The organism is Streptomyces griseorubiginosus (genome assembly GCF_001514195.1).
GTDB lineage: Bacteria > Actinomycetota > Actinomycetes > Streptomycetales > Streptomycetaceae > Streptomyces > Streptomyces griseorubiginosus.
In genome coordinates this window covers 1,341,266-1,397,198 of the sequence record NZ_KQ948734.1, presented here as the reverse complement: position 1 = coordinate 1,397,198, position 55,933 = coordinate 1,341,266, and the positions used below count along the sequence as shown (strand labels likewise).

Below are 55,933 nucleotides of genomic sequence, written 5' to 3'. Positions count from 1 at the left end.
CTGTCTCTCGTCGACGCTGGTCGCGTCACGAGGGAGAGGAAGGTCCCCCGGCAGGCATTACGCGGGTTCTGACCACCCTTTGGAGTGAGTCAGATCACCTACGATCGTTCAGCTGTCGAATCCCAGGCCGAACTTGTCCATCGTCCTGAGCCACAGATTGCGCCGGCCGCCGTGCGCGTCGGCGCGGGCCAGCGACCACTTGGTCAGCGCGATGCCGGTCCAGGCGAAGGGCTCCGGTGGAAACGGCAGCGGCTTCTTGCGGACCATCGCCAGCGAGGTCCGCTCGGTGCGCTCCCCGGCCAGCAGATCCAGCATCACGTCCGCGCCGAACCGGGTCGCGCCGACACCGAGGCCCGTGTAGCCGGCCGCGTAGGCGACCTTGCCCTGGTGGGCGGTGCCGAAGAACGCGGAGAACCGCGAGCAGGTGTCGATCGCGCCGCCCCACGCGTGCGTGAAGCGCACTCCCTCCAGCTGCGGGAAGCAGGTGAAGAAGTGCCCGGCGAGCTTGGCGTACGTCTCGGGCCGGTCGTCGTACTCCGCGCGGACCCGGCCGCCGTAGGGGTAGACGGCGTCGTAACCGCCCCACAGGATCCGGTTGTCGGCGGAGAGCCGGAAGTAGTGGAACTGGTTCGCCGAGTCCCCGAGCCCCTGCCGGTTCTTCCAGCCGACCGCCGCGAGCTGCTCCTCGCTGAGCGGCTCGGTCATCAGCGCGTAGTCGTAGACCGGCACGGTGTACGCCCGTACCCGCTTGACCAGGTTCGGGAAGATGTTGGTGCCGAGGGCCACCTTGCGCGCCCTGACGGTGCCGTACGGAGTGCGTACGGCCATGCCGGCGCCGTACGACTTCAGCTCCAGGGCGGGCGTGTTCTCGTACACCCGGACGCCGAGTCGCAGGCACGCCCGCTTCAGGCCCCAGACCAGCTTGGCCGGGTTGAGCATGGCCACGCCCCGGCGGTCCCACAGCCCCGCCTCGAAGGTGGGCGAGGCGACCTGTTCCCGCACCGCGTCCGCGTCCAGGAAGTCGATGCCGTCGGCGAGGCCCTTCTCCCGCAGCTCCTCGTACCAGTCGCGCAGCTCCCAGGCCTGGTAGGTCTCGGTCGCCACGTCGATCTCGCCGGTGCGCTCGAACTCGCAGTCGAGGTCGTGCCGGGCGACCGCCTTCTCGATCTCGTCCAGGTTGCGGGCGCCCAGCTCCTGGAGCTTCACGATCTCGTCCGGCCAGCGGGTCAGCCCGTTGGGCAGACCGTGGGTGAGGGAGGCGGCGCAGAAGCCGCCGTTGCGACCGGAGGCGGCCCAGCCCACCTCGCGGCCTTCCAGCAGGACGACGTCCCGCTGCGGATCGCGTTCCTTCGCGTTGAGCGCGGTCCACAGCCCGCTGTACCCACCGCCGACGACCAGCAGGTCACAGGTCTCGGCGCCGGTGAGGGCGGGCTCGGGATGGGGCCTGCCGGGGTCGTCCAGCCAGTACGGGACCGGCTGTGCTTCCGAAAGTGACGTGGTCCAACGGCTCATGGCGCTCGGGGCCATGATTTCAACTCCCTACAGGGGGTTCGTGAAAAGGGCTTACGCCTTTTGCTTGTTACGGCGGTTGCTGATCACCATCGAGGTCAGCACCAGGAGTACGGCGACCAGGAACATGGCCGTACCGATGACATTGATCTGCACCGGGGTTCCGCGCTGCGCCGATCCCCAGACGAACATGGGGAAGGTGACGGTCGAGCCCGCGTTGAAATTGGTGATGATGAAGTCGTCGAAGGAGAGCGCGAAGGACAGCAACGCGCCCGCGGCGATTCCGGGGGCCGCGATGGGCAGGGTCACCCGGAGGAAGGTCTGGACGGGACTCGCGTACAGATCCCGGGCCGCCTCCTCCAGGCGGGGGTCCATCGACATCACGCGCGCCTTGACGGCGACGACGACGAAGCTGAGGCAGAACATGATGTGGGCGATCAGGATCGTCCAGAAACCCAGCTGGGCACCCAGGTTGAGGAACAGGGTGAGCAGCGAGGCCGCCATCACGACCTCGGGCATCGCCATCGGCAGGAAGATCAGCGAGTTCACGGTGCCCCGCGCACGGAACCGGTAACGGACCAGAGCGAAGGCGATCATGCTGCCGAGGACGGTCGCGCCGACCGTCGCCCAGAAGGCGATCTGGAGGCTGATCGACAGCGAGCCGCACATGCCGACGACCCCGCAGGGGTCCTTCCAGGCGTCCGTGGAGAACTGCTGCCACTGGTAGTTGAAGCGCCCCTTCGGTTTGTTGAAGGAGAACACCGTGACGACGACGTTCGGCAGCAGCAGATATCCGAGCGTGATCAGCCCGGCGATGACGACGAGATTGCGCTTGAGCCAGTTGACGAGGGCCATTTAAACCAGATCCTCCGTCCCGGACCTGCGGATGTAGAAGGTGACCATGAGGAGAATCGCGGCCATGAGGATGAAGGAGAGGGCTGCCGCGGTCGGATAGTCCAGAATCCGCAGGAACTGGGTCTGGATGACGTTTCCGATCATGCGGGTGTCAGTCGAGCCGAGGAGTTCGGCGTTGACGTAGTCACCGGCCGCCGGGATGAAGGTCAGCAGCGTCCCGGAGACCACGCCCGGCATCGACAGCGGGAAGGTCACCCTGCGGAAGGTGGTGACCGGCTTGGCGTACAGGTCGCCGGCCGCCTCGTGGAGCCGTCCGTCGATGCGCTCCAGGGAGGTGTAGAGCGGCAGGATCATGAACGGCAGGAAGTTGTACGTCAGACCGCAGACCACCGCGAGCGGCGTGGCCAGCACGCGGTCGCCGGCGGTCCAGCCGAGCCAGTTGGTGACGTCCAAGACGTGCAGCGTGTTGAGGGCGCCGACGACCGGGCCGCCGTCCGCGAGGATCGTCTTCCAGGCGAGGGTGCGGATCAGGAAGCTGGTGAAGAAGGGCGCGATCACCAGGACCATGATCAGGTTCCGCCAGCGGCCCGCGCGGAACGCGATCAGGTACGCCAGCGGGTATCCCAGCACCAGACAGAGGATCGTGGCGGCACCGGCGTACAGGATCGACCGCAGGAACTGCGGCCAGTACTCGGACAGCGCGTCCCAGTAGGTGGCGAAGTGCCAGGTGACCTTGTAACCCTCCTCCAGGGAGCCCGTCTGCACGGACGTGGAGGCCTGGTAGATCATCGGCAGCGCGAAGAAGACCAGCAGCCACAGGATGCCGGGCAGCAGCAGCCAGTACGGCGTGAGGCGGCCCCTCCTGCGGGGCGGCTTCTTCTCCGGCGCGGTCGGCGAGAGAGGCGGGGGCGCCTCGGTGAGCGTCGCCATCAGACCGTCGCCTCTTCCTGGATGCCGGCGTCGATGTCCTGGGCCGCGTCCAGACCGAAGGTGTGGGCCGGGTTCCAGTGCAGGACGACCTCGGCGCCGGGCACCAGGCGGGCGTCGCGGTCGATGTTCTGGGCGTAGACCTCGAACTCGGGGCAGACGGGGCTGTCGATGACGTACTGCGTGGAGACGCCGATGAAGGAGGAGTCGGCGATCGTCCCGGTGATGCGGTTGCGGCCCTCGGGGATCTCCCCGGCCTGGTCCGCATGGGTGAGGGTGATCTTCTCCGGCCGGACACCGACGAGCACCCTGCCGCCGGTCGCCGTGGGACCGGCGTAGCGCGCCTCGGGCAGGACCAGCTTGCCGCCGCCCGCCTTCAGGACGATCTCGCCGCCGCTCTTCGAGTCGACCTCGGCCTCGATGAGGTTGGAGGTGCCGAGGAAGTTGGCGACGAAGGTGGTCTGCGGGTTCTCGTACAGGTCGGTCGGCGAGCCGAGCTGCTCGACGCGGCCCGCGTTCATCACGGCGACCGTGTCGGCCATGGTCATGGCCTCCTCCTGGTCGTGGGTGACGTGCACGAAGGTGATGCCGACCTCGGTCTGGATGCGCTTGAGCTCCAGCTGCATCTGGCGGCGCAGCTTGAGGTCGAGGGCGCCGAGGGGCTCGTCCAGCAGCAACACCTTGGGGGTGTTGATCAGCGCCCGCGCCACGGCCACGCGCTGCTGCTGGCCACCCGACAGCTGGTGCGGCTTCTTGCGCGCCTGCTCCCCCAGCTGCACGAGCTCCAGCATGTCCTCGACCTGCTTCTTCACGGACTTGATGCCGCGCCGGCGCAGACCGAAGGCGACGTTCTCGAAGATGTCGAGGTGCGGGAAGAGGGCGTACGACTGGAAGACGGTGTTCACGGGCCGCTTGTAGGGGGGCAGCCGGGTGACCTCCTGGTCGCCGAGGTGCACGGTGCCGGTGGTGGGCTCCTCCAGGCCGGCGATCATGCGCAGGGTCGTCGTCTTGCCGCAGCCGGAGGCGCCGAGCAGGGCGAAGAAGGAGCCCTGCGGGACGGTCAGGTCCAGTGGGTGCACGGCGGTGAAGCCGTTGTCGTACGTCTTGCTGATACCGGAGAGGCGGACGTCGCCGCTGTTGTCTGTCGTCGTCATCTTCGTCACGCCCCTGTGAGCTTCGCGAACTTCTGCTGGTAGGCCGTCTCTTCCTTCGCCGTCAGAGCGCGGAAGGCGTGGGACTTGGCCTGCATGGCCCTGTCGGGGACGATCAGCGGGTTGCTCGCCGCCGTCTTGTCGATCTTGGACAGATAGGGCACCACTCCCGCGACCGGGCTGACGTAGTTGACGTAGGCGGCGAGTTCGGCGGCCGGTTCGGGCTCGTAGTAGTAGTCGATGAGCCGCTCTGCGTTCGTCTTGTGCCGGGCCTTGTTGGGGATCAGCATGTTGTCGGTCGACGTCATGTAGCCGCTGTCGGGGATGACGTAGCCGACGTCCGGGTTGTCCGCCTGCAGCTGGACGATGTCGCCGCCCCAGGCCACGCACGCGGCGAAGTCGCCCTTGGTGAGGTCGGACGTGTAGTCGTTGCCGGTGAAGCGGCGGATCTGTCCCTTGTCGACGGCCTTCTGGAGCCGGGCGATGACGGCGTCGTAGTCGTCGTCGGTGAACTTCGCCGGGTCCTTGCCCATGTCCAGCATGGTCATGCCGACGGTGTCACGCATCTCGGTCAGGAAGCCGACGCGGCCCTTGAGCTTGGGATTGTCGAGGAGGTCGGAGATCGACTTCACCTCGACGCCGTCGAGGGCCTTCTTGTTGTAGGCGACGACGGTCGAGATGCCCTGCCACACGTACGAGTAGGCGCGGCCCGGGTCCCAGTCGGGGCTGCGGAACTGGTCCGAGAGGTTGGCGAAGGCGTGCGGCAGGTTCGACACGTCCAGCTTCTGGACGTAGCCGAGCCGGATCATGCGGGCGGCCAGCCAGTCGGTGAGGACGATCAGGTCGCGGCCGGTGTCCTGGCCCGCGGCGAGCTGCGGCTGGATCTTGCCGAAGAACTCGTCGTTGTCGTTGATGTCCTCGGTGTACTTGACCGTGATGCCGGTCCGCTTGCGGAACGCGTCCAGCGTGGGGTGGTGCTTCTCGCTGTCGTCCACGTCGATGTACTCGGGCCAGTTGGAGAAGTTGACCTCCTTCTCCTTGGCCGAGTGGTCGTCGGCGGACTGGCCGCCCTGTGTCTTGCCGGCCGCGGGGATGCCGCAGGCGCTCAGCGCGCCGAGGCCACCGACGGTGAGCGCGCCGCCTGCGGAGGCGCGCAACAGGGACCGGCGGGTCATCGCCGCCCGGCCGTTGCGAAGGCTGCGCCGCATCGCGGCCGCCACGGCCGGCGACAGGCGGTCGGGCTCGTACTGCTCCATGCGCTGGTGCCCTTTCGGGAAAGTGGGCGGCCGCTGGTCGGGCGGCCTGAACGACGGCTATCGGTCCCCGAAGATCGTGCGGTGCCAGTCCTTCGCGGCAACCGCAGTGTTGTCGAACATGACGTGCTTGATCTGCGTGTACTCCTCGAACGAGTACGCGGACATGTCCTTGCCGAAGCCGGACGCCTTGTACCCGCCGTGCGGCATCTCGCTGATGATCGGGATGTGGTCGTTGACCCACACGCACCCGGCCTTGATCTCCCGCGTGGCGCGGTTCGCCCGGTAGACGTCCCGGCTCCAGGCGGAGGCGGCGAGCCCGTACGGAGTGTCGTTGGCGAGCCGGATGCCCTCGTCATCGGTGTCGAACGGCAGCACGACCAGCACCGGCCCGAAGATCTCGGACTGGACGATCTCGCTGTCCTGGGCGGCGTCGGCGACGAGGGTGGGCTTGTAGTACGCCCCCTTGGCGAGCTCCCCGCCGGGCACCTCCCCACCGGTCACCACGCGCGCGTAGCCGCGCGCACGGTCGACGAACCCGGCGACCCGGTCCCGCTGGACGTGCGAGATCAGCGGCCCGAGATCAGTGCCGGCGGCGAACGGGTCGCCGAGCCGGACGGTCTCCATGAGGGCGGCGGTCCGCTCCACGAAGGCCTCGTACAGCGGCCGCTGCACGTACGCGCGCGTGGCGGCCGTGCAGTCCTGCCCGGTGTTGATGAGCGCGCCGGCGACGGCCCCGTGGACGGCGGCCTCCAGATCGGCGTCGTCGAAGACGACGAAGGGAGCCTTGCCACCGAGTTCCAGATGCAGCCGCTTGACGGTGGCGGTGGCGATCTCGGCGACCCGCTTGCCGACCGCGGTCGACCCGGTGAAGGAGGTCATGGCCACGTCGGGATGGCCGACGAGACGTTCCCCGGCCTCCTTCCCGGTCCCGGTGACGATGTTGACGACACCGTCCGGAATCCCCGCGTCGGTGGCGGCCTGGGCGAAGAGAAGCGAGGTGAGAGGCGTGATCTCAGCGGGCTTCAGGACGATGGTGTTGCCGGCGGCGATGGCCGGAAGGATCTTCCAGGCGGCCATCTGGAGCGGATAGTTCCAGGGCGCGATGGACCCGACGACCCCGATGGGCTCCCGCCGCACATAGGACGTGTGGTCCCCGGAGTACTCCCCGGCGGACTGCCCCTGAAGATGCCGCGCGGCCCCGGCGAAAAAGGAGGTGTTGTCGATGGTCCCCGGGACGTCGAACTCCCGGGCCAGTTTCAGCGGCTTCCCGCACTGGAGGGACTCCGCGCGGGCGAAGTCCTCGGCCCGGTCGGCGAGCACGGCGGCGAACCGGTGCAGGGCGTCGGACCGCTCACCGGGAGTGGCGCCCGCCCAGCCCGGGAAGGCCGCACGAGCAGCGGCGACGGCGGCGTCGACATCCTCCGCGCCCGCCAGCTCGTAGGTGAGGACCTCCTCCCCGCTCGCGGGGTCCACGACGGCGTGCGTACGCCCGGAGGTCCCCTTGGTGAGACGCCCGCCGATGAACTGCGCGCCTTCGGCGAACCGCTCCTGGGCCGCGAACCGGTCCGGGGTGGCACTGCCCGGCTTGTGCATGTCGCTCTCCTCCGCCGTCACCCCTCGGCTCCCGAGGGTGGGTGGCGTAGCTCCAGCTCGATTTGAGTGCCGATCCTGACAGAGCAATGACACTCCTACAAGTGATTCCGTTGTTGCCTTTCGGTTACGCGACGGAATCTGTCGACCAGGTGTCGAGTCGTCCCCGAAAAGGAAGGACGTAGTGTCAGTGGTGCCTGTCAGACTCGCGTGCATGGGGAAGATCACGGGGAAGATCGACACACAGGACGCCCTGGTCAAGCAGGTCCGAGCAGGCGCACACATCAAGTATCTGCACTTCTGGGGACATCGCCCGCGTCCGGACGGCCGCGTCGGCGCGAGCTGCCTGAGCCAGTGGTGGCCGTCACCGTTCGTGGTCGACGGAGTGACCTATGCGACCGCGGAGCACTGGATGATGGCGGGCAAGGCGCGGCTTTTCGAAGACCGGGAAGCGGAGACGCGGGTTCTGAACGCCGGACACCCGTCCGAGGCCAAGAAGGCGGGCCGTCTGGTGCGCGGCTTCGACGAGCAGGTCTGGCAGCGGGAGCGCTTCGCCATCGTCGTCGAGGGCAGCGTCCACAAGTTCGCGGCCCACGACGACCTGCGCGCGTTCCTCCTGGGCACCGGCGACCGGGTGCTGGTGGAGGCCAGCCCGGTCGACCGCGTGTGGGGCATCGGCCTCGCCGCGGACGACGAGGCGGCTAGCGACCCTGAGCGCTGGCGCGGCCCGAACCTGCTGGGCTTCGCGCTGATGGAGGCGCGGGAGCGCCTCAGAGCCGCCTGATCAAACGTCAGTACTGCTGGGCCGCCGCGACGACGGGCAGGGAGCCGTCGTAGTAGTCGGGCTCGTCGTCGGAGTTGACGGCGGCCACGATGACGAAGGCCATGAAGACGAGCATGATCAGGCCGAGGATCGTCCCGATGATCCCGGTGATGAAGCCGGCCTGCGCCTGTCCACGGTTGGTGGCCTCACCGCGCTCGGCCCGCTTGCGTCCCTTGATACCGAAGACGATGGCGAGGACACCGAGGATGAGCGAGAGGATGCCGTAGACGCAGAACAGGGCGCAGGACAGGATGCCCAGCACCATCGCGGCGACGCCCATCCCGTTCTGCGGGGGCATGGGCGGGGCCCAGCCGTAGCCCTGCGGGGCTTGCGGGGCCTGCGGATAGCCGGGGTATCCGTACCCGGCCCCGGCACCAGGGCCGCCGGGACCACCGGGGGCGATGGGAGGCGGCGGCACGAACCCGGGCCCACCGGGGCCCTGCTCGGGGGCGGGGTAGCCGTAACCGGGAGTGGGGCCCGCGGGGGCGGGGGGCGGAAAGCCGTACCCGTCACTGGGCACCGACGTCACGGTGTTCTGATCGTGCACGGAGGGCGGCGGCGGGCTCTTCTCCAACGAGGGCCCACTCTCCGGCGCGGCCCACGGGTCCCGCCCACCCTCCCCACCCGACTGCGTTCCCTCTGCCATGCCCATGTCCCCCTTGGTCGTTCGTACGGCCATGCTACCCGGGAGGGCAGCGGGGGTGGGCTTGAGCAGGGGGGATGTGGGGGTGCGGGTCCGTTTGGGGCGCCTAGGGGGGTGCCGGGTTCGGTTGTCGGGCGGGTGCGGGTCCGTCGTGGCTGGTCGCGCAGTTCCCCGCGCCCCTGAGGGGTTGCAGTCCACCTGCGCCACGACGGAACCGTCAGCCGCGCGCGCCCGCCCCAACGGACCGTTGGCCGCGTACGGCGCGCAGGGGACGGGGTGGGGGGTGTCCGCCCGCAGCGGCCGGCGTCCAGAACCGGGCACCTCTGAAGGGACCGAGCCGCCGGACCGAGGACGGATACCCCCCACCCCGGCACCGACCCACCCACCGCACGGAACGCGCTACGCACGCCCCCACCGGACCGCAAGAGGCCGCCGCAGGCCTCCAGGGGCGCGGGGAACTGCGCAAAAACGCCCGCCCCCACCGACGCCGCAGACAAACACCCGCACCCAGCCACCACACCCCCCGTCCTACGATGACCAAACAGATCAGCCGATCAGGGAAGGCCCACATGCCGACGACACCCGACACCAACCCCCTCCCCGCCTTCATCGCCGAACTGCCGAAGGCCGAACTACACGTCCACCACGTCGGCTCCGCCTCCCCCCGCATCGTCTCCGAACTCGCCGCCCGCCACCCCGACTCCAAGGTCCCCACCGACCCCGAAGCCCTCGTCGACTACTTCACCTTCACGGACTTCGCCCACTTCATCGACGTCTACCTCAGCGTCGTGGACCTGATCCGCACCCCCGAGGACGTCCGGCTCCTGACCTTCGAGGTCGCCAGGGACCTCGCCCGCCAGCAGGTCCGCTACGCCGAGCTCACCATCACCCCGTTCTCCTCCACCCGCCGCGGCATCGACGAGCGCGCGTTCATGGAGGCGATCGAGGACGCCCGCAAGGCGGCGGAGTCCGAGTTCGGCACGATCCTGCGCTGGTGCTTCGACATCCCCGGCGAGGCAGGTCTGGAGGCCGCCGAGGAGACGGTACGGCTCGCCACCGACGACCGCCTCCGCCCGGAGGGCCTCGTGAGCTTCGGGCTCGGCGGCCCCGAGATCGGCGTCCCCCGCCCCCAGTTCAAGCCGTACTTCGACCGGGCGATCGCGGCCGGCCTGCACTCCGTTCCGCACGCCGGCGAGACGACCGGCCCGGAGACGGTGTGGGACGCCCTCACCCACCTCCGCGCCGAGCGCATCGGCCACGGCACCAGCTCCGCCCAGGACCCGAAACTCCTCGCGCACCTGGCCGAGCACCGCATCCCGCTGGAGGTGTGCCCCACCTCCAACATCGCCACCCGGGCCGTCCGCACCCTCGACGAGCACCCGATCAAGGAGTTCGTGCGGGCTGGGGTCGTCGTCACGATCAACTCCGACGACCCGCCGATGTTCGGCACCGACCTCAACAGCGAGTACGCGGTGGCGGCGAGGCTCCTGGACCTCGACGAACGCGGCCTGGCGGAACTCGCGAAGAACGCCGTCGACGCGTCCTTCCTTGACGAACCCGGCAAGACCAGGATCAAGGACGAGATCGACAGCCACACCGCCTCCTGGCTCGCCCCCTGAGCCCACCGCGGCGAACCACCACAGCGAACCACCACAGCGAACCGACCGCAGGGAACCCGCCACAGCGGACCCACCACAATGGACGCATGCAGAAGCTGACGGCCGTCGCACACCGCGGCGCCCCCTACCGCGTCCGTGAGAACACGATCGACTCCCTGCGTACCGCGCTCGACCTGGGCGCGGACGCGGTGGAGGTCGACGTACGGCTCACCAGGGACGGCGTGCCGGTCCTGCTCCACGACCACACGCTGAAACGCCTGTGGGAGCACGACCGTCCGCTGCTGTCCCTGTCCGCGGACGAGGTGCGCGGGCTCACCGACGGCCGGGTGCCGACGCTCGCGGAGGCGTTGCGGGCCACCGAGGGCGACCGTCTGATGCTGGACCTGCCCGGCACCCGCGAGGTCCGGGTCGCCCGCCGCATCGTCGACGTGGTCCGGGAGGAGGGTGCCCAGGACCGCGTCTACTACTGCGCCGACACCGGCGCCATGCTCGCCGTCCGCGAGGCCGACCCGTCCGCGGAGATCGCGCTCACCTGGACGAGCCTCGCGCCCCCGCGCCCCGCCCTGCTGAACGCGGTCAAGCCCCGCTGGCTCAACTACCGCTTCAGCCTCATGGACCGGAACCTCGCCGAACGCATCCACACGGACGGGTACCTGATCTCCGTGTGGACCCCCGACACCCGCCGCTCGATGCGCCGGCTCGCCGAGATGGGCGTCGACTCGATCACGACGAACCGAGTGGACCTGCTCTGCGCCCTGCGAACGGCCGACACCGCCGGGTAGCACCCCTGAGCCCGGACCACGTCGCCCTTCCGGTCAGCGCCCCTCCCTTAGGGGGATTCTCCGGGCAACTCCTCTGCAGAAGGAGTGAGTTGCTCAGGGTTCCACCAGGGTGCAGGCCCTCCTCCATGAGGATCCCGCCCGCTCCACGGCCCCGCAGGATGATCACACACCATCCACGTCCCCAGGAGCCGACCCGTGCCTGACCTCCGTCGCAGAAGCCTCCTCGCCGGCAGCCTCGCCGCACCCCTGACCGTCGCCCTGCCCGCCTCCCCGGCTACCGCGCACACCGCCTCCGGGCCGGCCTCCCCTGCGACCGCGCACACCGCCTCAGGCCCGGACGCCAAGGCATTACGTGCCGCGATCGCCGGGCTTCCGGACGCGGACGCCACCGCCGCCCTGGTGCGGGTCGGCGGCCGGGACGGCAGGTGGCGGGGCAGTGCGGGCGTGCACGACCTGGAGAGCGGGCGGCCCGCCGACCCGGACGCCCGCTTCCGGGCCGGGTCCACGACGAAGGTGGTGACGGCGGCGACGGTACTGCGGCTGGCCGCCGAGGGGCGGATCGACCTGGACGGGCCGGTCCAGCGCCATCTGCCCGGTGTCCTCGGCAGCCGGTTCCAGCCGGTCACCGTCCGCCAGTTGCTGAACCACACCAGCGGCATCCCGGCGGGCGACGGTCTCGGCACCACCTTCGAGGAGCTCTACGCCCGCCGCTTCGAGACGCTCGACCCGCAGCGGGTGGCCGCGTCCGCGGGCGCCAAGGAGCCGGAGTTCGACCCAGGAAAGCGGCAGCACTACCTCAACATCAACTACACGTTCCTCGGCCTGCTGATCGAGCGGGTGACGGGGCGACCGTACGCCTCGGAGGCGACCCGGCTGGTGCTGGCGCCCGCCGGGATGCGGGACACGTACTTCCCGGGCACCGACCCGCGCATCCTCGGTCCGCACAACCAGGGTTACCAGGCGGTGCGGAGGGCCGACGGGACCACGGAACTCCTCGACGTCACGGAGTGGAACCAGGCGGACCGGTTCGCGGCCGGGGACATGATCTCCACGACCGCGGACCTGGAGCGCCTGCTCACCGGCCTCTTCCGGGGCCGGATCGTCCCGCGGCCGCTGATGAGGGAGCTGTTCGCCGTCCCGGCGGACATCACGGGCGCGAGTTACAGCGCGGGCGGCCTCCAGCGCTACGAGTCCGGAGGGACGGTGTACTGGGTCAAGACCGGTGGCCGGTACGGCTACAACTCGGCGATCGCCGGTACCTGCGACCTGCGCCGCACGATCGTCTACTCGGTCAACTCCACCGACGCCAAGAGCGAGGACGCGAACCCGGTCGTCGGCCGGATCATCACGGCCGCACTCAAGTAGCAGGCACGGCCCGGACGCCGGGCTGGGTGAGCGCCTCCAGCCGCTTGATCCTCCTCCGTACGACGTACAGCGGCACCACTCCGACCACCCCGAACGCCATGTCGAGCACGCTCCACCAGAACGGGATGCCCCGGATCGGTCCGCAGATCAGGGCGAGCGGGATGATCCCCGCGCAGGCGATCATCCCGAACTCGACGACCCAGACGTTGCGGACCGGGTCGCGGTAGGGGCCGTAGAAGGCGACCGCGATGACCAGGTGGGCGAAGGCCAGCCAGTCCGTGCCGTAGAGGAGGAAGGGATAGTCGGCGTCGGCGGTGTCGAGTCCGCGCCGGACGCGGGTGATCCAGTCCGTGAGGGCGTCCGGCGCGGGCAGGTGACGCAGCACTTCCTCGGTCCACCGCAGCTCGTGGACCAGTGGGAACGCGGTGGCCCCGCTGAGCACCAGGCAGACGACGAAGACCACCAGCCATGCGCGGATGCCCCTGAGTTGGGCGGCTCTGTCGCTCATGGCAGCAGCGTACGCCCGGAATTGAACATGTTCAAAATATTAGGAGGGCCAGGGTTCCTCTCAGGACGCCGCCGCTGTCTCCGCCAGTTTCTGGAACTCGCCGAGGTCGTAGTTGGCGAGGACCGAGTCCAGGTTGGTCAGGGCGCCGAGGTGCTCGATGAATCCCTGCGGGTCGTACTCGATCTGGAGGGTCACCCGGCTCGACGTGTCGCTGAGCCGGTGGAAGGTGACCACGCCCGCGTGATGCACGCCCTCCACCGTGTGCCAGGCGATGCGGTCCTCCGGGACGACCTCGGTCAGCTCCGCGACGAAGTTCCGGTCGGCGCCGGGCAGTTGGAGCTGCCAGGCGAAACGGCGCTCGTCCAGCCGGTCCACCAGACGTACGTGGCTCAGGAAGGCCGGCCACCGGGTCACATCGCTCCACAGCGACCACGCGACGGCGACGGGGGCCTCGATATCGACCGTTTCCACGAGCGACGCGGACATGCGCTACCTCTCCTCCGACGGGTGCAGTGCGAAGCGGATACCCCCGCCGCAACGGCACACACCGTCGCTGGAACGACCACAGGGCCGGCGGAATGACCCACAGGCCGGCAGAACGGCACACGCGGCCGCCGGCCCCCGCTCACAACCCCACGATCGCGTTCCACCGCTTGGCGAACCCGACCCGCCCCTTCGCCGTGATGTCCCGCGCGATCACCAGCCGTTCGCGCATCTCCGCGTCCGGGAAGATCAGCGGGTTCTCGGCGAGCGCCGCGGTGTCCTCGTCCTTCGACGCGGCCAGCACCTCGCGCGCGGCGGGGACGGGGCAGACGTAGTTGACCCAGGCGGCGAGTTCGGCGGCGACCTCGGGCTCGTAGTAGTAGTCGATCAGCCGCTCGGCGTTGGTCTTGTGCAGGGCCCGGTCCGGGATCATCAGGGAGTCCGACCACAGCTCCGCGCCCTCCTCGGGGACGACGAAGCGGATGTCGGGGTTGTCGGCCTGGAGCTGGATCACGTCCCCGGAGTAGGCCTGGCAGGCCAGGACGTCGCCGGTGACGAGGTCCTTGGTGTAGTCGTTGCCGGTGAAGCGGCGGATCCGGCCGCTCCTGACGTACTTCTCGACCTGGTCGCAGACCTCGTCGAAGTCGTTCGCCGTCCACCGGGTGATGTCGACGCCGTTGCCCTGCATGAGCAGTGCGAAGGCTTCGTCGAGCCCCGAGAGCAGGGTGACCCGGCCCTTGAGGTCGCTCGCCCAGAGGTCCTTCACGTGCCGGATCTCGCGGCCCAGTTTCCTGCGGTTGTACGCGATCCCGGTGATCCCCGACTGCCACGGCACGGTGTACCTGCGGCCCGGGTCGAAGGCGGGGGAACGCAGCAGCGGGTCAAGGTACTTCGTGACGTTCGGCTGCCGCGCCCGGTCCATCTCCTGCACCCAGCCCAGCCGCACGAAGCGCGCGCACATCCAGTCGCTCATGACGATGAGGTCGCGTCCGGTCTGCTGGTGGTTCATGAGGGCGGGGCTGATCTTGCCGAAGAACTCGTCGTTGTCGTTGATCTCCTCGACGTAGTCGACGGCGATCCCGGTGCGCTTCCGGAAGGCGTCCAGCGTCGGCCGCTTCGTCGCGTCGGAGTCGTCCGTGTCGATGTACAGCGGCCAGTTCGCCCAGGTCAGCCGCTTGTCGGCGGCGGAGCGATCGGGTATGGCCCGATCGCCCGCCGACACGTAGGCGGCGGGCACACCGCAGCCGGCGAGCCCGCCCGACACCGCCCCACCACCGAGCGCGCGCAGCAAAGTCCGACGGGAGAGCGGAGACGTCCGCGGTGCAGGTGGCATTGCCGCAGCTTGCCGCCCCGCACCGCGGCCCGGCAATCGACGCAGCGTCGAGGACAGCGGGGTGCGGCGGACACCCTGTCGAGCGCCCTGCGCATCTCGGAGGGCCGAGCCTGCACCCACCTAGGGGCGCGGGGAACTGCGCGACCAGCCCCCACGCACCCGCAGACGACCTACGGCCTTCGACCTACGCGTCCAACGACGTCATCACATGCTTGATCCGCGTGTAGTCCTCGAACCCGTACCCCGACAGGTCCTTGCCGTAGCCCGACTTCTTGAACCCGCCGTGCGGCATCTCCGCGACCAGCGGGATGTGCGTGTTGATCCACACGCACCCGAAGTCCAGCTTCTTCGACATCCGCATCGCACGGCCGTGGTCCTTGGTCCACACCGAGGACGCGAGCGCGTACTCGACCCCGTTGGCCCAGGACACGGCCTGCTCCTCGTCGGAGAAGGACTGCACGGTGATGACCGGCCCGAACACCTCGTTCTGGATGATCTCGTCGTCCTGCTTCAGCCCCGACACCACGGTCGGCGCGTAGAAGTACCCCTTGTCGCCGACCTGGTGACCGCCCGCCTCGACCTTCGCGTGCGCGGGCAGCCGGTCGATGAACCCGGAGACCTGCTTGAGCTGGTTCGGGTTGTTGAGGGGACCGAACAGCACGTCCTCGTCGTCCGGCTGCCCCGTCTTCGTCTCGGCGGCGGCCTTCGCCAGCGCGGCCACGAACTCGTCGTGGATCGAGGACTGCACCAGCACGCGCGTGGCCGCCGTACAGTCCTGACCGGCGTTGAAGAAGCCCGCGACGGAGATGTCCTCGACGGCCTTGGCGATGTCGGTGTCCTCGAAGACGACGACCGGCGCCTTGCCGCCCAGCTCCAGGTGCACCCGCTTCAGGTCCCTGGACGCGGACTCGGCGACCGACATGCCGGCCCGCACGGACCCGGTGATGGAGGCCATCGCCGGGGTCGGGTGCTCGACCATCAGCCGCCCGGTGTCGCGGTCACCGGTGATGACGTTGAAGACGCCCTTGGGCAGGATCGACCCGATGATCTCGGCGATGAGGACGGTCGAAGCCGGCGTCGTGTCCGACGGCTTCAGCACGACCGTGTTGCCCGCGGCGATCGCCGGCGCGAACTTCCACACCGCCATCATCATCGGGTAGTTCCACGGCGCGACCTGCGCGCAGACGCCGACCGGCTCGCGGCGGACGATCGAGGTGAGGCCCTCCATGTACTCGCCGGCCGAGCGGCCCTCCAGCATCCGCGCCGCACCGGCGAAGAAGCGGATCTGGTCGATCATGGGCGGGATCTCCTCGTCCCGCGTGAGCCCGATCGGCTTGCCGGTGTTCTCCACCTCGGCGGCGATGAGCTCCTCGGCCCGCTCCTCGAACGCGTCCGCGATCTTCAGCAGGGCCTTCTGGCGCTCGGCGGGCGTCTTGTCCCGCCAGACCGGGAAGGCGGCAGCCGCGGCGGCCATCGCCGCGTCCACGTCCGCCTGCCCGGACAGCGGCGCGGTCGCGTACGCCTCACCGGTCGCGGGGTTGACCACGTCCGTGGTCCGTCCATCGGCGGCGTCCCGGAACTCACCGTCGATGTAGTTGCGCAGACGACGCAGCTCGGTGCTCACTGCCGGCCTCCTGAAGGGGTTGGAACTGTCCACTGACTGAGACACCCACCCTAATCCGGCAGCCCACGTTTTCAACACCCCCGATCGCGCCAAGGCTGCGAAATCCGCAGGTCTCCGTAGCGTAAACAACGGATTTCATCGCCACGGCCTTGCGGAAGTGTCGAGACGTCGTGCACAGTGACGTCGTGGCCAGTCGAAGCGCAGACCCCAGGGACTCCCGTGAGTCCAGGAACGGCACCCCGCATCTGGATGCCGTCTCCCTCGCCATCATCGAACAGCTCCAGGAGGACGGCCGCCGTCCGTACGCCGCGATCGGCAAGGCCGTGGGCCTGTCCGAGGCGGCCGTGCGCCAGCGCGTCCAGAAGCTGCTCGACCAGGGCGTGATGCAGATCGTCGCCGTGACGGACCCGCTCACCGTGGGCTTCCGGCGCCAGGCGATGGTCGGTATCCACGTCGAGGGCGACGTGGAGTCCGCGGCCGAGGCCCTGACGGCCATGCCGGAATGCGAGTACGTGGTGATGACCGCCGGCTCGTTCGACCTCATGGTGGAGATCGTCTGCGAGGACGACGACCACCTCCTGGAGGTCATCAACCGCCGTATCCGGGCCATCCCCGGAGTGCGCTCCACCGAGAGCTTCGTCTATCTGAAGCTCAAGAAGCAGACCTACATGTGGGGAACCCGATAACCGTGAGGACCCGATAACCGTGAGCTCCAAGGACCTCAGCCGCACCGCGTACGACCACCTGTGGATGCACTTCACCCGCATGTCGTCGTACGAGAACTCCCCGGTCCCGACCATCGTCCGGGGCGAGGGCACCTACATCTACGACGACAAGGGCAAGCGCTACCTCGACGGCCTCGCAGGCCTGTTCGTGGTGCAGGCCGGTCACGGCCGCACGGAACTCGCCGAGGCCGCCTTCAAGCAGGCGCAGGACCTGGCGTTCTTCCCGGTGTGGTCCTACGCCCACCCGAAGGCCGTCGAACTCGCGGAGCGCCTCGCGCAGCACGCGCCCGGCGACCTCAACAAGGTCTTCTTCACCACCGGCGGCGGCGAGGCGGTGGAGACCGCCTGGAAGCTCGCCAAGCAGTACTTCAAGCTGACCGGCAAGCCCACCAAGCACAAGGTCATCTCCCGCGCGGTCGCCTACCACGGCACCCCGCAGGGCGCCCTGTCCATCACCGGCCTGCCGGCCCTGAAGGCTCCCTTCGAGCCGCTGGTCCCGGGCGCGCACAAGGTCCCGAACACCAACATCTACCGCGCCCCGCTGTTCGGCGACGACCCGGAGGCCTTCGGCCGCTGGGCCGCCGACCAGATCGAGCAGCAGATCCTCTTCGAGGGCCCGGACACCGTCGCGGCCGTGTTCCTGGAGCCGGTGCAGAACGCGGGCGGCTGCTTCCCGCCCCCGCCCGGCTACTTCCAGCGCGTGCGCGAGATCTGCGACCGCCACGACGTGCTGCTGGTCTCGGACGAGGTCATCTGCGCCTTCGGCCGCCTGGGCACCATGTTCGCCTGCGACAAGTTCGACTACGTCCCGGACATGATCACCTGCGCCAAGGGCATGACCTCGGGCTACTCCCCGATCGGCGCCTGCATCATCTCCGACCGCCTGGCCGAGCCGTTCTACAAGGGCGACAACACCTTCCTGCACGGCTACACCTTCGGCGGCCACCCGGTCTCCGCGGCCGTCGGCCTCGCCAACCTCGACCTGTTCGAGCGCGAGAACCTCAACCAGCACGTCCTCGACAACGAGGGCGCGTTCCGCTCGACCCTGGAGAAGCTGCACGACCTGCCGATCGTCGGCGACGTCCGCGGCAACGGCTTCTTCTACGGCATCGAGCTGGTGAAGGACAAGGCGACCAAGGAGTCCTTCAACGACGAGGAGACCGAGCGCGTCCTGTACGGCTTCCTCTCCAAGGCCCTGTACGACAACGGTCTCTACTGCCGTGCCGACGACCGCGGCGACCCGGTCGTCCAGCTCGCCCCGCCGCTGATCTCCGACCAGGGGACCTTCGACGAGATCGAGCAGATCCTGCGCGCGACCCTCACGGAGGCCTGGACGAAGCTCTAGCCTTCGACGCGTTCGGCGATTCAGCCGCTTGTACGACCCGGGGCGCACCCGTCCGAGTGACAGGGATGCGCCCCGGGCCGCGTGCTGTCCGGGGTCGCGCCCCCGTTTCCCTAGCGTGCCTGGTAACCGATCGGCCCTGTCTTCGTTCCCCCGCACGGGGGATCAGCACGGCACAACGGATCTGATACGAGGTGTACGCCCATGGAGGCCCCGCCCGACAACGACGTGCTCTGGGCACGCTCCCTGCACTTCACCCACCGCGACGGCTCGCCGGCGCTCCAGGGCGTCTCCCTCGGAGTGCGCGAGGGCGAGATCCTCGCCGTGAGCGGCCCGCGCGGCAGCGGCAAGACCGCGCTGCTGAGATGCCTGTCGGGGCTCACCCCGGCCCAGCGCGGCGAGGTCTGGTTCAACAGCGCGCCCGTGCACACCATGGGCCCGATGACCCGGGAGCGGCTGCGCCGGGACCGCTTCGGGTGGATCGACCCAGCCCCGGTGCTCGTCCCGGAGCTCAACGCCTGGGAGAACGCGGCCCTGCCCCTCATGCTGCGCGGCACCGGCCGCCGGCGGGCCCGGACGGCCGCGCTGGAGTGGCTGGAGCGCCTCGACATCGGCGACCGCACCCGCAGGCGCCCGCACGAGCTGACCCAGTCCGAGCGCCAGCGCGTCTGCATCGCCCGCGCCCTGGCCCCGGCCCCGTCGGTGCTCTTCGCGGACGAGCCGACCGCCCCGCTGCACCGGGCGGACCGCGGCCACGTCCTGCGCACGCTCACCACGGCCGCCCGCTCCCACGGCATCACCGTGGTCCTGGCGACGCACGACACCGACACCGCGGCCCTGGCGGACCGTACCGTCACCCTCCTGGACGGCCGCCGGGTCAACACCGTGCACCTGCCCCCGATGGCCGACCCGGAAGGCCGTACCGCGTGCTCGCTCTCCGTCTGACCCGGGGCGCCCGTCCCGCCGTACAACTGCGCCGCCTGCTGGTGGCCCTGGCGTCGGCGGGCACGGGCTTCCTCCTCCTGTGCACCCTCGGCCACGCGATGAGCCACCCCGAGGACCCCTCCGGCTCCCTGCTCAGGCTGGCCTGGTGCCTGACCCCGCTGGCCGCCACGGTCCATCTCGCCCTGGCCGTGGCCCGCACCGATCCGGGCACCCGTCCGCGTCCGGGGCTCGCGGCGATCGGTCTGGGCCCGGCCCGGCTGATGGCCGTGTCGGCGGCGACCACGGCCCTGTCCTGCCTGCTCGGCTCGATGCTGGCCCTGCTGTTCTTCCTCCACCTGCGAGGCGATCTGACGGGCATGCCCTTCGACGGAGCGGCGGCGGACTTCCTGGCCGCGGGCTCCCCCCTGCCCCTGCCCGCCGCCCTGACCCTGCTGGCCCTGGTCCCGGCGATCGCGTCGGTGACGGTGGCGCTCGTCCTGCGCCCCCGGGACGACCGGCCGGCGTCGGCGAGGAGGGAAGCACGGTCGTACGGCCGCTTCGGGGCGTACGGCCGGACGACGGCGAGGGAGCCGTTCGGCGCGTACGGCCGCTTCCGCGCGCGTCAGGGTGCGGGGGAACCCGGAGACGGGGCCAAGGCCGCTCCCGCCGCCGTGGAGGAGGAACAGCGCCCGGGTCGCGACGAGGGTGCCGCCCTCCCCCTGGTGCCCGACCACGGCGGTGCCCTGGACGGCACCCTCCCGGCGGCCCCCGGGGAAGCTCCCAAGGGCCTGCCCTGGGGCGTCGCCGTGCTCGCCGCGGGCCTTGCGGTGGAGGCCTACGCCCACCGCACCGCCGGCTCCGCCCACACCCCGCTGCCCGCCGGCCTCAGCGGCGCCCCCTCCGTCCTGGTCGGCTGGCTGCTCACGGCGGTGGGTCTCGCGGTGGCCGGCCCCGGCCTCACCCACCTCTGCGGCCGCCTCCTCCAGTCGACCCGGCCCGGAGCCCTGCGCCTCCTCGCGGGCCGCGTCCTGATGGCGGAGGCCACCCGCATCGGCCGCCCCCTCGGCGTCGTCTGCGCGGTGGCCTCCGGGACGTACGCGATGGCCCTGCTGTACGACCCGACGGGTCCCGAGGTCGGCCCCCTCACCACCGTCGGGGTGCTCCTGGTGACCGGCTGCACGCTCGCCACGCTGCTCACGGCCGCCGTGGAGGCGAAGCAGGCGAGGTCGGACACGACCGCCGCCCTCCTGCGGCTCGGCGCGCCCGCCACGATGCTCCGCAGCGCGGCGGCCCTGCGCGCCGGCGCCCTGCTGGCCCTGTTCGGCCCGCTCACCCTGGTCGTGGCCGAGCTGGCGGCGCTCCCGTTGACTCCCTAGCCGAAGACCGCCGAAGACCGCCGGTGTCCGCCGGTGTCCGCCGAAGGTCACAGAAGGTCGCCGAAGGTCACAGAAGGTCGCAGAAAAAAATCTCTCCCCACCGATGAGTTCCGCCGCACCCGCCCGTCTACCCCCCGTAACGCACGCACCCGATGGGAGAGACTCCGATGACCGCTCCGGCCTACCAGCAGATGATCTTCGTCAACCTGCCCGTGAACGACCTCGCCGCCTCGAAGAAGTTCTTCACCGAGCTCGGCTACTCGCTCAACGAGCAGTTCAGCGACGACAACGCGGCCTCCGTCGTGATCAGCGACACGATCGTCGCGATGCTGCTCACCAAGCCGTTCTACGCGACCTTCACCAAGAAGGAGATCGCGGACGCGACCAAGACCAGCCAGGTGCTGATCTGTCTGAGCGCCGAGAGCCGCGCGAAGGTGGACGAACTGGTCGAGAAGGCGGTCGCGGCAGGCGGCACCGCCAACGACGACGTCCAGGACCAGGGCTTCATGTACGGCCGTTCCTTCGACGACCTCGACGGCCACAACTGGGAGGTCGTGTGGATGGACCCGGCGGCGATCCAGGGCTGAACTCCGGGCCGGAGTCCGGCAGCGATCCAGGGCTGAACTCCGGGCCGGAGTCCGGCAGCGATCCAGGGCTGAACTCCGGGCCGGAGTCCGGCAGCGATCCAGGTCCGAGCCCGAGGCCGGAACCCGGCGTGCGAGCATGGGCGGGTGCAGACGAGCCCCGCCCACGCGGCACACCACGACGACCGTGAGATCGAGACGCTGGAGGAGTTCGACGCGGTCGTCTCGGCCCGCGGCGCACTGACCGGCTTCCGCGTCCAGGCGGTCGATCTGACCGACCGGACACGGGAGTTGCTCGCCACCGACACCGCGGGCACCGTCTTCCTCGGCTGCCCCATGCGGGAGAACGCGGCGGCGAAGATCCGCTCCGACGGGGCCCTGGTCTTCCCGCCTGTCCCGGGCCTCCCCTTCGACCCCTACCGCGGTCTCCTCTACTCCCCCGACGAACTCTTCGACGGGCTGGACAAGGGCTACGAACAGACCCCCGACGCCCTCGCGTACGCCTGGTTCCAGCGCACCAAGGCCGACCGCGACATATACGCGTCGACCCTGCGCGCGGTCCACGACGACGCCGTCTCCGACGCCCTCGACGAACTGCTGCCCGGCGCACGGGTCGTGGGGGTGATGGGCGGCCACGCGATGGCGCGCGGGACCGAGGAGTACGCCGGCGCCGCCCGCCTCGGGCGTGAACTGGCCCGTGCGGGGCTCACCGTGGCCACCGGTGGCGGACCGGGCGCGATGGAGGCGGCCAACCTCGGCGCCTACGCGGCCCCCTTGGAGGACGCCGTCCTGGAGGAGGCCTGTGAACTCCTCGGCGCGACACCGTCGTTCACGCCCTCGATCACCGACTGGGCGCGCGCCGCCTTCGAGGTCCGCGCCCGCTGGCCGCGCGGCGGCGGTTCGGTCGGCATCCCCACGTGGTTCTACGGCCACGAGCCGCCCAACGCCTTCGCGTCGCACATCGCCAAGTACTTCGCCAACGCCACCCGCGAGGACGGTCTGCTCGCCCGCTGCAACGCCGGGGTGGTCTTCCTGCCGGGCGCCGCCGGGACCGTGCAGGAGATCTTCGACAACGCGACGCCCAACTACTACGAGTCGCGCGGCGAACCGACCCCGATGGTCCTCGTGAACCGTGCGCACTGGACGGAGCGGCTGCCGACCTGGCCGTTGCTCCAGGCGCTGGCACGGGAGCGGTCAATGGAGGCCCGAATCGCCCTGGTTGACCGGATCGAGGAGGCTCCGGGGGCACTGAAACGTCTCGCTGTGTAATAAGAAGGTAAAGCCAACGGGTATAGGGTGCCTACACGTTGACACTACTTATGCAGCGCTTATAGACCTGTGAGACTCGTGGGGACGGTGATGACACATCACCATCCCGTCCACCCCCCGCATTTGCGCACCCCGTGAAGGACGAACGTGGCATTCACGCCCATATCCCGCCGTACCTCCCGCGCCGCGCGCTTCCTCGGCGTCGCCGCCGCCTCGACCGCGATCGTGCTCGGCGCCTCCAGCAACGCCCTCGCCTGCAACATCAAGGAGTTCTCCGCCGAGGCCAAGTGTGACGGCACGCAGGGCGTCATCAGCGTCACGGACGTGGACCGGACCGGCGTCGAGGCAACCGTCTCCGTGTACCTTCAGAGCAACGGCGGCGACGCCAAGAAGGTCGGCGAGAAGGCGGTGAAGGGCTCCAAGAAGGGCACCACCATCACCTTCGAGGAGGATTGGGCGCCCAACGCCGAGTACCGCATCCACGTCGAGGCCCTGCCCTACATCCAGGGCGAGAACATCACGCCCAACCTGATCACCCCGGCAACCGCCTGCAAGACCGAGGACACGCCGACCCCGACGGCCACGCCTACGCCCACTCCGTCGGACTCCGCCAGCACTCCGGCAGAGGACACCCCGACCCCGACCGCGACCCCCTCGGCCTCGGAGGGCACCACCGCTCCGGCCACCGTGGAGAGCAACGCCCCGTCGGCCGCGGTCGGCGACTCCAACCTCGCCGAGACCGGCGCCAACTCCAACACCGGCCTGATCGCCGGCATCGCGATCGCGCTCGTGGCGATCGGCGGCGGCGCGGTCTTCTTCGGCCTGCGCCGTCGTGGGGCGAGCAGCTCCCGCTGACGCGCACAGCAGTACGGCGGCCCGCCCTCTCAACGGGGGCGGGCCGCCGCGTTGTTCGCCGGAGGCCGTGTTCGGCTGAGGCCCTGTTCACCGGAGACCTTCCTCACCGGGAGGTCCGCCGGCGACAAGCTCACCCGAAGCTCGCCCGCTCCAGCCAGAACTCCAGCAGCTTCCGCTCACCGAGCACCTCCAACCGGGGGCTGTCCAACGGAAGTCGGCGGTAGAAGGCGAGCATGACGGAGGTCAGCGGCCCGCGCAGCGCGACGGTGGCCTTCTCGTGCCCGCGCCGCCAGTCGATGACGTCCTCGGTGAACCGGATCAGCCACTCCGCGTTCAGCTCCGCGCCCGTGTCGGTGGCGTGCAGATGGATGCTGCGCCCCGGGCCCCGCAGCTCCCGTGACTCGTCGTCCGGCATGGTCCGCTGCGCGAACTCCACGATCTGGAGCCACTCGTCGATGGCGTCGGCGGCGATCTCCGGGGCGACCTCGTAGGGCTGGCCGGCGGCGAACGTGGCGTCGGCGCGGTGGACGGTCAGCTCGTGGACCATCCGCCGGGCCCAGAACCCGGAGGTCGGAACCCCGGCCCAGGACCACACCTCGGTGTCCGGCCCGGCCTCCCGCAGCGTGGCGACGAGTGCGTCACCGGTCTCGGCGAGCCACGCGTCCAGCTCACCCGCGTCCTCGGGCCCCTCCCCCAACGGCACCCGTTCCTCGGGCACTTCCTCCTGGGCCCGGGTCCGCACCATCAGCTCCACCCAGCGCAGGGCACCCCCGGTGTGCCGCACCAGCCGCTTCAACGACCAGTCCGGACAGGTCGGCACGGTCACCGACAGATCGGCCCCGGAGGTCACCAAGGCCCTCAACTGACCCACCTGGTGGGCGATCTCGTCGCAGTAGCGGTCGTGTGCGAGCAGCGTCATACCGGGACTGTAGGTCGCCCGCGTCAGCCCAGCACGACAATTTCGGCCGCGTCGAACCCCACCCCCACCGCGTCCCCGACCTCCGGCGCCTCGCGCAGGGCGCAGGCGGCTTCCAAACGGGGTCCGTCGTCCGTGGGTTGCAGGTGTACGGCGACATGGGTGCCCTTGAAGGTGCGTGCGGCGACCGTGCAGCGGAGCCCCTCGTCGGCCGGGACCAGTCGCACGCCCGCGGGCCGCACCAGCACGCTCCGGACTCCCTGCGCGGCCCCCGGCGGCACCGGAACCTTGCCCCACACCGTGTCCGCCGCCTCGCCGGTCACGGTCCCCTCCACCACGTTCTCGAAGCCGAGGAAACGGGCCACGAACTCGTCCACCGGTCGCTGCCACACCTCGAGCGGCGTACCGGACTGGGCGATCCGCCCGTCCCGCATCACCACGACCCGGTCGGCGAGGGCGAAGGCCTCGCTCTGGTCGTGGGTGACCGCGAGTACCGTGGTGCCCAACCGCCCGAACAACTCCCGCAGTTCGACGACGAGCCGCTCCCGCAGCGAACGGTCCAGCTGCCCGAGCGGCTCGTCGAGCATCAGCAGCCGGGGGCGGGGGGCGAGCGCCCGGGCCAGCGCGACCCGCTGCTGCTCACCGCCGGAGAGCGAGGCCACGGCCCGGCGGGCGGCGCCCGGCAGTCCCACGAGGTCGAGCAACTCCCGCACCCGCTCGCCCTGCTGCGCCTTGGGGGCGTCGTGCATCCGGAGTCCGAAGGCCACGTTGGCGCCCACGTCCCGCTGCGGGAACAGCTGGTGGTCCTGGAACATCAGACCCACCCCGCGCCGGTGCGCGGGCACCCCGGCCTGGTCCCGCCCGTCGAGCAACACCCGCCCCGCGTCGAGCGGTTGCAGGCCGGCCACCGCCCGCAGCAACGTCGACTTGCCGCTGCCGCTCGGTCCGAGCACGCACACGACCTCGTGCTCGGCGACGTCGAGCCCGACCCCGTCGAGCACGGCCCGCCCGCCGAACCGTACCGTCGCCTCCGCAAGGCTCAGCAGCATCAGAACTCCCCGGTCCGGTCGGTCCGCAGCCGTTCGAGGACCAGCAGCGCCACCGCGCACACGATCATCAGGATGGTCGAAAGGGCCATCGCCTGGCCGTAGTTGAGATCACCGGCGCGGCCCAGCAGCCGGGCCACGGCGACCGGCAGGGTCGGGTTGTCGGGCCGGGCGATGAAGACGGTCGCCCCGAACTCGCCCAGCGACACGGCGAACGCGAACCCCGCCGCGATCAGCAGCGCCCGCCGCACCATGGGCAGGTCGACCTCCCGCCACACCCGCCAGGGCGAGGCTCCGAGCACGGCCGCGGCCTCCCGCAGCCGGTGGTCCACCGCCCGCAGCACGGGCAGCATGGTCCGTACGACGAACGGCACCCCGACCAGCGCCTGCGCGAGCGGCACCAGGATCCAGGACTGCCTGAGGTCCAGCGGCGGCTCGTCGAGGGAGATCAGGAACCCGAAGCCGACGGTCACCGCGGACACCCCGAGCGGCAGCATCAGCAGCGCGTCGAAGCCGCGTACCCAGCGTCCCGCGTCCCGTCGCGTCAGGGCGGCCGCCGCGAGCCCTCCGATCAGCACCGCGATGGCGGTCGCGGCGAGGGCGTACTCCAGCGAGTTCCCGATCGCCTCGATCGGCGCGACGAGGAAGACCCCGCCGTCACTGTGGGTGAGCGCCCGGTAGTAGCCGAAGTCGGGGGCGCCGAGGGAGCGTTGCACCAGCACGGCGAGCGGCAGGACCAGCAGGACGGCGACGACCGCGAGGACCCCGGCCAGCAGCGCCCACTCCCCCGCGCCGCGCGGCCGCCGGGCGGTGACGGACGCGTCCACGAGCCGGAGCGCGCTCTCCCTGCGCCGTACGGTCCACGCGTGCAGGGCGAGGACAGCGCCCACCGCCACGAACTGGATGATCGTCAGCACGGCGGCCGTGGAGAGGTCGAAGATCTCGGAGGTCTGGCGGTAGATCTCGACTTCGAGGGTGGAGAAGGTGGGGCCGCCGAGGATCTGGACCACGCCGAAGGAGGTGAAGGTGAACAGGAAGACCATCAGCGCGGCGGCGGCCACCGCGGGCCCGAGCGCGGGGAGGGTCACCTTGCGCCAGGCGGTGAGCCGGGACGCGCCCAGCATCCGCGCGGCCTCCTCCTGCCGGGGGTCCAGCTGCGCCCACAGCCCGCCCACGGTCCGTACGACGACCGCGTAGTTGAAGAAGACGTGCGCGAGCAGGATCGCCCACACCGTGGTGTCCAGCCGTACGCTCCACCACTCGTCCAGCAGACCGCCCCGGCCGACCAGGGCCAGGAAGGCCGTACCGACCACGACGGTCGGCAGCACGAAGGGCACGGTGACGACGGCTCGCAGGATCTGCTTTCCGGGGAAGTCGAAGCGCGCGAAGACGTACGCGCCGGGGAGCGCGATCAGCAGCGTGAGCGCGGTGGAGACGAGCGCCTGCCAGGTGGTGAACCACAGGACGTGCCGGATGTCCGGCTGACCGAGGACGTCGGTGATCCGGCCGAGCTGCCAGCTCCCGTCCGTGTCGAGGCCACGCTTGACGATCGCGGCGACCGGCCAGGCGAAGAAGACGGCGAAGAACGCGACGGGCACGGCCATCAGGCCGAGCCGTGCCGCCGCGCCCCTGCGGCTCACTTGAGGACGAGCGAGGTCCACGACTTGACCCAGTCGTCACGGTGTTCGGCGATCTTGGCCGGGTCCATGGTCTCGGGATCCTTGGCCTGCGGACCGTACTTCGTGAACTCGGCGGGCACCTGGGCGCCCTGCACCACCGGGTAGACGAACATGTTGAGCGGCATGTCCTGCTGGAACTCCTTGGTGAGCAGGAAGTCCAGGAGCGCCTTGCCGCCCTTGGTGTTCTTGGCGTTGCTGAGCAGCCCCGCGTACTCGATCTGCCGGAAGCAGGTGCCGTCGGCGACCCCGGTGGGCGCGGTGCTCGGCTTCGGGTCGGCGTAGATCACCTCGGCGGGCGGGGAGGAGGCGTAGGAGACGACGAGCGGCCGGTCGGCCTTGGCCTTCTTGCCTCCGGCGGACCCGGAGAACTCCTCGTTGTAGGCCTGCTCCCAGCCGTCGACGACCTTGACGCCGTTGGCCTTGAGCTTCTTCCAGTAGTCCTGCCAGCCGTCGTCGCCGTACTTCGCAGCCGAGCCGAGGAGGAAGCCGAGGCCCGGCGAGGAGGTGGAGGCGTTCTCGGTGACGAGGAGGTTCTTGTAGGCGGGCTTGATCAGGTCGTCGTACGACGTCGGCGGCTGGAGCTTGTGCCTGCTGAACCACGCCTTGTCGTAGTTGACGCAGATGTCGCCGGTGTCGACGGGCGTGACCTTGTCCCCGTCGACCCGGTACCCGGCCTGGATGGTGTCGGCGCCCTTGGCCTCGTACGACTGGAAGAGGCCGTTGTCGAGCGCCCGGGAGAGCAGGGTGTTGTCGACGCCGAAGAAGACGTCTCCCTGCGGGTTGTCCTTGGTGAGGATCGCCTTGTTGACGGCCTGGCCGGCGTCGCCGTCCTCCAGGACCTTCACCTTGTAGCCGGACTTCTTCTCGAAGTCGGCGAGGACGCCCTTGGAGACGGCCCAGGAGTCGTGGCTGACGAGGGTGACGGTCTTGGAGCCGGTGCTGCCGGAGTCGGAGGAGGACGAGGACCCGCACGCGGACAGCGTGACGAGACCGAGGCCGACGACGGCAGCGAAAAGCTTCTTGTTGTTCACGGTGATGACCGAACTTCCTACCCAGAATGACCTGGGCGAGGTTCAGAGGGTCTGCGGCCCGGTTGCCGCACTCTCAGCGCTGTGGCGCTCCCCTGTCGGATATGAAGGTGTACGTACAGTCGCCAGACTACCGCTCGGTGGCCGCGAGCTGGCCACAGGCCCCGTCGATCTCCTGACCACGGGTGTCCCGGACGGTGACGGGCACCCCGTGCGCGGCGATGGCCTCGACGAAGGCCTTCTCGTCCTCGGGCCGCGAGGCGGTCCACTTGGAGCCCGGGGTCGGGTTCAGCGGGATGAGGTTGACGTGCACGGGCTTGCCGCGCAGCAGCCGTCCGAGCCGGTCCCCGCGCCATGCCTGGTCGTTGATGTCCCGGATGAGCGCGTACTCGATCGACAGCCGGCGTCCGGACTTCTCGACGTACTCGAACCCGGCGTCGAGGACCTCGCGCACCTTCCACCGCGTGTTCACGGGGACGAGGGTGTCGCGCAGCTCGTCGTCAGGAGCGTGCAGGGAGATGGCGAGCCGGCACTTGAAGCCTTCGTCGGCGAACCGGTGAATGGCGGGCACGAGCCCCACGGTGGACACGGTGATACCGCGCTGCGAGAGCCCGAGCCCGTCGGGGGCGGGGTCGGTGAGCGCGCGGATGGACTGCGTCACCCGCTTGTAGTTGGCGAGCGGCTCGCCCATGCCCATGAAGACGATGTTGGAGAGCCGCGCCGGTCCGCCCGGCACCTCCCCGTCCCGGAGCGCCCGCATCCCGTCGACGATCTGGTGCACGATCTCGGCGGTGGACAGGTTCCGGTCGAGACCGGCCTGGCCGGTGGCGCAGAAGGGGCAGTTCATCCCGCAGCCGGCCTGCGAGCTGATGCACATGGTCACCCGGTCCGGGTACCGCATCAGCACGGACTCCACGAGCGTCCCGTCGAACAGCCGCCACAGCGTCTTGCGCGTGGTCCCCTGGTCGGTCGACAGATGCCGTACGACGGTCATGAGCTCGGGAAGCAGCGCCTCCCGGAGCTTCTCGCGCGAACCGGCGGGGATGTCGGTCCACTCCGCGGGGTCGTGCGCGTACCGCGCGAAGTAGTGCTGCGAGAGCTGCTTGGCCCGAAAAGGCTTCTCCCCGATCCCGGCCACCACCTCCTTGCGCTCGGCAGGAGTGAGGTCAGCGAGATGCCGCGGCGGCTTCTTGGCTCCGCGGGGGGCGACGAAAGTGAGTTCTCCGGGCTTAGGCATAGCTCATCCAGTGTCGCAGATCATTCGGGAAGCCCGGTCAGAAGAGCCAGACGCCGAAGGCCGCGAGCGCCGAGCCCACGACCAGGAAGAAGCCCGCGAAGAGGGTGATGGGGACCACCTGGCCGCGGCGACGGGAGGGCTCCAGGCCCCGATAGGTGTGGGCCCCCGCGTACACACCGACGCAAGCGATGCCGCAACCGCCTATCAGCAGCAGATACCCGACGAAGTTGACCCACGTGAGGGGATGGTGCGGGTTGGGAGTGAAGACGGCCGCGAGGGTCCCGCCACCGAGTGTGCTCACTTGTCCTCGTCCTTCAGCAGGTCCTGGATGTCGGTCTCGATGCCGGATCCGGCGGCGTAGACACCGGTGTTGAGGGTGGTGCCCACCGTGTTCGCGAAGGCTCCGTCGGCCAGTTTCCCGCGGTCGCTCAGATGGTCGCCGCCGAGGCTGCCGTGCTGTTCCAGAGCATGGTTCACACCGTGGTTCTGAGCGTTTCCGAGAGCTCCCGTGGCAGCGTTCGTGAGCGCGTCCTGGGCCGTGGTCGAGCCGTCCTGGCCCACGTGATGGTCGAGCGTGAGACCACCGGCGACATTGCCGGCGGCGCCGTTCACGGTGGTGGCGAGCAGCCCCTCGCCTCTCAGGAGGTTGCCGGCCACCCCGGTCAGGCGCTCTCCCGCCGCTCCGGCCCCCGCGGTGAACGCGGCCGTGCCGACCGCGGCCCAGCCACCGTCCGCGACATCCTTCCCCACCGTCACCTGCTGCCCGTGAACGGCCTGGTTCGCCATGAGGCTGACCGAGTCCGCCGCGAAGTTCGTCGTGAAGCTCTCCAGCCCCGTCCTGGCGAGGCTCGCGCTGACCCTGGCCACGGCCGTGAGCATCTTCTCCAGCGTGGCGACCGTCTCCGCGCTGAGCCCCGAGAACCGCTCCAGGAGGCCCGCCACCCGCTCCGCCGCCGCTGTGAAGAGCCGGACCAGGTCCACGACCTTGGCCACCCGCGCCGCCACCGCCGTGTTCGCGACGAGGTCGGAGATGAACCCGGTGAAGAACGACAGGGCGACCCCGGCGATCTCCATCTCGGCGATCTCGACGCAGATGTCGATGATCTCCTTGTTGATCCCGTCGATCTCGTCGGCGTACGAGCGCAGCCCGTCGGCGACCTGGTGGAAGTGGGCGGCGACGTCCTGGACGACCTTCTTCTGCTCGCCCCAGTGCTTCTCGAAGGCGTCCCGGGCGGCTCCGTGCCACCCCTGCTTGTCGACCCCGGCTATCGCGGAGTCCACGGCCCGTACGACATCCGTCAGCTCGGTGCCCATGGCGTCCCAGGAGCGGGCGATGGCCCGGAGCGTGTCGCCGTCGCCGCCCGGGAGTTCCACACCGGCCGCCTGGAGGAGCTCCAGGACCTTGCCGTCGATCCAGTCGTTGACGCTCACGGACGGCCGCCCGAGGCCGCAGCGTGCAGATAGCCGAGGGCCGTCCGGTCGGAGTCCGCGTAGTGGACGGCGTTCAGCCGCAGCCGGTCGCCGTCGCTCCTGAGCACGTCGGGAAGGTGTCCGAGCGCCTTGACGGTGTTCTCCAGCAACTGCCGGTACTTCTCCGACGCGCCGTCACAGATCCCCAGCAGCCCGAACGCCTGCCCTATCCCCGCCGCGCTCCCGGAGAACGTCCCGATCGGCCCGGCAAGCCCCGTCGCCTCCCGGTCGAACCTGCCCGCCAGATCCGTCAGCGTCTCCGGGTCCACCCCGAACTGCTCGCTCATCCCGCTCCCCCGTTCGAAAACCGACGCGGCGGTCAGCATCCCGGACGAACTCCAGCGGAAACGGCCCTTTTTACGTATGCGAAGCAAGCCCTGACACACAATTTGCGCCAACCTGGGCTCCGCCATGCCTATGACGACAGGCCCCCACCTGCCCGGTGACGAAACGCAAAGGGACGGCAGCCGTCGCTGCCGCCCCCTCGCTCACCGTCGTTACGTCAGCCGCTGCCCACGAACAGCACCATCAGCAGCCACACCACCGGCGCCGTCGGCAGCAGCGAGTCCAGGCGGTCCATGATGCCGCCGTGGCCCGGCAGCAGGGTGCCCATGTCCTTGATGCCGAGGTCCCGCTTGATCATCGACTCGCCGAGGTCCCCCAGCGTCGCGCTGGCCGCGACCGCGAGGCCGAGGAGCAGGCCCTGCCACCACGTGCCGTCGTCGATCAGGAACTGCATGCACAGGGCGCCCGCCGCCATCGCGAACGTCACCGCTCCGACCAGGCCCTCCCGGGTCTTGCCGGGGCTGATGCGCGGCGCGAGCTTGTGCGTGCCGAAGCGCCAGCCGACCGCGTACGCGCCGGTGTCGCTGACGACCGTCAGGAGCAGGAAGGTCAGGACCCGCAGCGCCCCGTCCTCGGCCGCCAGCATCATGGCGACGAACGTGGCCAGGAACGGGACGTAGAACGCCGCGAAGACACCCGCCGTGACGTCCTTGAGGTAGCCCTCCGGCGGTTCCGTCATCCGCCAGACCAGGACCGCCAGTGCCGTGAGCGCCATGGCCACCCAGGCGCCCTCCGCGCCCCGGACGTACCCGGCGACGACCATCGCGGCCCCGCCGAGCGCCAGCGGCACCAGCGGCGCCTTGATGCCCTTGCGCTCCTGGAGCCTGCTGGTCAGCTCCCACAGACCCACCACGACGGCGACCGCTATCACGCCGACGAAGACGGCCTTGACGAAGAACAGGGAGGCGATGATCACCACACCGAGCCCGACGCCGACCCCTATGGCCGCACCCAGATCCCGGCCCGCACTCTTCTTCTGCGGCGCGGGCGCCGGCTGCGAGGCGTCGGGCATGGGCTCCGGATCCTGCTTCTGCGGCGCCGCGAAGGGCTGCGCCGGCGTGGTCTCGTCACGGACGGTGGTGTTCCGGAACGGCTCGTCCTGGAACAAGGGACCGCTCAGCCGAGCGGCCCCCCTGTCGTCATCCTGGTCTCCGCCGTACGCGGGTCCGTCGGGCACGATGGGCATGGGGCGAGTGTGCTGCGCGTCATGCGCATCGTACGCGGGACCCGCCGGGGCAGCCCCCTGGACAGGCCCCTGGTCGGACGGCCCCCAGTACCCGGCGTGGGGCGGAGTCGCCCAGGAAGAGTCGTTCATCAGACCTCGAGCAGCTCCGCTTCCTTGTGCTTCAGGAGCTCGTCCACCTGGGCGACGTACTTGTGCGTCGCGTCGTCGAGCTCCTTCTCCGCACGGCGGCCCTCGTCCTCGCCGATCTCGCCGTCCTTGACGAGCTTGTCGATCGAGTCCTTGGCCTTGCGGCGGACCGAGCGGATGGACACCCGGGAGTCCTCGGCCTTGCCCTTGGCGACCTTGATGTAGTCGCGGCGGCGCTCCTCGGTGAGCTCGGGGAACACCACTCGGATGATGTTGCCGTCGTTGCTCGGGTTGACGCCCAGGTCGGAGTCGCGGATCGCCTGCTCGATGTTGCGCAGTGCGGTCTTGTCGAACGGGGTCACGACCGCCATGCGCGGCTCCGGCACGGAGAACGAGGCCAGCTGGTTGATCGGCGTCGGCGCGCCGTAGTAGTCGGCCACGATCTTGTTGAACATCGCCGGGTGCGCACGACCGGTGCGGATCGCGGCGAAGTCCTCCTTGGCGACCACGACGGCCTTCTCCATCTTCTCCTCGGCCTCGAGGAGGGTCTCTTCGATCACCACTTGCTCCTGCGTGTCTTGAGTAGGCCCGGCTGCTGTTCCGTATGCGTGGGGGCGGCGGCCGGCTGCGTCGCGTCTTCTTCCTGCACGGTTCCCGACCGGCAGGACATTGTCCATCCCCCGGTCAGGGACCGGGTGTAACTCGGGTCTAGTCCCGGCTGCCCTGGTCGCCCACCAGCGTGCCGATCTTCTCACCCTTGACGGCGCGGGCGATATTGCCCTCCGCCAGGAGCTCGAACACCAGGATCGGGAGCTTGTTGTCGCGGCACAGCGTGACGGCGGTGGCGTCGGCGACCTTGAGGTCGCGGGTGATGACCTCGCCGTAGCCGAGGGCGTCGAACTTGACCGCGTCGGGGTTGGTCTTCGGGTCGGAGTCGTAGACCCCGTCCACGCCGTTCTTGCCCATGAGCAGCGCCTCGGCGTCGATCTCCAGGGCGCGCTGGGCGGCGGTGGTGTCGGTGGAGAAGTACGGCATGCCCATACCGGCGCCGAAGATGACCACGCGGCCCTTCTCCAGGTGGCGCACGGCGCGCAGCGGGATGTAGGGCTCGGCGACCTGGCCCATGGTGATGGCGGTCTGGACCCGGCTGTCGATGCCCTCCTTCTCCAGGAAGTCCTGGAGGGCCAGGCAGTTCATCACGGTGCCGAGCATGCCCATGTAGTCGGAGCGGGCCCGGTCCATGCCGCGCTGCTGGAGTTCGGCGCCGCGGAAGAAGTTGCCGCCGCCGATGACGACGGCGATCTCGGCGCCGTCCCGGACGACGGCGGCGATCTCACGGGCGATCTTGTGCACCACGTCGGGGTCCACACCCAGGCCGCCGCCACCGGCGAACGCCTCTCCGGACAGCTTCAGCAGAAACCGGCCGCGTACTTTGCCGTCGTCGCTCTTCTGGGCCTTGGTGGTCATGGGGATCCCGCCTCTTTCACCTGTTGCACATACGAAGAAGGCCATTGCCGGTTGGGAACTGGTTCGCATCCCATGCGCGGCAATGGCCTCCTCGTCAGATCTGCTGTCGTCCGCCACGCGCGTGCGTGGCGGCGTACCGCACGACTGCTGACGACCCTATAGGGCCCGCGCGTCGCTCGCGGTACGGACTCAGATGCCGACCTTGATGCGCGTGAAGCGCTTCAGGGTGACACCGGCCTCGTCCAGGACCTTCTGGACCGACTTCTTGTTGTCCAGCGCGTAGGGCTGGCCGAGCAGCGTGGCGTCCTTGAAGAAGCCGTTGAGGCGACCCTCGACGATCTTCGGCAGGGCGGCCTCGGGCTTGCCCTCGGCGCGGGTGGTCTCCTCGGCGACGCGGCGCTCGGACTCGACGACCTCGGCCGGCACGTCCTCCTTGGAGAGGTACTTCGGCGCGAAGGCGGCGATGTGCTGGGCGATGCCCTTGGCGACCTCGGCGTTGGGCTTGTCCAGCTCGATGAGGACACCGATCTGCGGGGGCAGGTCGGGCATCGTGCGGTGCATGTACGCGGTCACGAAGCCGTCGGCGAACTGCGCGAAGCGGTCCAGGACGATCTTCTCGCCGAGGTTGGCGTTGGCCTCGTCCACGAACGCCTGGACGGTCTTGCCGGCCTCGATCTCGGAGGCGAGCAGGGCCTCCAGGTCGGCCGGGGAGGTCGCGGCGACGTGCTCGGCGATCTGGTTGGCGACGGCCTGGAACTTCTCGCCCTTGGCGACGAAGTCCGTCTCGCACTTCAGCTCGACCAGGACACCGGAGGAGTTGTCGTCGGCGATGATCGAGACCACGGCGCCGTTCTCGGCGGAGCGGCCCTCGCGCTTGGCGACGCCCTTCTGGCCCTTGATCCGGAGCGCCTCGACAGCCTTCTCGACGTCGCCCTCGGCCTCGTCCAGCGCCTTCTTGCAGTCCATCATGCCGGCGCCGGTGAGCTCACGGAGCTTCTTGACGTCGGCGGCGGTGTAGTTCGCCATGAGTCTGTGAATCTTTCTCGAAGTCGGGAGATCTGCCCGATCCACGATCCACACGCGGATGAGGATCGCGAACCTATGGGTGAACGGCGGGAGCGAACCGGATGTCGGCCGCTCCCGCCGTCAACGCTGACTGATCAGGCCTGCTCGGCCTCGGCGGCGGGAGCCTCAGCGGCCGGAGCCTCAGCAGCGGCCTCGGCCGGAGCCTCGGCGGCAGGGGCCTCGGCAGCAGCGGCCTCAGCGGCGGGCGCCTCGGCGGGAGCCTCCTCGGCCTTCTTCTCGCCACCCTCGAGCAGGTCGCGCTCCCACTCGGCGAGCGGCTCGCCGGCGGCCTTCTCGCCCTTGTCGCCGGTGGCGACGCGCGAGCGGCTGATGAGGCCCTCGGCGACGGCGTCGGCGATCACACGGGTGAGCAGGGTGACGGAGCGGATCGCGTCGTCGTTGCCCGGGATCTTGTAGTCGACCTCGTCGGGGTCGCAGTTGGTGTCGAGGATCGCGACGACCGGGATGTTGAGCTTCCGGGCCTCGCCGACCGCGATGTGCTCCTTCTTGGTGTCCACGATCCAGACGGCGCTGGGCACCTTCTGCATCTCGCGGATACCACCGAGGGTCTTCTCGAGCTTGGCCTTCTCACGCGAGAGGACCAGGAGCTCCTTCTTGGTCAGACCCGACGCGGCGACGTCCTCGAAGTCGATCTGCTCGAGCTCCTTGAGGCGCTGCAGACGCTTGTAGACGGTCGAGAAGTTGGTGAGCATGCCGCCCAGCCAGCGCTGGTTGACGTAGGGCATGCCGACGCGGGTGGCCTGCTCGGCGATGGCCTCCTGCGCCTGCTTCTTCGTGCCGACGAACATGACCGTGCCGCCGTGGGCGACGGTCTCCTTGACGAACTCGTAGGCGCGGTCGATGTACGACAGCGACTGGAGCAGGTCGATGATGTAGATGCCGTTGCGCTCGGTGAAGATGAAGCGCTTCATCTTCGGGTTCCAGCGACGGGTCTGGTGACCGAAGTGGACGCCGCTCTCCAGCAGCTCCCGCATCGTGACGACGGCCATGGCCGTTCTCCTTGGTGATCTCGGTTGTACCGCGGGTACCGGAGGGCACCCGCGCCTGACGCCCGCGACGCGCCTTGCCACAGAGGACCGAGAGGCGCTGACACCGACCGCTTGGCGGCCTGATGTCGGGGCGTGCGAAGTCGACCCGGTCGCCCGGATCGCCAGAAGAAGTGTACGGGACCCGCGGGGTACCGGGTGACGCCGTTGTCCACAACCTGGGAGCAGTCCACAGGTCCCGGTCATGACCGGGACGGGTACGGGACGGTTTCCGCATGCGAGCGAAGCGATGCGGACGATGTGCCGGGTGGCTGGTGCTGGGCTTTCTGCTGTTCCTGACGGCACCGGCCCCCACCTCTTGGTCACCCCCTCTCACCCCGACGGCCACGGACACCTCGGTGCCGGCGATCGGCCGCACCTGGCCCGTGGGCGTCCGCCCGGCGGTCCTGCGCGGTTGGGAACCTCCGGCGACCGTGTACGGCCGCGGCCACCGGGGCGTGGACCTGGCGGCGCCCGCGGGAGCCCCGGTCAGGACGGTCGCCGCGGGCCGGGTGTCCTTCGCGGGCCGGGTGGCGGGCAAGGGGGTGGTGTCCGTGGAACTGACGGGCACGGATCTTCGAACGACCTACGAACCGGTCACGGCGTCGGTGGAGAAGGGTGCCGAGGTGGAAGCGGGTGAGGTGGTCGGCACGGTGGCCCCGACGGGCTCCCACTGCACGACCACCTGCGTCCACTGGGGCCTGAGAAGGGGCGAGACCTACCTGGACCCGTTGTCCCTGCTCCCGCCGTGGCTGTTGCACAGGGGGCCGTCGAGGCTGTTGCCCGTACTGGGAGTGCCGCTGCCGAAGTAACCCCGGTCCGCTGCCCGCACCCCAGGGGCGCGGGGAACCGGGCGACCAGCCACGACGAATCCGCACCTGGCGGCCGGCCTCAGCCCCGCACTCCCCGCAGCGCCATCGAGACCGCGGCCTCCGTGATCACGGAAGGCTCCTCCGCCGCCCCCAGCTCGATCCTCCGCACAGCCGCGTCCACCACCCCCTGCACAAGCATCGCCGCCAGCCGCGGCTGCTCGTGCCCCATCTCCCCCAGCGCCTCGACGATCAGCGCGACAAGCCCTCCGTGCGCCGCCCGGATCTTCTCGCGGGCCCCTGCCTCCAGCTCACTCGCGGAGATGGCGACGACGGCCCGGTGCCGCCGGTCCCCGACCAGCGTCAGCTGCTGCCGCACATACGCCTCGACCTTGCCCTCGGGCGAGGGCTCCCGCTCCATCGCCGCCGCGACCTCCGCGGCCCAGACGGGGAAGTCGGCCTCGCACAGCTCCTCGACGACGGCGGCCCGCGACCGGAAGTACTCGTACACCGACGACCGCGCGAGTCCCGTCCGCTCGGCGAGGGCCGGGAAGGTCAGCGCTTCCGTCCCGCCCTCGGACAGCAGTGACCGAGCCGCGTCCAGCAGGGCGGCTCGCTGCATCGACCGGTGCTCGGCCACGGAGGCCGCTCGAATCCTTGGCACGTCAACCACTGTACGGACGCGGCCCCGCGGACGGGAGCCACTCCGGCCGACCTGCCGTCGCCGCACAGCCGTACGGCCAGGTCAGCGGCCGAAAGCAGCCAGCTTCGCCCGCAGCTGGAGCACCGACTTGGTGTGGATCTGGCTGACCCGGCTCTCGGTCACACCGAGCACGTTGCCGATCTCCGCGAGCGTGAGGCCCTCGTAGTAGTACAGGGTCACCACGGTCTTCTCCCGCTCGGGCAGGGTGTTGATGGCCCGGGCGAGAAACCGCCGCAGCTCCCGGTCCTCGGCGACCTCCACGGGGTTGTCCGCAGCGGTGTCCTCCAGGGTGTCCATGAGGCTGAGCCGGTCGCCGCCCTCACCGCCGACATGCAGCAGCTCCTCCAGCGCCACCACGTTGGCCAGCGACAACTGGCTGAAAACCGCGTGCAGATCGTCCACCGCGATGCCCAGCTCGCCGGCGACCTCGCCCTCCGTCGGCGTCCGCCGCAGCCGCGCCTCCAGCGTGGCGTACGCCCGCTCGACGTTGCGCGCCTTCTGCCGCACGGACCGCGGGATCCAGTCCAGCGCCCGCAGCTCGTCGATCATGGCGCCCCGGATCCGGGTGATCGCGTAGGTCTCGAACTTGATCTCGCGGTCGATGTCGAACTTCTCGATCGCGTCGATCAGCCCGAAGACCCCGGAGGACACGAAGTCCGCCTGTTCGACATTGGGCGGCAGGCCGACGCTCACGCGCCCGGCGACGTACTTCACGAGCGGTGAGTAGTGCAGGATCAGCTGCTCGCGCAGCCGCTCGTCTCCCGACGCCTTGTACGACCGCCACAGCTCGTCGAGTGTCGAGGGAGCGGGCGGCCGCACGCTGCCACCGTCACGGGCGGCTGGGGGGATCGCCGCCCGGTCGGATCCGGAAGTGTGCTGGGGCATTCGTCGCCTTGTGCCGTTCTGCCGTGAAGTACGCGGTGTACGTCATGTACGTGGAGTGCGTCGGAATCCCCGTGAGCGTAGCGTGACTGAGCTGTCGCAGTGCGCAAACAACGTGGCGAAGTGCTTGCCCGGATCCGCCCCGTCGGCGACTCACCGTAGCCACGGCCGTCGCCCTGTGTGATCACCGGAACACCCCAACTGCTGTAATTCCCAAGGTTGTCGGGGGTTCCCCCGGACGGCCGAACACGCTCGGTCAGCGCGGGCTGCGGCCACCCCGGACCGAGATCACCGCTTGGCGTGTCAACTTCCAGCCATCGCCGTGTCGTTCGACGTAACCAAGTGCACGGAGTTCGTACAGTCTCGCGATCGCGTCGTCGCCGGTCGTCTGCGCGCCCCGGGCGATCTCGTCCACGCCGGCCTCCCGGTGCCCGGGCAGCGCGGACAGCACTCTCCGTGCCGCCGGGGCCAGGAGGTCCCGCGGCAGCACGGGTCCGCGCCGGTCCGGGGCCAGCTCCCCCATGTCACCGACGAGCTCGACGACGTCCGCGGCGTCCGTGACCAGCGTGGCGTCCTCGCGGAGCAGCTCGTGCACCCCGGCGGAGAGGCTGCTGGTGGCGGGCCCGGGCACCCCCATCGTGTGTCGGCCCAGCCGTCGAGCCGCCCGCGCGGTGACCAGGGAGCCGCTGCGGTGGGCTGCCTCGACGACCACGGTGCCGCGGGTGAGGGCGGCGATCACCCGGTTCCGCAGCACGAATCTGCTGGGCGTCGGATGCTCGCCGGGCGGCAACTCCCCGATCACCAGACCCTGTTCGGCGATCCTGGTGATCAACTGGGTGTGTCCGCGGGGGTAGGGACGGTCGACCCCGCAGGCCAGCACGGCGACGGTGGCCCCGCCGGCGCCGAGGGCACCGCGGTGGGCGGCGCCGTCGACTCCGTAGGCGCCGCCGGAGACGACCACCCAGCCGCGTTCGGCGAGCCCGGTGCCGAGGGTGGCCGCCATGTGGGCGCCGTACTCGGTACAGGCGCGGGCTCCGACGACGGCGACGGACCTCAGCGCCCACATCCGGAGGCCGGCCCTCCCCCGCACCCAGAGCCCGATGGGGCGCACGTCCCCGAGGTCGTCCAGCTGGCTGGGCCACTCGGCGTCCCCGGGCATGACGAACCGCGCACCGGCCTCGTACGCCTGACCGAGGTCCCGCTCCGCGTCGGCGACCGCGGCGCGGGCCAGCAGCCCGGCCCACCGCTTCTCACTGACTCCGGGCAGGGCCTCCCCGCCACCCCGCAACCGCGAGGCCACGGCACCCGCTCCCCACTCCCGAATCCACCGTCCCCCGGCCTCGTCCCCCGGCTCCATGACCCGGGCGAGGAAGACACGATCGATCAGCTCGGCCTCGTTCACCGCACCATCCCCTCCAGGACGGCACCGCGTCGGACACCAGTGCGCAGTTCCAGGGCCCAGTTCACGTCGTTGGCCGAGGGGCGATCACGCCCTGCCAGGTCAGCAACGGTCCAGGCCACGCGCAGCACCCGGTCCAGGCCGCGAGCCGTCAGGAGGCCCCGGTCAAGGTCCTCTTCGGCTTTGCGCAGCGCACCCGACTGCACATGCCAGCGGGTGCGCAGCTCATGGCCCGGCACCTCGCTGTTGGTGCGCCACGGCGTCCCTTCGTAGCGTCGGGCCGCGCGTTCCCTCGCCGTCTTGACCCGCTCTGCGACTGTGGCAGTCGTCTCGGCACCGTTGTGGAGCTGGAGCAGCTCGGCCCTGGCCACGGGTTCGACTGTCACGCGCAGATCGACCCGGTCCATCAGAGGTCCGGACAGCCGAGCGCGGTACCTCTTGATGGAGGAGGGCCTGCACTCGCAGACGTCGTCGCCCCTTCCGTGCCTTCCGCAGGGGCAGGGATTGGCCGCCAGCACCATGAGGAACTTCGCGGGCATCCGCAGCATCCCGGCTGCCCTGGCAACCACGACGTGCCCCGACTCCAGCGGCTGCCGCAGGGCGTCCAGGACGCTGCTGTGAAACTCCGCGGCTTCATCCAGAAAAAGCACACCGTGGTGCGAAAGGGACACGGCTCCGGGTCGAGGCAGTCCGTTCCCTCCGCCGACGAGCGAAGCCATCGTCGCCGAGTGGTGCGGGGCGCAGTACGGTGCCCTGTCCACGAGAGGGTGGCCTGGTGGCAGGACCCCCGCGACGGAGTGCACCGCGGTGACCTCCAGCGATTCCTGCCTGCTCAGCTCGGGCAGCAGCCCCGACAGCCGTTCGGCCAGCATGGTCTTGCCGGCACCCGGGGGCCCCTTGAAGAAGACGTGATGACGTCCTGCCGCAGCCACCTCCAAGGCCGACCTGGCCATGTGCTGTCCCGCCACATCGGCCAGATCCGGAGCGTGCTCCCCTGCGAGAGCTCCGGTCCCGAGGCCGGTACCCGGGAGGGCGAGGCCGGCGAGGAACGGATCTGGGCGAATCTCTCCAGGGACCGGTTCCTCGTCGGGCACCGGCTCATCGGTGAGCACCGCGATGAGCTGACGAAGGCTGCGCACCCCCAGGACCGAGACGCCCGGCACCAGTGATGCCTCTGGGACCGCGCACTCCGGTACGACCACCTGTTCGTAGCCGGCGTCCGCAGCGGCCAGCACCGCCGGCAGGATCCCTCGGACCGGCCGGACCCGCCCGTCCAGGCCCAGCTCCCCGATCATCACGATATCGGCGAGGACTCGGGGGTCGATCCGCTCTGCCGCGCCGAGGACCGCCGCCGCCACGGCGAGGTCGAAGCCGCTTCCACTTTTCGGTACGGACGCCGGACTCAGCCCCACGGTCAGCTTCTTCTGCGGCCACGGCGCCCCCGAGTTCACCATCGCCGCCCGCACCCGGTCCCGGCTCTCCGTCAAGCTCTTGTCCGGCAACCCCACCAGCGTGAACGCCGCCACCCCCGGCTCCAGGTCCGCCTGGACCTCGACCACGACTCCCTCGACGCCCACCAGCGCCACCGAGCACGTACGAGCGAAACCCATCTCAGGCCACCCCCCGCGCATGCTCGACCACGGGCGCGCCGCGCCGGGGCAGGACCACGCCCACCAGATCGATGCGGACGCCTCCCGGCGGTGCCCCTCCATGGGCGTGGATCCAGCACGCGGCGAGCCCCCGCAGCCGCTCCGCCTTCTCGGGGCTCACCGCGGCCATGGGGTGCTCGAAGGCCCCCGTCCGCCGTGTCTTGACCTCGCAGACGACCAGGACCTCGCCGTCCTGCGCCACGATGTCGATCTCGCCGGTCCGGCCACAGCGCCAGTTGCGCTCCAGGACCGTCATCCCGGCCTCGGTCAGCCGCCTCGCGGCCAGACTCTCGCCGTACTTGCCGAGTGCACTGCGTGCGTTCATGTCGGCACCACCTCCGGCACCGACGATCACGCAACCCCGCCCACCCTGTTGATCTTGGTGGACTACTCAGCGGTTGTGGAAAACCTCGTCACCCACACGGGTGAGCCGACCCCAGCCGGCACGGCCGGGCTCATCCGCCCGGCAGCTCCAGGTCACTCTTGTTCAGCTCCTCGATGTTCACGTCCTTGAACGTCAACACCCGGACCTGCTTCACGAAGCGAGCCGGCCGATACATGTCCCACACCCACGCATCCGCCATGGACACCTCGAAGAACACCTCACCCTGGACCGAGTGGACCTGCATCTCGTAGTCGTTGGTCAGGTAGAAGCGTCGCTCGGTCTCGATCACGTATTTGAACAGACCGACGACATCGCGGTACTCCCGGTAGAGCTTCAGCTCCATCTCGGTCTCGTACTTCTCGAGGTCCTCGGCGCTCATGGCATGTTCCCCTTCAGCCGTGCGATCCCACTATTGTGCGCCAGCCCCGTCAGCCCCTAGACGATTTCGGTGTCGAGGGTCACGGGTCCGGCCGGGGGGCCTTCGTCGAGCAGCCTTCGCAGCAGCTCGGCGAGTCTGGTCGGATACACCGTCTCATGTGCCCGGGTCAGTTCCTGACACGTCCACCAGCGCGCTCCGGCGACGCTGCGCCGCTCCAGCTCGGTGAGGCCCCTCGCCTCGGTGGCCGTCTGCGTCGTACGGGCCAGGTAGTACCACTCGTCCTGGTCCCAGCGGCGGCCCGCGAACGGGAAGGAGCACGTCCGCCGCCAGAGCACCGGCCCGAGTTCCACCTCGGTGATGCCGGTCTCCTCGGCGAGTTCCCTCAGTGCGGCCTCTTCACGGGTCTCGTCGCCCTCGAGTCCTCCGCCGGGCGTGAACCACCAGTCGTCGGCGGGGTCGTCCGGTTCGTGCCCGTGCAGCAGCAGGATCCGGTCCTCGGGATCGAGCAGCACCACCCGGGCCACCTTGCGCAACCCACCGCCCTCGTACGCCTCCGCGGCCCCACCTGGAGCCTCAGCCGAAGTCCCTCCGGCCGAGAACGCATCCGAGTCCCCCTTAGAGGCCTCGCCCGAGCCCGCAGACCCGGCCGCAGCCGGAGCCGAGCCAGAAGATCCACCGGACACCCCGGCCGACAGATCGGACCGACCCGACGCCCCGGCCGACATGTCGGATCCACCGGACCCTCCGGCTGCTCCACCCAGCCCTGACGATCCACCGGACCCTCCGGCCGCTCCACCCAGCCCCGACGATCCACCGGACCCCCCGGCAGACCCCGCCGAGCCCAAAGACCCGCCCCCCGCCTCAGCGGGCACCGACCGGCTCCGTCCGTACCCGCTGCCGCCTGGCGAGGAGGCCGGCGACCGGGCCGTACGCCCCGCCGCCCAGGACCAGCACGGCGCCCACCACGATCAGCAGCAGGATCGTGTTCAGCGGCCCCGGCGTGGAGAGGGCACCGATCTTCCCGAAGCCGGTCGGACGCTCCAGCATGCCCTTCCAGGGCCAGACCACGGCGTCCACCCGGGCCTCCACGGCGCTGCGCGCCACCGTGCCCTGCGCCGCGTCGGTGAGGTGCGCGGAGGAGTCCAGGGAGCCCTGCCGCTCGTCACCGAGGAGGAAGAGCCGGCCCTGAGGCACCTTCACGGTCGGGATGGCCTTGTCCTCGACCACACCGCCCTTGAGGTACGGCTCGTCGATCTCCTTGCCGTTGACGGTCAGCTTGCCGTTCGTGCAGCAGGCGACCGTGTCCCCGCCCACCGCGACGACCCGCTTGACCACGAGGGCGCCGGTCACCCACGCCTTGTCGTTGAAGACGACGACGTCGCCCCGGCGGATCTCGTCCGCGTCGACGCGCTGCCCGAGCACCCGGTCACCGGCGGCGATGGTGGGCGACATGGAGCTGGTCGGCACGGTGAACGGCCGGTAGGCCAGCGCTCCCCAGGCGAACCCGCCCAGAAACAGCACGATGCCCAGCGCGACGGCCAGACCGGACAGTCGCTGTCCGGTCCGGCTGCCCGCCGGGCGTGTGCTGGTGCCGCCGCTGCGCGGGGCCGTACGTATTGCGCTCTCGCCACCCATGGGTCCGCACCCTACCCGGCGGTACCTGACGGGGTCAGCCCTTCCCGGCCGCCCGAGGTCGCAAGCTCCGCAAAGCTTTCACCAGGTAGGTCCTTCGCCGCGCACAACCATCAGCGAGCCGTTCTCCCGCGACGAGGCCCTCAGCGAGACCGCTCCACCGAAGCCTTCCGGCGCCGCCACAGCACCAGCGGCACCGCGCCCACGAGCGCGACCCCCTGCGGGGCGAACGTCAGCGCCTTGGACGCCGACGCCTGGTCGTTGATCCCGGCCTGGCTGAAGGTGTCCGGCTTCGGCAGGGTGCCCCAGCGGTTGACCGGCCAGGCCTTGACGATGGCGCGGCCCACGACGTCGTCGACCGGGACCATGCCGTGGTGCGAGTCCGACTGGTTGTAGCGGGAGTCCCGGGAGTTCTGCCGGTGGTCGCCCATCACCCAGATGTAGCCCTTGGGCACCTTCACGGTGAACTGGCCGCCCTGGTCGTCCTGGCTGCACGGAGTGTTGCCGGCGTAGACGTACGACGACTCCTCCAGCGCCTTGCCGTTGACCTTCAGCGGGCCGGTGCCCGAACAGGAGACCGTGTCGCCGCCGACGCCGATGACGCGCTTGATGAGGTCCTTCTCCTCGGCGGACGGCATGAGGCCGATCCAGGAGAGGAACGTCTGTACGGCGTTCGGGTTCGCGGTCGGTTCGCCGGCCAGCCAGTTGTCGGGGTCGTGGAAGACGACGACCTCGCCGCGCTCGGGCTTGGAGCCGAACCAGGGGGTGAGCTTGTCGACCAGGACGCGGTCGCCCTGCTGGAGGGTGTTCTGCATCGAGTCGGACGGGATCGAGAAGGCCTGCACCAGGAACGTCTTGATCAGCAGCGCGAGCACCAGCGCGATGACGATCAGGATGGGCAGCTCCTTCCAGAAGGAGCGCTGCTTCTTCGCCTTGGGCGCGGAGTCGCCCGTCCCACCGCCGCCGGTCCTGGGGGGCTCGTCGACCGGCGGGCCGTCCCCGCCCGCGGCCGGGTCATTCCCGAAGGTTACGGCGCCCTCCGCGGCCGGGTCGGCTGCGTCCACGGGGCGTCCGCGGTGCTCCTCGCCGTCGTGCCCGGATCGTGCGCCAACCGCCACATCCCCCACGCCAACTCCTTACTCTGTGCCGCCGCCTGCCCCATGTACGGCGCAGGCCCACCACTCCCATAACGAGCGGGAGTTCCGCAGGGCTCGGGAGTTGGATCGCTTCGTTCGGATCCTCGGGAGCAACCCTAAGCGACGCCCGGGAGGCTGTGGCCGCCCCGGACGCCGAGTCGGCAACGGAAGAGTAAGTTTTCGGTTCGTCCAGCATGGTCCAGTGCCCGAAAGGCCATGCGATGACCCTGGCCCGCCCCACCACGGAGTCCAGGGAGACGGTGCCGCCGTAGTCGGTGTCCTGGTGCGCGCGGGAGTCCGCGGAGTTGGCGCGGTGGTCGCCCATCACCCACAACCGCCCTTGGGGGACGGTGATGTCGAACGGCTGGGTGGAGGGGGCGTTGCCGGGATACAGGTAGTCGGTCTCGCTCAGGGGGACGCCGTTGACGGTCACCCGCCCCTGGGTGTCGCAGCACTTGACGCGGTCCCCGCCGACGCCGACGACCCGCTTGATGAGGTCCTTCTCGTTGTCCGACGGCAACAGGCCGATGAAGGTGAGGCCTTCCTTGACCTGTTTGACGACGACGGGGTCGGCTTTCCTCGTGGTGGTCTGCTCGTCCTGGAGCCAGCCGCCGGGGTCCTTGAAGACGACGACGTCCCCGCGCTTCGGCTCGGAGCCGAACCACGGGGTGAACTTGTCGACCAGGACGCGGTCGCCGATCCGGATCGTCTGCTCCATGGATCCGGACGGGATCACGAACGCCTGGACGAGGAACGTCTTCAGGACGAGCGCTATCAGGACGGCCACGCCCACGAGGAGCGGTATCTCCTTGACCGCGCCGCGCCGTCTGCGCCGCTTGACCTTGCGCTGGAGCTTGCGGCGCTCCGCGCGGGAGCGGCCGCCGCCGGGGCTGGTGGACCGCCGGACGCCGGTGGGCAGCAGGTTCTCGGCGGGCGTCGTCGACACACCGCGCGGTTTGCCGCGGTTACCCATGCGCACCCTCCACGGCACGCACGCCCGCGTCGACACCGGAAGGAACGGGCACCCGCACATCCGCACCCGCCCGGACAGGCACGCTCACCTGAGAACCGGCACGGCCAGGCACGCTCACCTCGGCACCGGCCCGGACAGGCACCCGCGCGTACGCCCCGGCGCGATGCAGCCGGGTGGCGTGGGCGGCCGGCCAGATGATCCAGTCGGCCCGGCCGAGGACGTCCTCGACGGGGATCATGCCGCCGCCCGGAGAGCCGAGATGGTCGCGGGAGTCGCTGGAGACGCTGCGATGGTCGCCGAGGACGAACAGGGTGCCTTCGGGCACCTCGACGTCGAAGGGCACCGAGGACGGAACGTCACCCGGGTACAGGAAGTCCGACTCGTCGACCGACCGGCCGTTCACCTCGATCCTCCCCTTCTTGTCGCAGCAGACCACATGGTCTCCCCCCACACCCACCACGCGCTTGATGTAGTCCCCGTCCCCGAAATACCCCGATCCGTCGAACACCACCACATCACCGCGCTGCGGCTCGGCACCGAAACGGTACGCCAACCTATTTACGAGAACGCGGTCCCCGATCCTCAATCCGTTTTCCATGGATCCGCTAGGAATCTGGAAAGGTCTGACCACGAACGTACTGATCAGCAAAAGAAAGACCAGGCAGAGCAGCAGGGCCAGGGAGATCCGGCCGCCGGGCACCCACTCCGTGATCCTCGACACCAACGCGAAACGCGACCGTCCCTCCACGGTCCCTGGTGCGGGACGGGAGGAGCGGTCGCGCTCCGTCTGCTGTGCTTCGGTGTCCATCGGGGCCAGATGCTATCCGCCCCCGCTGTGACCTCCGAAAAGCGCTCAGTTGTCGCGCTTCTCCTTGATCTTCGCGGCCTTGCCGCGCAGCTCGCGCAGGTAGTACAGCTTGGCGCGACGCACGTCACCGCGGGTGACGAGCTCGATCTTCTCGACGATCGGGGTGTGCACCGGGAAGGTGCGCTCGACGCCGACGGAGAACGAGACCTTGCGGACCGTGAAGGTCTCGCGGACACCGGCACCCTGGCGACGGATGACAACGCCCTTGAACTGCTGCACACGGGAGCGGTTGCCCTCGATGACGCGCACGTGGACGTTGACGGTGTCACCCGGGCGGAAGGCCGGGATGTCGCTGCGCAGCGACGCGGCGTCGACGGAGTCGAGCAGGTGAGACATTTCGTCTGCTTTCTTCGCCCATGCCACAGGTCATCGGCGGTAGTCGTGTTTCGTGAGGATGCTGTCCGTGTCGGGGCGGGCGTCGTGTCCCCCTGTGGCAGGGGCGCACGCCGGACGACGCACAACAGCGACCTATTGTTCCATGCCTTCTGGCCTGCGCCAAAATCGCCCGTAGGGCTCCCCCTCCGGGTCGGGCGCCCAGCCCAGGATGGAGAGCATCTCGCGGTCCTTCTTGTCGAAGGCCTTGGGGTCGCAGCGCTCGATGAGGTCGGGCCGGTGGGCCGTCGTCCGCCTCAGGGCCTCGTCCCGTCGCCAACGGGCGATCTTGCCGTGGTGTCCGCTGAGCAGCACGTCCGGGATGCCGCGGCCGCGCCACTCGGGCGGCTTGGTGTAGACGGGTCCCTCCAGGAGGTTGGCCATCGCGCCGGGCGCGAAGGAGTCGTCCTGGTGCGACTCCGCGTTGCCGAGGACCCCGGGCAGCAGCCGCGCGACGGCCTCTGTCACCACCAGTACGGCTGCCTCCCCGCCGGCGAGGACGTAGTCGCCGATGGACACCTCGTAGACCGGCATCCTGGTCGCGTACTCGTCGATCACCCGGCGGTCGATGCCCTCGTACCGCGCGGGCGTGAAGATCAGCCAGGGGCGCTCGGAGAGCTCGACGGCGAGTTCCTGGGTGAACGGGCGGCCGCTCGGGGTGGGAACGATGAGGGCGGGCGCGTGGGAGCCCGTCTCGTATCCGTCCGCCAGCGCGGAGTCCAGCGCGTCACCCCAGGGCCCGGTCTTCATGACCATGCCCGGGCCGCCGCCGTACGGGGTGTCGTCGACGGTGTTGTGACGGTCGTAGGTCCACTCGCGCAGGTCGTGCACATGCACCTGGAGCTGCCCCCGCGCGCGTGCCTTGCCGACGAGGGAGACGTTCAGGGGTTCGAGGTACTCGGGGAAGATCGTGACGACGTCGAGCCTCATGCGTCGTCGTCCCGGGTGGAGACGATCTCGGCCCGGTCGTCGATCAGTCCGGGCGGCGGGGTGATGACCGCCTTCTGCTCGGCCAGGTCGATCTCGGCGACGATCTCCTCGACGAAGGGGATCATCACCTCGCTGCCGTCGGGCCGCTCGACGATGAAGAGGTCCTGGGAGGGCAGGTGCGAGATCTCGGTGATGCGGCCGACCTCGACACCGTCCGCGGTGACCACGTCGAGGTCCATGAGCTGGTGGTCGTAGTACTCGTCCTCCTCCTCCGGCAGCTCGTCGGGGTCGACCTCGGCGATCAGGAGGGTGTTGCGCAGGGCCTCGGCGGCGGTGCGGTCCTTCACGCCCTCGAAGCGCAGGAGGAGACGGCCGCTGTGGACGCGGCCGGTCTCGATGGTGAGGGGCCCCGTGGCGGCGGGATCGGTGGCGAGTACGGCACCGGGGGCGAGCCTGAGTTCCGGCTCGTCCGTACGTACCTCGACGGTGACCTCGCCCTTGATGCCGTGGGCACGGCCGATGCGAGCGACTACCAGCTGCACTGTGCTTGATCTCCTGGACGACAAGTAGGTACGACTACGGGCCGGGGACGGCCGATGGCCCTCCCCGGCCCGAGCCGGTGCTGCGTTGCGTCAGCGGACGTGGTCCACGTCGACGAGGTCGACGCGGACACCGCGGCCGCCGATGGCGCCCACGACGGTGCGCAGGGCGCGTGCGGTGCGGCCGTTACGGCCGATCACCTTGCCGAGGTCGTCGGGGTGGACCCGGACCTCCAGCACACGCCCGCGGCGCAGGTTGCGCGAGGCGACCTGCACATCGTCAGGGTTGTCGACGATGCCCTTCACGAGGTGCTCGAGAGCCTCCTCGAGCATGCTCAGGCCTCGGTCGACTCAGACGAAGACGACTCAGCCGGAGCCTCGTCCTTCTTCTCAGCCTTCTTCTTCTGGGTGATGGCCTCACCCTTGCCCTCGTCGTCCCCACCGAGGGAGTCGAAGACCGGGCGAGCGGCCTTCGGCTCGGCCACGAGCAGCGGAGCCGGAGCCGGCAGGCCCTTGAACTTCTGCCAGTCGCCGGTCAGCTTGAGGATGGCGAGAACCGGCTCGGTCGGCTGCGCGCCGACACCCAGCCAGTACTGCGCACGCTCGGTGTCGACCTCGATGCGCGAGGGGTTCTGCACCGGGTGGTACAGACCGATCTCCTCGATCGCACGGCCGTCACGACGGGTGCGGGAGTCGGCGACGACGATGCGGTAGTGAGGCGAACGGATCTTGCCCAGACGCTTCAGCTTGATCTTGACTGCCACGGGAGTGGGTTCTCCTGGTTTTGACGTGGTTGGGCACGGCGAGATTGCCGCGTGGGGTTGCGGTACCCGAGTGCCCGATGGACGCGTCAGCCGGAGGCGAGAGGGTTCCTGTGCGGCTGTCGAGTACAGCTAGCCATTGTGCCACACCCCGCGGCTCGCTCCGGACCGAGGTCACGCGCGAGCATGCCTGAGGGGCACCCGGCACTCCGGGTGCCCCGAGGCCGACCGCGACTGCCACGAGCAGCCGCGATCTCAGCTCGCCGCCGCGCCCACGATCTCGGGGATCCGGAACGGCTTGCCGCACCCCCCGCAGACGATCGGCGCCTGGGCCAGCACGGAGGGGACGACCCGGACGTTGCGGCCGCAGTCGCAGACCGCCTTGACCCGGACCCCGCCCCCGGAGGAACCGTGCCGGGCCGCCGGACCCCGGAAGGAGCGGGCGGTGTCGGCGGAGGTCGCCGCGGTGTGGGCCTTGAGGGCGCGCTGGAGCCGCTCGATGGTCGGGCGGTACCGGCGCTTCGCCTCGGGGGTGAGCGTGACCAGCGAGAAGCCGCTGCTGGGATGCGGCTCCTCGGGGTGGTCCAGGCCCATCTCCTCGGCGATCGCGAGGAATCTGCGGTTGTGGTAGCGGCCGGCGCGGGAGGTGTCGCGAATGCCTCGCGCGGCGGCGATGCCGTGGACTGCCTCGTGAAGCAGTCGCTCGAAGGAGAGCTCGTGACCGCAGGCGGACGACGACTCCCCGATCAGTGACTCTGGCGCGGCAAGGTCGGGCAGCTCGGGGTGGTACCGCTGAATGTCGGCCCACGCCTCTGCCAGCTCTGCGGCGAGAACAGGTGGTGTCTGTGTCGTGCTCACGTAATGACAACGAGCCAGAGTGCCGCTGTGTTCCTATTCCGGGGCATCCCAAATAATTTGCACGTACCCGTCAGTTGCCGCTGATGCGTGGAGACGAGGGCGGGTGCGCTGATCTGCGGAGAAGCCTCGCAGCTCATACCAAGCCGGTACGTAGCGTGAGGTACGCCCCGGCGCGTAGATCGCGTCCACGCGCCGGGGCGGTGGTGATCCGCGGGCGTGCAAGAGGTGTTTCGGTCGCTCTCGCGCCGGAAGGGCGCTGCCTCAGTAAGCGCGTGCGACGACCGCGACGTTACCGGGCGCGTCGTCGGCGCTCGGCACCGACCCGTCCTCCGCGACCAGACACCGTACGGTCACGGCGTGCTCGGCCAGCCTGGCCTCGCCCTCCGCGCCGAGGACGGCCCACGGGATCCGCGCCCAGCCGCCGGCGACAGCGGCCTCGACGGCCTCCTCGAAGGTCGACACGTCGGCCGTACGGGACTCGCGGCGCTCCCGGGACTGGGCCAGCAGCAGCGCCTGGTCCTCCTCAAGGGCGGCCGGGACCAGCCGTACGAGATCGTCGAAGCCGATCGCCTGCTTGCCGCCCGGAATGCGCCGGGCCACCATCGCGGTGCCGTTCTCCAGGTCACGGGGTCCGACCTCGACGCGGACCGGCACGCCCTTGAGCTCCCAGTCGACCGCGCGGCGGCCGAAGGGGGTGTCGGTGCGGTCGTCGACATGGACGCGCAGGCCCGCCGCCCGCAGCCGGTCGCCGAGTTCGCGGACCTTGGCCAGAACCGGTTCGTCCCCCTTGATGGCGAGCACGACGACCTGGGTCTGCGCCAGCCGGGGCGGGACGCGCAGGCCGTTGTCGTCGCCGTGCATCATCACCAGGGCGCCGATCATGCGGGTGGTGGAGCCCCAGGAGGTCTGCCAGACGAGTTCCTGGGTGCCGTCCTTCGACAGGTACGTGGTGTTGAAGGCCTTGGCGAAGTTCTGGCCCAACTCGTGGCTGGTGGCCATCTGGAGGGCCTTGCCGTCGCCCATCATCCCTTCAAGGGTGAGGGTGTTGATGGCCCCGGCGAACCGCTCCTTGACGGTCTTGCGGCCGGGGACGACGTCCATGGCGAGGACGTTCGTCATGAAGTCCTCGTAGACCTGCCGGTGGATGTGCGAGGCGAACGCGCGCGCGTCCTCCTGGGTGGCGTGCGCGGTGTGGCCCTCCTGCCACAGGAACTCGGTGGTCCGCAGGAACAGCCGGGGCCGCAGCTCCCAACGCACCACGTTCGCCCACTGGTTGATCAGCAGGGGCAGATCGCGGTAGCTCTGCACCCACTTCGAGAAGTAGTCGTTGATGATCATCTCGGAGGTGGGGCGGACGACGGCGGGCTCTTCGAGTTCCTTGCCGCCGCCGTGCGTGACGACCGCGAGTTCGGGCGCGAAGCCCTCGACGTGGTCGGCCTCGCGGGTGAGATACGACTGGGGGATCAGCAGCGGGAAGTACGCGTTCTGGGTCCCCGTGGCCTTGATGCGGGCGTCCATCTCGGCCTGCATCCGCTCCCACAGCCCGTACCCGTACGGTCGGATGACCATGGTGCCGCGCACCGGACCGTTGTCGGCCAGTTCGGCCTTGGTGACGAGATCCTGGTACCAGCGCGGGAAGTCGTCCGCCCGGGGTGTGAGAACAGGTGCCTTTGCCATGGCGCGATGTTACGGGCCCACGTTGCCGCCATGTGAATTCTTTTCGCCTGCACCGCCGCACGGGCAAACGGGGCCCCTCGCCCTCTGGACGAGCGGACGAGTGCGGAGTTACCTGGCATACGGGGGAAGTGCGAGACCACGTCACGGGGGCTACGGAACCGAGCAAAGAGTCGACCGACGGCGGATTGGGGCGCTTATCCATGACACCTGTGCTCGTGCGGCAGCATCTGTCCTCGGCGGGAGAAACCTCCCGCGCGGACCTCGGTGCACGCGCGCGTGACTGGTCCGAGATCCAGGAGCGGATGCTGGTTCCGCTGTACGAGGCCGTCTACGAGCGACTGGAAGTGGGCCCCGGGTCGCGGCTGTTGGGCCTCGGCTGCGGCAGCGGACTGGCCCTGCTGATGGCCGCCTCCAGAGGCGCCGCGGTCGCCGGTGTCGAGGCCGACTCCGCCGAGCGCCTGGCCCTCGCGCGGGAGCGGTTACAGCCGGAGACGGGGGCTTCGCGCGCGCGAAGCCGCCCCCGGCTCGCCGCGGGGGCGCCCGAGAATGTCACCGACGCCGGGGCGCCGCCGTACACCGTGGTGACCGCTTTCGAGCCGATCGGCTGCCTCGCGGGCGACTCGGAGGGGCTCGGGGACCTGCTCGCCTCGGCGACCCCGCTCGCCGCGCCGGGGGCGGCCGTGGTGCTCGTCGGCTGGGGCCCGCCGGAGCGGTGTGCCACCTCGTCCGTGCTGCGGGTGGCCACCAAGCTGGCGGATCCGCTGCGGGGCACGGCCCGTTGGCGCCCGGCGCTGCGCGACGACCTGGAGGAGGTCGCCGAGGGGGCCGGGCTCAGGCCCGACGGCTCGGGCCGGGTGGCGTGTCCCTTCGGGTACGCCGACCTCGACAGCGCGCTCAAGGGGCTGCTGTCGACGGGGCTGTTCGACGCGGCGATCGCGGCGACCGACCAGGCCCAGGTGGACGAGGAGGTCACGGAGGCGCTCCATCCGCATCAGCGCCCGGACGGCACGGTGTGGATGCCGAACGTGTTCCGCTACCTGATCGCGCGCACGCCGTAACCGTCGCCTTCTGGACACGGCACAGCCGTCGCCCTCCGAACAGCCTTCCGTACACGGCGCGGGGGCGCCCCTCCGCAGAGGAGCGCCCCCGGCGACAGGGCCGACGACTCAGCCCATGAACTTCTTGAACTCGTCCGGCAGTTCGAAGTCCTGCGGGGCCTGCTGGCCGGGCACCCCGAAGGCGCCGCCGCCCTGGGCGCCCGCGGCCTTGCGCGCCGCCTCCTCGGCCTCCTGCTGCTTGCGCTTCATCGGGTTCCCGGAGCGCTGCTTGCCCTTGGCCTTCTTCGGCTGCTTCTTGGCGCGGCCGGGACCGCCGCCCATGCCCGGGATCCCCGGCATGCCCGGCATCCCGCCGCCCTGGGCCATGCGGGACATCATCTTGCGGGCCTCGAAGAACCGCTCGACCAGGTTCTTGACCGCGCTGACCTCGACACCGGAACCCTTGGCGATACGGGCGCGGCGCGAGCCGTTGATGATGGTCGGCTCCTGGCGCTCGGCCGGGGTCATCGACTTGATGATCGCGGCCGTGCGGTCGACGTCCCGCTCGTCCAGGTTGTTGATCTGGTCCTTGATCTGGCCCATGCCCGGGAGCATGCCGAGCAGCTTGGAGATGCTGCCCATCTTGCGGACCTGCTCCATCTGGGCCAGGAAGTCGTCCAGGGTGAAGTCCTGGCCCTTCTTGGACGCCAGCTTGGAGGCCATCTTCTCGGCCTCTTCCTGACTGAACGTCTTCTCCGCCTGCTCGATCAGGGTGAGCAGGTCACCCATGTCGAGGATGCGGGAGGCCATCCGGTCGGGGTGGAAGGCGTCGAAGTCCTCCAGCTTCTCGCCGTTGGAGGCGAACATGATCGGCTTGCCGGTGATCTGCCGGATCGACAGGGCGGCACCACCGCGGGCGTCGCCGTCGAGCTTGGAGAGCACCACGCCGTCGAAGCCGACGCCGTCACGGAAGGCCTCGGCGGTGTTGACCGCGTCCTGACCGATCATCGCGTCGACGACGAAGAGGATCTCGTCGGGGCTGACCGCGTCGCGGATGTCCGCGGCCTGCTGCATCAGCTCGGCGTCGATACCGAGCCGGCCGGCGGTGTCCACGATCACGATGTCGTGGACCTTCGCCTTGGCGTGCTCGATGGAGTCCTTGGCGACCTTGACCGGGTCACCGACGCCGTTGCCGGGCTCGGGGGCGTAGACCGCGACACCGGCGCGCTCGGCGACGACGCTGAGCTGGTTGACGGCGTTGGGGCGCTGGAGGTCGGCGGCGACGAGCAGCGGCGAGTGGCCCTGCTCCTTCAGCCAGCGGCCGAGCTTGCCCGCGAGGGTGGTCTTACCGGCACCCTGGAGACCCGCCAGCATGATCACGGTGGGCGGGTTCTTGGCGAACCGGAGGCGCCGGGTCTCGCCGCCGAGGATCGTGACGAGTTCCTCGTTGACGATCTTCAGGACCTGCTGGGCGGGGTTCAGCGCACGGGAGACGTCGGCGCCGAGGGCCCGCTCCTTGACGTTCTTGATGAACGTGCGGACGACGGGCAGGGCCACGTCCGCCTCGAGGAGCGCGATACGGATCTCGCGCGCGGTGGCGTCGATGTCCGCCTCGGAGAGCCGTCCCTTGCCGCGCAGGTTCTTGAAAGTCGCTGAGAGGCGATCGGAAAGAGTATCGAACACGGCGCTCGCGGTCCTCGGGGTCGGTGGCAGCTGGGAATCGCCCTCCAGGGTATCCCGGCGACGTGGCTCGCCGGGATCCCCCGGTCAGCCCCGCAGGGTCTCCTCCAGCTTCCGGGCCACGGAAGCCGCCTCCGCGCTCGCCAGCGGCGTCCCCTTGGCGTCGGTCACGTAGAAGGCGTCGACCGCGTTGGCGCCCAGGGTCGACACATGGGCGCTGCGCATCCGCACTCCGGCGTCCTCCAGCGCCTGCCCGATGCGGAACAGCAGTCCCGGGGCGTCCTGGGCGCGCACCTCGATCACGGTGGCGTGCCGGGATGCCGCCGAGGCGACCGCCACGCGCGCGGGGGGCGCGACGACGCCCCGGCGCCTCGGGTAGGCGGCGTCCCGCTCGGCCAGCCGCCCGGCGATGTCCAGGGAGCCGTCCAGGGCCCGGACGAGATCGGCGCGCAGCCGGGCCGCCTGGGGCAGTGAGCCGTACTGGGCGGCGACCCGCCAGTTCAGCAGCAGCACCGAGCCCTCGACGCCGTCGGGCAGGTCCAGGGCGCGCAGTTCCGCGGTCCGCACGGTGAGCCGGTGCACGGCCAGCACGCCGGCGACCGCGGGCAGCACACCCGGCTGGTCCGGTACGGCGATCACGAGCTCCACGCCGAGCGGCTCGGGGTCCCCGGCCGGCTGATCCTCCGCGGTCACGGGCGGTTCGGTCTGGGCCCGCAGCGACAGCACCGGGCCGCCGGTCGCGACCGCCTCGATGGCGAGCCGCTCCTGCTCGGCGGTGGGGGCGGCGGCCTCGGGCTCCTCGGGGGCGTCCCCGGCGAGCACCGCGGCCACCCGCTTGACCAGGTCGGCGACGAGCGAGCCCCGCCAGGACGACCAGGCGGCCGGACCGGTGGCCAGCGCGTCGGCCTCGGTCAGCGCGTGCAGCAGCTCCAGGGTGCCCTGCGATCCGACGGCCTCGGCGACCGCGCGCACGGTGGCCGGGTCGTCCAGGTCACGCCGGGTGGCGGTGTCGACGAGCAGCAGGTGGTGCCGTACGAGAGCGGCCAGTACGGCGACGTCGTCGCGGTCGAAGCCGATCCGGCCCGCCACGTCACGGGCGATGATCTCGCC

At 70.1% G+C, this 55,933-nt stretch carries 56 protein-coding genes and 1 pseudogene (1 of these 57 only partly in view); 13 read left to right on the top strand and 44 right to left on the bottom strand.

The window, feature by feature from the left end; all coding sequences use genetic code 11:
* Positions 1 to 108 precede the first annotated feature (108 nt).
* Genes AQJ54_RS06260 through AQJ54_RS06235 form a run of 6 tightly spaced genes read right to left on the bottom strand, consistent with a single transcriptional unit; the run spans position 109 to position 7,291 of the window.
* Positions 109 to 1,527, bottom strand: a complete 1,419-nt coding sequence (locus AQJ54_RS06260; RefSeq protein WP_062234597.1) for an NAD(P)/FAD-dependent oxidoreductase — start codon at positions 1,525 to 1,527, stop codon at positions 109 to 111.
* Positions 1,528 to 1,563: 36 nt separating this feature from the next.
* Complete coding sequence (locus AQJ54_RS06255) at positions 1,564 to 2,364, bottom strand: ABC transporter permease (protein WP_062026709.1); 801 nt, start codon at positions 2,362 to 2,364, stop codon at positions 1,564 to 1,566.
* The gene (locus tag AQJ54_RS06250; protein WP_062234594.1) at positions 2,365 to 3,294 is read right to left on the bottom strand and encodes an ABC transporter permease; all 930 of its coding nucleotides are present in this window, start codon (positions 3,292 to 3,294) and stop codon (positions 2,365 to 2,367) included.
* Positions 3,294 to 4,445, bottom strand: a complete 1,152-nt coding sequence (locus AQJ54_RS06245; RefSeq protein WP_062234961.1) for an ABC transporter ATP-binding protein — start codon at positions 4,443 to 4,445, stop codon at positions 3,294 to 3,296. Before AQJ54_RS06245 ends, AQJ54_RS06250 begins: the two co-directional genes overlap by 1 nt.
* Positions 4,446 to 4,450: 5 nt before the next feature.
* Positions 4,451 to 5,698: an ABC transporter substrate-binding protein gene (locus AQJ54_RS06240; protein ID WP_062234591.1), complete on the bottom strand. Its 1,248-nt coding sequence runs from the start codon at positions 5,696 to 5,698 to the stop codon at positions 4,451 to 4,453.
* 57 nt (positions 5,699 to 5,755) lie between these two features.
* Positions 5,756 to 7,291: a gamma-aminobutyraldehyde dehydrogenase gene (locus AQJ54_RS06235; protein ID WP_062234957.1), complete on the bottom strand. Its 1,536-nt coding sequence runs from the start codon at positions 7,289 to 7,291 to the stop codon at positions 5,756 to 5,758.
* Positions 7,292 to 7,502: 211 nt separating this feature from the next.
* On the opposite strand from AQJ54_RS06235, the gene ybiA reads away from it, so the two are divergent.
* Positions 7,503 to 8,072 carry a riboflavin biosynthesis intermediates N-glycosidase gene (gene ybiA / locus AQJ54_RS06230; RefSeq protein ID WP_062234588.1) on the top strand — a complete coding sequence of 190 codons (570 nt, stop codon included), beginning with the start codon at positions 7,503 to 7,505 and terminating at the stop codon, positions 8,070 to 8,072.
* A 7-nt stretch (positions 8,073 to 8,079) separates the two neighbouring features.
* Here ybiA and AQJ54_RS06225 read toward each other — a convergent pair whose 3' ends face one another.
* Entirely contained in the window at positions 8,080 to 8,757 is a 678-nt protein-coding gene (locus AQJ54_RS06225) for a DUF4190 domain-containing protein (protein WP_062234953.1), read from the bottom strand.
* A 550-nt stretch (positions 8,758 to 9,307) separates the two neighbouring features.
* Here AQJ54_RS06225 and AQJ54_RS06220 point away from each other — a divergent pair.
* From AQJ54_RS06220 to AQJ54_RS06210, 3 genes and pseudogenes are all read left to right on the top strand, one after another.
* A pseudogene (locus tag AQJ54_RS06220) lies at positions 9,308 to 10,373 on the top strand (adenosine deaminase).
* A gap of 86 nt (positions 10,374 to 10,459) precedes the next feature.
* The gene (locus tag AQJ54_RS06215) at positions 10,460 to 11,155 is read left to right on the top strand and encodes a glycerophosphodiester phosphodiesterase (protein ID WP_062234584.1); all 696 of its coding nucleotides are present in this window, start codon (positions 10,460 to 10,462) and stop codon (positions 11,153 to 11,155) included.
* Between the two features lie 195 nt (positions 11,156 to 11,350).
* Complete coding sequence (locus AQJ54_RS06210) at positions 11,351 to 12,520, top strand: serine hydrolase domain-containing protein (RefSeq protein WP_062234581.1); 1,170 nt, start codon at positions 11,351 to 11,353, stop codon at positions 12,518 to 12,520.
* Here the strand turns inward: AQJ54_RS06210 and AQJ54_RS06205 are convergent.
* The 4 genes from AQJ54_RS06205 to AQJ54_RS06190 form a co-directional block, all read right to left on the bottom strand.
* Complete coding sequence (locus tag AQJ54_RS06205) at positions 12,513 to 13,028, bottom strand: hypothetical protein (protein WP_062234578.1); 516 nt, start codon at positions 13,026 to 13,028, stop codon at positions 12,513 to 12,515. The genes AQJ54_RS06210 and AQJ54_RS06205 overlap by 8 nt on opposite strands.
* Positions 13,029 to 13,088: 60 nt before the next feature.
* Positions 13,089 to 13,514: an SRPBCC family protein gene (locus AQJ54_RS06200; protein WP_062026718.1), complete on the bottom strand. Its 426-nt coding sequence runs from the start codon at positions 13,512 to 13,514 to the stop codon at positions 13,089 to 13,091.
* A 139-nt stretch (positions 13,515 to 13,653) separates the two neighbouring features.
* Positions 13,654 to 14,844: a polyamine ABC transporter substrate-binding protein gene (locus tag AQJ54_RS06195; RefSeq protein ID WP_062234575.1), complete on the bottom strand. Its 1,191-nt coding sequence runs from the start codon at positions 14,842 to 14,844 to the stop codon at positions 13,654 to 13,656.
* Between the two features lie 184 nt (positions 14,845 to 15,028).
* Positions 15,029 to 16,468 carry a gamma-aminobutyraldehyde dehydrogenase gene (locus AQJ54_RS06190; protein WP_062234573.1) on the bottom strand — a complete coding sequence of 480 codons (1,440 nt, stop codon included), beginning with the start codon at positions 16,466 to 16,468 and terminating at the stop codon, positions 15,029 to 15,031.
* Positions 16,469 to 16,638: 170 nt separating this feature from the next.
* On the opposite strand from AQJ54_RS06190, the gene AQJ54_RS06185 reads away from it, so the two are divergent.
* The 7 genes from AQJ54_RS06185 to AQJ54_RS06155 all read left to right on the top strand — a co-directional run bounded on the left by AQJ54_RS06185 (position 16,639) and on the right by AQJ54_RS06155 (position 23,543).
* The gene (locus AQJ54_RS06185) at positions 16,639 to 17,154 is read left to right on the top strand and encodes an Lrp/AsnC family transcriptional regulator (RefSeq protein WP_062026720.1); all 516 of its coding nucleotides are present in this window, start codon (positions 16,639 to 16,641) and stop codon (positions 17,152 to 17,154) included.
* 19 nt (positions 17,155 to 17,173) lie between these two features.
* A complete protein-coding gene (locus AQJ54_RS06180; protein WP_030315771.1) occupies positions 17,174 to 18,538 on the top strand; it encodes an aspartate aminotransferase family protein in 1,365 nt (454 codons plus the stop codon).
* Positions 18,539 to 18,739: 201 nt separating this feature from the next.
* The gene (locus tag AQJ54_RS06175) at positions 18,740 to 19,480 is read left to right on the top strand and encodes an ABC transporter ATP-binding protein (RefSeq protein WP_020138785.1); all 741 of its coding nucleotides are present in this window, start codon (positions 18,740 to 18,742) and stop codon (positions 19,478 to 19,480) included.
* Entirely contained in the window at positions 19,462 to 20,835 is a 1,374-nt protein-coding gene (locus tag AQJ54_RS06170; protein WP_062234566.1) for a hypothetical protein, read from the top strand. Before AQJ54_RS06175 ends, AQJ54_RS06170 begins: the two co-directional genes overlap by 19 nt.
* Before the next feature lie 167 nt (positions 20,836 to 21,002).
* Positions 21,003 to 21,422, top strand: a complete 420-nt coding sequence (locus AQJ54_RS06165; protein ID WP_062234563.1) for a VOC family protein — start codon at positions 21,003 to 21,005, stop codon at positions 21,420 to 21,422.
* A gap of 144 nt (positions 21,423 to 21,566) precedes the next feature.
* Positions 21,567 to 22,688: an LOG family protein gene (locus AQJ54_RS06160; protein WP_062234560.1), complete on the top strand. Its 1,122-nt coding sequence runs from the start codon at positions 21,567 to 21,569 to the stop codon at positions 22,686 to 22,688.
* 147 nt (positions 22,689 to 22,835) lie between these two features.
* Positions 22,836 to 23,543 (top strand): LAETG motif-containing sortase-dependent surface protein, encoded by a 708-nt coding sequence (locus tag AQJ54_RS06155; RefSeq protein WP_062234557.1) that lies wholly within the window; start codon positions 22,836 to 22,838, stop codon positions 23,541 to 23,543.
* Positions 23,544 to 23,673: 130 nt separating this feature from the next.
* On the opposite strand, the gene AQJ54_RS06150 is transcribed toward AQJ54_RS06155, so the two are convergent.
* The 13 genes from AQJ54_RS06150 to rpsB all read right to left on the bottom strand — a co-directional run bounded on the left by AQJ54_RS06150 (position 23,674) and on the right by rpsB (position 36,118).
* Entirely contained in the window at positions 23,674 to 24,462 is a 789-nt protein-coding gene (locus AQJ54_RS06150; protein WP_062234554.1) for a maleylpyruvate isomerase family mycothiol-dependent enzyme, read from the bottom strand.
* 23 nt (positions 24,463 to 24,485) lie between these two features.
* A complete protein-coding gene (locus AQJ54_RS06145; protein WP_062234552.1) occupies positions 24,486 to 25,508 on the bottom strand; it encodes an ABC transporter ATP-binding protein in 1,023 nt (340 codons plus the stop codon).
* Positions 25,508 to 27,109 carry an ABC transporter permease gene (locus AQJ54_RS06140; RefSeq protein ID WP_062234550.1) on the bottom strand — a complete coding sequence of 534 codons (1,602 nt, stop codon included), beginning with the start codon at positions 27,107 to 27,109 and terminating at the stop codon, positions 25,508 to 25,510. The genes AQJ54_RS06145 and AQJ54_RS06140 overlap by 1 nt, the downstream gene beginning before the upstream one ends.
* Before the next feature lie 32 nt (positions 27,110 to 27,141).
* Positions 27,142 to 28,215 carry a thiamine ABC transporter substrate-binding protein gene (locus AQJ54_RS06135; protein ID WP_062234950.1) on the bottom strand — a complete coding sequence of 358 codons (1,074 nt, stop codon included), beginning with the start codon at positions 28,213 to 28,215 and terminating at the stop codon, positions 27,142 to 27,144.
* A 127-nt stretch (positions 28,216 to 28,342) separates the two neighbouring features.
* A complete protein-coding gene (rlmN, locus tag AQJ54_RS06130) occupies positions 28,343 to 29,449 on the bottom strand; it encodes a dual-specificity RNA methyltransferase RlmN (RefSeq protein ID WP_062026728.1) in 1,107 nt (368 codons plus the stop codon).
* Positions 29,450 to 29,486: 37 nt separating this feature from the next.
* Positions 29,487 to 29,750 (bottom strand): hypothetical protein, encoded by a 264-nt coding sequence (locus AQJ54_RS06125; protein ID WP_062234548.1) that lies wholly within the window; start codon positions 29,748 to 29,750, stop codon positions 29,487 to 29,489.
* On the bottom strand, positions 29,747 to 30,880 hold the full coding sequence (locus tag AQJ54_RS06120; protein ID WP_062234547.1) for a WXG100 family type VII secretion target: 1,134 nt from the start codon (positions 30,878 to 30,880) through the stop codon (positions 29,747 to 29,749). Before AQJ54_RS06120 ends, AQJ54_RS06125 begins: the two co-directional genes overlap by 4 nt.
* Positions 30,877 to 31,206, bottom strand: a complete 330-nt coding sequence (locus tag AQJ54_RS06115; RefSeq protein ID WP_248845304.1) for a WXG100 family type VII secretion target — start codon at positions 31,204 to 31,206, stop codon at positions 30,877 to 30,879. Before AQJ54_RS06115 ends, AQJ54_RS06120 begins: the two co-directional genes overlap by 4 nt.
* Positions 31,207 to 31,421: 215 nt before the next feature.
* Positions 31,422 to 32,579 (bottom strand): phosphatidate cytidylyltransferase, encoded by a 1,158-nt coding sequence (locus AQJ54_RS06110; RefSeq protein ID WP_062234545.1) that lies wholly within the window; start codon positions 32,577 to 32,579, stop codon positions 31,422 to 31,424.
* Complete coding sequence (frr, locus tag AQJ54_RS06105) at positions 32,579 to 33,136, bottom strand: ribosome recycling factor (protein WP_020138771.1); 558 nt, start codon at positions 33,134 to 33,136, stop codon at positions 32,579 to 32,581. The genes AQJ54_RS06110 and frr overlap by 1 nt, the downstream gene beginning before the upstream one ends.
* A 148-nt stretch (positions 33,137 to 33,284) precedes the next feature.
* Complete coding sequence (gene pyrH / locus AQJ54_RS06100) at positions 33,285 to 34,043, bottom strand: UMP kinase (RefSeq protein ID WP_030315804.1); 759 nt, start codon at positions 34,041 to 34,043, stop codon at positions 33,285 to 33,287.
* A 189-nt stretch (positions 34,044 to 34,232) separates the two neighbouring features.
* Complete coding sequence (gene tsf, locus AQJ54_RS06095; RefSeq protein WP_062026737.1) at positions 34,233 to 35,069, bottom strand: translation elongation factor Ts; 837 nt, start codon at positions 35,067 to 35,069, stop codon at positions 34,233 to 34,235.
* 134 nt (positions 35,070 to 35,203) lie between these two features.
* On the bottom strand, positions 35,204 to 36,118 hold the full coding sequence (gene rpsB / locus AQJ54_RS06090; RefSeq protein WP_062026738.1) for a 30S ribosomal protein S2: 915 nt from the start codon (positions 36,116 to 36,118) through the stop codon (positions 35,204 to 35,206).
* Positions 36,119 to 36,390: 272 nt separating this feature from the next.
* Here rpsB and AQJ54_RS06085 point away from each other — a divergent pair, with 272 nt between their 5' ends.
* Positions 36,391 to 36,966 carry a murein hydrolase activator EnvC family protein gene (locus AQJ54_RS06085; RefSeq protein ID WP_062234544.1) on the top strand — a complete coding sequence of 192 codons (576 nt, stop codon included), beginning with the start codon at positions 36,391 to 36,393 and terminating at the stop codon, positions 36,964 to 36,966.
* Between the two features lie 79 nt (positions 36,967 to 37,045).
* On the opposite strand, the gene AQJ54_RS06080 is transcribed toward AQJ54_RS06085, so the two are convergent.
* From AQJ54_RS06080 to proS, 18 genes are all read right to left on the bottom strand, one after another.
* Complete coding sequence (locus AQJ54_RS06080; RefSeq protein WP_062234543.1) at positions 37,046 to 37,603, bottom strand: TetR/AcrR family transcriptional regulator; 558 nt, start codon at positions 37,601 to 37,603, stop codon at positions 37,046 to 37,048.
* Positions 37,604 to 37,708: 105 nt separating this feature from the next.
* Positions 37,709 to 38,551 (bottom strand): RNA polymerase sigma factor WhiG, encoded by an 843-nt coding sequence (gene whiG / locus AQJ54_RS06075; protein WP_028809835.1) that lies wholly within the window; start codon positions 38,549 to 38,551, stop codon positions 37,709 to 37,711.
* Positions 38,552 to 38,804: 253 nt separating this feature from the next.
* Positions 38,805 to 39,905, bottom strand: a complete 1,101-nt coding sequence (gene dprA / locus AQJ54_RS06070; protein ID WP_062234947.1) for a DNA-processing protein DprA — start codon at positions 39,903 to 39,905, stop codon at positions 38,805 to 38,807.
* Between the two features lie 41 nt (positions 39,906 to 39,946).
* Entirely contained in the window at positions 39,947 to 41,557 is a 1,611-nt protein-coding gene (locus tag AQJ54_RS06065; RefSeq protein WP_062234945.1) for a YifB family Mg chelatase-like AAA ATPase, read from the bottom strand.
* Between the two features lies 1 nt (position 41,558).
* Positions 41,559 to 41,921, bottom strand: coding sequence for a YraN family protein (locus AQJ54_RS06060; RefSeq protein WP_062027191.1), 363 nt, complete (start codon positions 41,919 to 41,921; stop codon positions 41,559 to 41,561).
* A 130-nt stretch (positions 41,922 to 42,051) separates the two neighbouring features.
* A complete protein-coding gene (locus tag AQJ54_RS06055) occupies positions 42,052 to 42,360 on the bottom strand; it encodes a DUF2469 domain-containing protein (RefSeq protein WP_003965949.1) in 309 nt (102 codons plus the stop codon).
* Between the two features lie 56 nt (positions 42,361 to 42,416).
* Positions 42,417 to 42,893: an NUDIX hydrolase gene (locus AQJ54_RS06050; RefSeq protein WP_030315817.1), complete on the bottom strand. Its 477-nt coding sequence runs from the start codon at positions 42,891 to 42,893 to the stop codon at positions 42,417 to 42,419.
* Between the two features lie 328 nt (positions 42,894 to 43,221).
* A complete protein-coding gene (lepB, locus tag AQJ54_RS06045; protein ID WP_062026741.1) occupies positions 43,222 to 43,995 on the bottom strand; it encodes a signal peptidase I in 774 nt (257 codons plus the stop codon).
* Positions 43,996 to 44,135: 140 nt separating this feature from the next.
* Positions 44,136 to 45,119 carry a signal peptidase I gene (lepB, locus tag AQJ54_RS06040; RefSeq protein ID WP_079069750.1) on the bottom strand — a complete coding sequence of 328 codons (984 nt, stop codon included), beginning with the start codon at positions 45,117 to 45,119 and terminating at the stop codon, positions 44,136 to 44,138.
* Positions 45,007 to 46,101 (bottom strand): signal peptidase I, encoded by a 1,095-nt coding sequence (gene lepB / locus AQJ54_RS06035; protein ID WP_062234942.1) that lies wholly within the window; start codon positions 46,099 to 46,101, stop codon positions 45,007 to 45,009. The genes lepB (AQJ54_RS06040) and lepB (AQJ54_RS06035) overlap by 113 nt, the downstream gene beginning before the upstream one ends.
* Positions 46,094 to 46,909 carry a signal peptidase I gene (gene lepB, locus AQJ54_RS06030; protein WP_248845303.1) on the bottom strand — a complete coding sequence of 272 codons (816 nt, stop codon included), beginning with the start codon at positions 46,907 to 46,909 and terminating at the stop codon, positions 46,094 to 46,096. Before lepB (AQJ54_RS06030) ends, lepB (AQJ54_RS06035) begins: the two co-directional genes overlap by 8 nt.
* A 45-nt stretch (positions 46,910 to 46,954) precedes the next feature.
* On the bottom strand, positions 46,955 to 47,305 hold the full coding sequence (rplS, locus tag AQJ54_RS06025; RefSeq protein WP_020138756.1) for a 50S ribosomal protein L19: 351 nt from the start codon (positions 47,303 to 47,305) through the stop codon (positions 46,955 to 46,957).
* A gap of 132 nt (positions 47,306 to 47,437) precedes the next feature.
* Positions 47,438 to 48,271: a tRNA (guanosine(37)-N1)-methyltransferase TrmD gene (gene trmD / locus AQJ54_RS06020; protein WP_062026744.1), complete on the bottom strand. Its 834-nt coding sequence runs from the start codon at positions 48,269 to 48,271 to the stop codon at positions 47,438 to 47,440.
* Entirely contained in the window at positions 48,268 to 48,813 is a 546-nt protein-coding gene (gene rimM, locus AQJ54_RS06015) for a ribosome maturation factor RimM (RefSeq protein WP_062234541.1), read from the bottom strand. The genes trmD and rimM overlap by 4 nt, the downstream gene beginning before the upstream one ends.
* A 90-nt stretch (positions 48,814 to 48,903) precedes the next feature.
* Positions 48,904 to 49,143 (bottom strand): RNA-binding protein, encoded by a 240-nt coding sequence (locus tag AQJ54_RS06010; protein ID WP_003973401.1) that lies wholly within the window; start codon positions 49,141 to 49,143, stop codon positions 48,904 to 48,906.
* Positions 49,144 to 49,145: 2 nt separating this feature from the next.
* Complete coding sequence (gene rpsP / locus AQJ54_RS06005) at positions 49,146 to 49,574, bottom strand: 30S ribosomal protein S16 (RefSeq protein WP_030315831.1); 429 nt, start codon at positions 49,572 to 49,574, stop codon at positions 49,146 to 49,148.
* 252 nt (positions 49,575 to 49,826) lie between these two features.
* A complete protein-coding gene (locus AQJ54_RS06000; RefSeq protein ID WP_020138752.1) occupies positions 49,827 to 50,429 on the bottom strand; it encodes a hypothetical protein in 603 nt (200 codons plus the stop codon).
* A gap of 261 nt (positions 50,430 to 50,690) precedes the next feature.
* The gene (gene proS / locus AQJ54_RS05995) at positions 50,691 to 52,106 is read right to left on the bottom strand and encodes a proline--tRNA ligase (protein WP_062234539.1); all 1,416 of its coding nucleotides are present in this window, start codon (positions 52,104 to 52,106) and stop codon (positions 50,691 to 50,693) included.
* A 200-nt stretch (positions 52,107 to 52,306) separates the two neighbouring features.
* Between proS and AQJ54_RS05990 the strand changes: the two genes are divergently transcribed.
* Entirely contained in the window at positions 52,307 to 53,164 is an 858-nt protein-coding gene (locus tag AQJ54_RS05990; RefSeq protein ID WP_062234536.1) for a class I SAM-dependent methyltransferase, read from the top strand.
* A gap of 108 nt (positions 53,165 to 53,272) precedes the next feature.
* On the opposite strand, the gene ffh is transcribed toward AQJ54_RS05990, so the two are convergent.
* Both ffh and AQJ54_RS05980 read right to left on the bottom strand, forming a co-directional pair.
* The gene (gene ffh / locus AQJ54_RS05985; RefSeq protein ID WP_062234533.1) at positions 53,273 to 54,826 is read right to left on the bottom strand and encodes a signal recognition particle protein; all 1,554 of its coding nucleotides are present in this window, start codon (positions 54,824 to 54,826) and stop codon (positions 53,273 to 53,275) included.
* Between the two features lie 84 nt (positions 54,827 to 54,910).
* Positions 54,911 to 55,933 carry the final stretch of a [protein-PII] uridylyltransferase gene (locus AQJ54_RS05980; protein WP_062234530.1) on the bottom strand. Its footprint extends 1,431 nt past the window's final position, so 1,023 of the gene's 2,454 nt are visible here — the last part of the coding sequence; its start codon lies beyond the right edge, outside the window; its stop codon occupies positions 54,911 to 54,913.

Coding starts and splice junctions, on each gene's coding strand:
- AQJ54_RS06150 (WP_062234554.1), bottom strand. CDS start 24,462: ATGACGCTGCTCGCACACGACCGCTACTGCGACGAGATCGCCCACCAG.
- AQJ54_RS06065 (WP_062234945.1), bottom strand. CDS start 41,557: ATGGGTTTCGCTCGTACGTGCTCGGTGGCGCTGGTGGGCGTCGAGGGA.
- AQJ54_RS06235 (WP_062234957.1), bottom strand. CDS start 7,291: ATGCACAAGCCGGGCAGTGCCACCCCGGACCGGTTCGCGGCCCAGGAG.
- AQJ54_RS06165 (WP_062234563.1), top strand. CDS start 21,003: ATGACCGCTCCGGCCTACCAGCAGATGATCTTCGTCAACCTGCCCGTG.
- AQJ54_RS06145 (WP_062234552.1), bottom strand. CDS start 25,508: ATGCTGCTGAGCCTTGCGGAGGCGACGGTACGGTTCGGCGGGCGGGCC.
- AQJ54_RS06175 (WP_020138785.1), top strand. CDS start 18,740: ATGGAGGCCCCGCCCGACAACGACGTGCTCTGGGCACGCTCCCTGCAC.
- AQJ54_RS06110 (WP_062234545.1), bottom strand. CDS start 32,579: ATGAACGACTCTTCCTGGGCGACTCCGCCCCACGCCGGGTACTGGGGG.
- AQJ54_RS06195 (WP_062234575.1), bottom strand. CDS start 14,844: ATGCCACCTGCACCGCGGACGTCTCCGCTCTCCCGTCGGACTTTGCTG.
- AQJ54_RS06060 (WP_062027191.1), bottom strand. CDS start 41,921: ATGAACGCACGCAGTGCACTCGGCAAGTACGGCGAGAGTCTGGCCGCG.
- AQJ54_RS06240 (WP_062234591.1), bottom strand. CDS start 5,698: ATGGAGCAGTACGAGCCCGACCGCCTGTCGCCGGCCGTGGCGGCCGCG.
- AQJ54_RS06245 (WP_062234961.1), bottom strand. CDS start 4,445: ATGACGACGACAGACAACAGCGGCGACGTCCGCCTCTCCGGTATCAGC.
- AQJ54_RS06085 (WP_062234544.1), top strand. CDS start 36,391: ATGCGAGCGAAGCGATGCGGACGATGTGCCGGGTGGCTGGTGCTGGGC.
- AQJ54_RS06260 (WP_062234597.1), bottom strand. CDS start 1,527: ATGGCCCCGAGCGCCATGAGCCGTTGGACCACGTCACTTTCGGAAGCA.
- lepB (WP_248845303.1), bottom strand. CDS start 46,909: ATGGACACCGAAGCACAGCAGACGGAGCGCGACCGCTCCTCCCGTCCC.
- whiG (WP_028809835.1), bottom strand. CDS start 38,551: ATGCCCCAGCACACTTCCGGATCCGACCGGGCGGCGATCCCCCCAGCC.
- AQJ54_RS06215 (WP_062234584.1), top strand. CDS start 10,460: ATGCAGAAGCTGACGGCCGTCGCACACCGCGGCGCCCCCTACCGCGTC.
- AQJ54_RS06250 (WP_062234594.1), bottom strand. CDS start 3,294: ATGGCGACGCTCACCGAGGCGCCCCCGCCTCTCTCGCCGACCGCGCCG.
- trmD (WP_062026744.1), bottom strand. CDS start 48,271: ATGAGGCTCGACGTCGTCACGATCTTCCCCGAGTACCTCGAACCCCTG.
- AQJ54_RS06115 (WP_248845304.1), bottom strand. CDS start 31,206: ATGAGCGAGCAGTTCGGGGTGGACCCGGAGACGCTGACGGATCTGGCG.
- rlmN (WP_062026728.1), bottom strand. CDS start 29,449: ATGCCTAAGCCCGGAGAACTCACTTTCGTCGCCCCCCGCGGAGCCAAG.
- AQJ54_RS06200 (WP_062026718.1), bottom strand. CDS start 13,514: ATGTCCGCGTCGCTCGTGGAAACGGTCGATATCGAGGCCCCCGTCGCC.
- proS (WP_062234539.1), bottom strand. CDS start 52,106: ATGGCAAAGGCACCTGTTCTCACACCCCGGGCGGACGACTTCCCGCGC.
- lepB (WP_062234942.1), bottom strand. CDS start 46,101: ATGGGTAACCGCGGCAAACCGCGCGGTGTGTCGACGACGCCCGCCGAG.
- tsf (WP_062026737.1), bottom strand. CDS start 35,069: ATGGCGAACTACACCGCCGCCGACGTCAAGAAGCTCCGTGAGCTCACC.
- AQJ54_RS06225 (WP_062234953.1), bottom strand. CDS start 8,757: ATGGCAGAGGGAACGCAGTCGGGTGGGGAGGGTGGGCGGGACCCGTGG.
- dprA (WP_062234947.1), bottom strand. CDS start 39,905: ATGGAGCCGGGGGACGAGGCCGGGGGACGGTGGATTCGGGAGTGGGGA.
- pyrH (WP_030315804.1), bottom strand. CDS start 34,043: ATGACCACCAAGGCCCAGAAGAGCGACGACGGCAAAGTACGCGGCCGG.
- rplS (WP_020138756.1), bottom strand. CDS start 47,305: ATGTCTCACCTGCTCGACTCCGTCGACGCCGCGTCGCTGCGCAGCGAC.
- ybiA (WP_062234588.1), top strand. CDS start 7,503: ATGGGGAAGATCACGGGGAAGATCGACACACAGGACGCCCTGGTCAAG.
- AQJ54_RS05990 (WP_062234536.1), top strand. CDS start 52,307: ATGACACCTGTGCTCGTGCGGCAGCATCTGTCCTCGGCGGGAGAAACC.
- AQJ54_RS06010 (WP_003973401.1), bottom strand. CDS start 49,143: ATGCTCGAGGAGGCTCTCGAGCACCTCGTGAAGGGCATCGTCGACAAC.
- lepB (WP_062026741.1), bottom strand. CDS start 43,995: ATGGGTGGCGAGAGCGCAATACGTACGGCCCCGCGCAGCGGCGGCACC.
- AQJ54_RS06255 (WP_062026709.1), bottom strand. CDS start 2,364: ATGGCCCTCGTCAACTGGCTCAAGCGCAATCTCGTCGTCATCGCCGGG.
- AQJ54_RS06055 (WP_003965949.1), bottom strand. CDS start 42,360: ATGAGCGCCGAGGACCTCGAGAAGTACGAGACCGAGATGGAGCTGAAG.
- AQJ54_RS06140 (WP_062234550.1), bottom strand. CDS start 27,109: ATGGCCGTGCCCGTCGCGTTCTTCGCCGTCTTCTTCGCCTGGCCGGTC.
- AQJ54_RS06205 (WP_062234578.1), bottom strand. CDS start 13,028: ATGAGCGACAGAGCCGCCCAACTCAGGGGCATCCGCGCATGGCTGGTG.
- rpsB (WP_062026738.1), bottom strand. CDS start 36,118: ATGGCCGTCGTCACGATGCGGGAGCTGCTGGAGAGCGGCGTCCACTTC.